The 57,671-nt window shown below is 43.0% G+C and carries 47 protein-coding genes (2 of these 47 running past the window's edge); 22 read left to right on the top strand and 25 right to left on the bottom strand.

All coding sequences use genetic code 11. The features are described 5' to 3' along the window. A protein-coding gene (locus ABR189_RS22500) for a hypothetical protein (RefSeq protein WP_354662739.1) crosses the window boundary here: on the top strand, positions 1–146 show its 3' end. Its footprint begins 229 nt before the window's first position; 146 of the gene's 375 nt are visible here — the last part of the coding sequence; its start codon lies beyond the left edge, outside the window; it ends in the stop codon at positions 144–146. A 566-nt stretch (positions 147–712) separates the two neighbouring features. On the opposite strand, the gene ABR189_RS22495 is transcribed toward ABR189_RS22500, so the two are convergent. Then, a complete protein-coding gene (locus ABR189_RS22495) occupies positions 713–1,378 on the bottom strand; it encodes a hypothetical protein (RefSeq protein ID WP_354662738.1) in 666 nt (221 codons plus the stop codon). A 1,391-nt stretch (positions 1,379–2,769) separates the two neighbouring features. Here ABR189_RS22495 and ABR189_RS22490 point away from each other — a divergent pair. The 4 genes from ABR189_RS22490 to ABR189_RS22475 all read left to right on the top strand — a co-directional run bounded on the left by ABR189_RS22490 (position 2,770) and on the right by ABR189_RS22475 (position 5,737). Then, positions 2,770–3,144 (top strand): hypothetical protein, encoded by a 375-nt coding sequence (locus ABR189_RS22490; RefSeq protein WP_354662737.1) that lies wholly within the window; start codon positions 2,770–2,772, stop codon positions 3,142–3,144. Between the two features lie 245 nt (positions 3,145–3,389). Next, complete coding sequence (locus ABR189_RS22485) at positions 3,390–3,836, top strand: MauE/DoxX family redox-associated membrane protein (protein WP_354662736.1); 447 nt, start codon at positions 3,390–3,392, stop codon at positions 3,834–3,836. Positions 3,837–3,986: 150 nt separating this feature from the next. Continuing rightward, complete coding sequence (locus ABR189_RS22480; protein WP_354662735.1) at positions 3,987–4,355, top strand: hypothetical protein; 369 nt, start codon at positions 3,987–3,989, stop codon at positions 4,353–4,355. Between the two features lie 290 nt (positions 4,356–4,645). Next, positions 4,646–5,737 (top strand): hypothetical protein, encoded by a 1,092-nt coding sequence (locus ABR189_RS22475; protein ID WP_354662734.1) that lies wholly within the window; start codon positions 4,646–4,648, stop codon positions 5,735–5,737. Positions 5,738–6,102: 365 nt separating this feature from the next. Here ABR189_RS22475 and ABR189_RS22470 read toward each other — a convergent pair whose 3' ends face one another. The 4 genes from ABR189_RS22470 to ABR189_RS22455 are packed head-to-tail and all read right to left on the bottom strand — an operon-like array spanning position 6,103 to position 13,401. Then, on the bottom strand, positions 6,103–7,245 hold the full coding sequence (locus ABR189_RS22470; protein WP_354662733.1) for a redoxin domain-containing protein: 1,143 nt from the start codon (positions 7,243–7,245) through the stop codon (positions 6,103–6,105). Positions 7,246–7,296: 51 nt separating this feature from the next. Further along, positions 7,297–8,700 (bottom strand): TlpA family protein disulfide reductase, encoded by a 1,404-nt coding sequence (locus tag ABR189_RS22465; RefSeq protein WP_354662732.1) that lies wholly within the window; start codon positions 8,698–8,700, stop codon positions 7,297–7,299. 45 nt (positions 8,701–8,745) lie between these two features. Further along, entirely contained in the window at positions 8,746–10,146 is a 1,401-nt protein-coding gene (locus ABR189_RS22460; RefSeq protein WP_354662731.1) for a RagB/SusD family nutrient uptake outer membrane protein, read from the bottom strand. A 27-nt stretch (positions 10,147–10,173) separates the two neighbouring features. Then, positions 10,174–13,401 carry a SusC/RagA family TonB-linked outer membrane protein gene (locus ABR189_RS22455; RefSeq protein ID WP_354662730.1) on the bottom strand — a complete coding sequence of 1,076 codons (3,228 nt, stop codon included), beginning with the start codon at positions 13,399–13,401 and terminating at the stop codon, positions 10,174–10,176. A gap of 731 nt (positions 13,402–14,132) precedes the next feature. Here ABR189_RS22455 and ABR189_RS22450 point away from each other — a divergent pair. Both ABR189_RS22450 and ABR189_RS22445 read left to right on the top strand, forming a co-directional pair. Continuing rightward, positions 14,133–14,360 (top strand): hypothetical protein, encoded by a 228-nt coding sequence (locus tag ABR189_RS22450; RefSeq protein WP_354662729.1) that lies wholly within the window; start codon positions 14,133–14,135, stop codon positions 14,358–14,360. 505 nt (positions 14,361–14,865) lie between these two features. Beyond that, positions 14,866–15,081 carry a helix-turn-helix transcriptional regulator gene (locus ABR189_RS22445; protein WP_354662728.1) on the top strand — a complete coding sequence of 72 codons (216 nt, stop codon included), beginning with the start codon at positions 14,866–14,868 and terminating at the stop codon, positions 15,079–15,081. 611 nt (positions 15,082–15,692) lie between these two features. Here the strand turns inward: ABR189_RS22445 and ABR189_RS22440 are convergent. From ABR189_RS22440 to ABR189_RS22430, 3 genes are all read right to left on the bottom strand, one after another. Beyond that, on the bottom strand, positions 15,693–16,064 hold the full coding sequence (locus ABR189_RS22440; RefSeq protein WP_354662727.1) for a hypothetical protein: 372 nt from the start codon (positions 16,062–16,064) through the stop codon (positions 15,693–15,695). 1 nt (position 16,065) lies between these two features. Further along, entirely contained in the window at positions 16,066–16,476 is a 411-nt protein-coding gene (locus ABR189_RS22435) for a LexA family protein (protein ID WP_354662726.1), read from the bottom strand. A gap of 429 nt (positions 16,477–16,905) precedes the next feature. After that, positions 16,906–17,862 carry a hypothetical protein gene (locus ABR189_RS22430; RefSeq protein ID WP_354662725.1) on the bottom strand — a complete coding sequence of 319 codons (957 nt, stop codon included), beginning with the start codon at positions 17,860–17,862 and terminating at the stop codon, positions 16,906–16,908. A gap of 542 nt (positions 17,863–18,404) precedes the next feature. Between ABR189_RS22430 and ABR189_RS22425 the strand changes: the two genes are divergently transcribed. Further along, the gene (locus tag ABR189_RS22425) at positions 18,405–18,593 is read left to right on the top strand and encodes a type II toxin-antitoxin system HicA family toxin (RefSeq protein WP_354662724.1); all 189 of its coding nucleotides are present in this window, start codon (positions 18,405–18,407) and stop codon (positions 18,591–18,593) included. Between the two features lie 72 nt (positions 18,594–18,665). After that, positions 18,666–19,046, top strand: a complete 381-nt coding sequence (locus ABR189_RS22420) for a hypothetical protein (protein ID WP_354662723.1) — start codon at positions 18,666–18,668, stop codon at positions 19,044–19,046. Between the two features lie 484 nt (positions 19,047–19,530). Here the strand turns inward: ABR189_RS22420 and ABR189_RS22415 are convergent, their stop codons facing one another. Next, positions 19,531–20,508, bottom strand: coding sequence for a hypothetical protein (locus tag ABR189_RS22415; protein WP_354662722.1), 978 nt, complete (start codon positions 20,506–20,508; stop codon positions 19,531–19,533). A 521-nt stretch (positions 20,509–21,029) separates the two neighbouring features. Further along, on the bottom strand, positions 21,030–21,593 hold the full coding sequence (locus ABR189_RS22410) for an RteC domain-containing protein (protein WP_354662721.1): 564 nt from the start codon (positions 21,591–21,593) through the stop codon (positions 21,030–21,032). Between the two features lie 220 nt (positions 21,594–21,813). Between ABR189_RS22410 and ABR189_RS22405 the strand changes: the two genes are divergently transcribed. Continuing rightward, positions 21,814–22,245, top strand: a complete 432-nt coding sequence (locus ABR189_RS22405) for a toxin-antitoxin system YwqK family antitoxin (protein WP_354662720.1) — start codon at positions 21,814–21,816, stop codon at positions 22,243–22,245. A gap of 7 nt (positions 22,246–22,252) precedes the next feature. Here ABR189_RS22405 and ABR189_RS22400 read toward each other — a convergent pair whose 3' ends face one another. The 4 genes from ABR189_RS22400 to ABR189_RS22385 all read right to left on the bottom strand — a co-directional run bounded on the left by ABR189_RS22400 (position 22,253) and on the right by ABR189_RS22385 (position 25,831). Further along, on the bottom strand, positions 22,253–22,807 hold the full coding sequence (locus ABR189_RS22400; RefSeq protein ID WP_354662719.1) for an RteC domain-containing protein: 555 nt from the start codon (positions 22,805–22,807) through the stop codon (positions 22,253–22,255). A gap of 581 nt (positions 22,808–23,388) precedes the next feature. Then, on the bottom strand, positions 23,389–24,051 hold the full coding sequence (locus ABR189_RS22395; RefSeq protein WP_354662718.1) for an ATP-binding protein: 663 nt from the start codon (positions 24,049–24,051) through the stop codon (positions 23,389–23,391). After that, entirely contained in the window at positions 23,993–24,853 is an 861-nt protein-coding gene (locus tag ABR189_RS22390; RefSeq protein WP_354662717.1) for a hypothetical protein, read from the bottom strand. The genes ABR189_RS22395 and ABR189_RS22390 overlap by 59 nt, the downstream gene beginning before the upstream one ends. A 222-nt stretch (positions 24,854–25,075) precedes the next feature. After that, positions 25,076–25,831: a hypothetical protein gene (locus ABR189_RS22385; protein ID WP_354662716.1), complete on the bottom strand. Its 756-nt coding sequence runs from the start codon at positions 25,829–25,831 to the stop codon at positions 25,076–25,078. Between the two features lie 205 nt (positions 25,832–26,036). Here ABR189_RS22385 and ABR189_RS22380 point away from each other — a divergent pair, with 205 nt between their 5' ends. From ABR189_RS22380 to ABR189_RS22370, 3 genes are all read left to right on the top strand, one after another. Beyond that, on the top strand, positions 26,037–26,243 hold the full coding sequence (locus ABR189_RS22380; protein WP_354662715.1) for a hypothetical protein: 207 nt from the start codon (positions 26,037–26,039) through the stop codon (positions 26,241–26,243). A gap of 145 nt (positions 26,244–26,388) precedes the next feature. Then, positions 26,389–27,330 (top strand): nitrilase family protein, encoded by a 942-nt coding sequence (locus ABR189_RS22375; protein WP_354662714.1) that lies wholly within the window; start codon positions 26,389–26,391, stop codon positions 27,328–27,330. 85 nt (positions 27,331–27,415) lie between these two features. Continuing rightward, on the top strand, positions 27,416–27,937 hold the full coding sequence (locus ABR189_RS22370) for a DinB family protein (RefSeq protein ID WP_354662713.1): 522 nt from the start codon (positions 27,416–27,418) through the stop codon (positions 27,935–27,937). Between the two features lie 107 nt (positions 27,938–28,044). On the opposite strand, the gene ABR189_RS22365 is transcribed toward ABR189_RS22370, so the two are convergent. The 4 genes from ABR189_RS22365 to ABR189_RS22350 all read right to left on the bottom strand — a co-directional run bounded on the left by ABR189_RS22365 (position 28,045) and on the right by ABR189_RS22350 (position 35,297). Beyond that, a complete protein-coding gene (locus ABR189_RS22365; protein WP_354662712.1) occupies positions 28,045–29,640 on the bottom strand; it encodes a SusD/RagB family nutrient-binding outer membrane lipoprotein in 1,596 nt (531 codons plus the stop codon). 34 nt (positions 29,641–29,674) lie between these two features. Next, positions 29,675–33,442 carry a SusC/RagA family TonB-linked outer membrane protein gene (locus tag ABR189_RS22360; protein ID WP_354662711.1) on the bottom strand — a complete coding sequence of 1,256 codons (3,768 nt, stop codon included), beginning with the start codon at positions 33,440–33,442 and terminating at the stop codon, positions 29,675–29,677. Between the two features lie 69 nt (positions 33,443–33,511). Continuing rightward, positions 33,512–34,579, bottom strand: a complete 1,068-nt coding sequence (locus ABR189_RS22355; protein WP_354662710.1) for a FecR family protein — start codon at positions 34,577–34,579, stop codon at positions 33,512–33,514. A 106-nt stretch (positions 34,580–34,685) separates the two neighbouring features. Next, positions 34,686–35,297 carry an RNA polymerase sigma factor gene (locus tag ABR189_RS22350; RefSeq protein ID WP_354662709.1) on the bottom strand — a complete coding sequence of 204 codons (612 nt, stop codon included), beginning with the start codon at positions 35,295–35,297 and terminating at the stop codon, positions 34,686–34,688. 151 nt (positions 35,298–35,448) lie between these two features. On the opposite strand from ABR189_RS22350, the gene ABR189_RS22345 reads away from it, so the two are divergent. The 5 genes from ABR189_RS22345 to ABR189_RS22325 all read left to right on the top strand — a co-directional run bounded on the left by ABR189_RS22345 (position 35,449) and on the right by ABR189_RS22325 (position 39,582). Continuing rightward, positions 35,449–36,048 carry a thioredoxin family protein gene (locus ABR189_RS22345; RefSeq protein ID WP_354662708.1) on the top strand — a complete coding sequence of 200 codons (600 nt, stop codon included), beginning with the start codon at positions 35,449–35,451 and terminating at the stop codon, positions 36,046–36,048. Positions 36,049–36,216: 168 nt separating this feature from the next. Next, positions 36,217–37,272 carry a ligand-binding sensor domain-containing protein gene (locus ABR189_RS22340; protein ID WP_354662707.1) on the top strand — a complete coding sequence of 352 codons (1,056 nt, stop codon included), beginning with the start codon at positions 36,217–36,219 and terminating at the stop codon, positions 37,270–37,272. Further along, a complete protein-coding gene (locus tag ABR189_RS22335) occupies positions 37,256–37,921 on the top strand; it encodes a class I SAM-dependent methyltransferase (RefSeq protein ID WP_354662706.1) in 666 nt (221 codons plus the stop codon). The genes ABR189_RS22340 and ABR189_RS22335 overlap by 17 nt, the downstream gene beginning before the upstream one ends. A gap of 237 nt (positions 37,922–38,158) precedes the next feature. Then, positions 38,159–38,617 (top strand): carboxymuconolactone decarboxylase family protein, encoded by a 459-nt coding sequence (locus tag ABR189_RS22330; RefSeq protein ID WP_354662705.1) that lies wholly within the window; start codon positions 38,159–38,161, stop codon positions 38,615–38,617. A 122-nt stretch (positions 38,618–38,739) separates the two neighbouring features. After that, on the top strand, positions 38,740–39,582 hold the full coding sequence (locus tag ABR189_RS22325; RefSeq protein ID WP_354662704.1) for a sigma-70 family RNA polymerase sigma factor: 843 nt from the start codon (positions 38,740–38,742) through the stop codon (positions 39,580–39,582). Between the two features lie 4 nt (positions 39,583–39,586). On the opposite strand, the gene ABR189_RS22320 is transcribed toward ABR189_RS22325, so the two are convergent. Then, positions 39,587–40,417 (bottom strand): FecR family protein, encoded by an 831-nt coding sequence (locus ABR189_RS22320; RefSeq protein ID WP_354662703.1) that lies wholly within the window; start codon positions 40,415–40,417, stop codon positions 39,587–39,589. Between the two features lie 221 nt (positions 40,418–40,638). Here ABR189_RS22320 and ABR189_RS22315 point away from each other — a divergent pair, with 221 nt between their 5' ends. Together ABR189_RS22315 and ABR189_RS22310 are read left to right on the top strand one after the other, a co-directional pair. Further along, complete coding sequence (locus ABR189_RS22315) at positions 40,639–41,241, top strand: sigma-70 family RNA polymerase sigma factor (RefSeq protein ID WP_354662702.1); 603 nt, start codon at positions 40,639–40,641, stop codon at positions 41,239–41,241. A gap of 113 nt (positions 41,242–41,354) precedes the next feature. Then, complete coding sequence (locus ABR189_RS22310; protein WP_354662701.1) at positions 41,355–42,485, top strand: Fic family protein; 1,131 nt, start codon at positions 41,355–41,357, stop codon at positions 42,483–42,485. A 107-nt stretch (positions 42,486–42,592) separates the two neighbouring features. Here the strand turns inward: ABR189_RS22310 and ABR189_RS22305 are convergent, their stop codons facing one another. Further along, positions 42,593–48,322, bottom strand: a complete 5,730-nt coding sequence (locus ABR189_RS22305) for an alpha-2-macroglobulin family protein (RefSeq protein WP_354662700.1) — start codon at positions 48,320–48,322, stop codon at positions 42,593–42,595. Positions 48,323–48,467: 145 nt separating this feature from the next. On the opposite strand from ABR189_RS22305, the gene ABR189_RS22300 reads away from it, so the two are divergent. Both ABR189_RS22300 and ABR189_RS22295 read left to right on the top strand, forming a co-directional pair. After that, complete coding sequence (locus tag ABR189_RS22300; RefSeq protein ID WP_354662699.1) at positions 48,468–49,628, top strand: DUF5005 domain-containing protein; 1,161 nt, start codon at positions 48,468–48,470, stop codon at positions 49,626–49,628. Between the two features lie 192 nt (positions 49,629–49,820). After that, positions 49,821–50,567 carry a hypothetical protein gene (locus tag ABR189_RS22295; RefSeq protein WP_354662698.1) on the top strand — a complete coding sequence of 249 codons (747 nt, stop codon included), beginning with the start codon at positions 49,821–49,823 and terminating at the stop codon, positions 50,565–50,567. Between the two features lie 80 nt (positions 50,568–50,647). Here ABR189_RS22295 and ABR189_RS22290 read toward each other — a convergent pair whose 3' ends face one another. From ABR189_RS22290 to ABR189_RS22270, 5 genes are all read right to left on the bottom strand, one after another. Next, positions 50,648–51,916, bottom strand: a complete 1,269-nt coding sequence (locus tag ABR189_RS22290) for a type II toxin-antitoxin system HipA family toxin (RefSeq protein ID WP_354662697.1) — start codon at positions 51,914–51,916, stop codon at positions 50,648–50,650. Further along, positions 51,913–52,278 carry a helix-turn-helix domain-containing protein gene (locus ABR189_RS22285; RefSeq protein ID WP_354662696.1) on the bottom strand — a complete coding sequence of 122 codons (366 nt, stop codon included), beginning with the start codon at positions 52,276–52,278 and terminating at the stop codon, positions 51,913–51,915. Before ABR189_RS22285 ends, ABR189_RS22290 begins: the two co-directional genes overlap by 4 nt. A gap of 127 nt (positions 52,279–52,405) precedes the next feature. Further along, complete coding sequence (locus ABR189_RS22280; protein ID WP_354662695.1) at positions 52,406–54,379, bottom strand: sensor histidine kinase; 1,974 nt, start codon at positions 54,377–54,379, stop codon at positions 52,406–52,408. 25 nt (positions 54,380–54,404) lie between these two features. Beyond that, a complete protein-coding gene (locus tag ABR189_RS22275) occupies positions 54,405–56,381 on the bottom strand; it encodes a sensor histidine kinase (protein WP_354662694.1) in 1,977 nt (658 codons plus the stop codon). A 2-nt stretch (positions 56,382–56,383) separates the two neighbouring features. After that, positions 56,384–57,671: the 3' portion of a sensor histidine kinase gene (locus ABR189_RS22270; RefSeq protein WP_354662693.1), read on the bottom strand. Its footprint extends 692 nt past the window's final position; only the last 1,288 of its 1,980 coding nucleotides appear in the window; its start codon lies beyond the right edge, outside the window — the gene reads right to left on this strand; its stop codon occupies positions 56,384–56,386.

The raw sequence follows: 57,671 nt of genomic DNA, 5'->3' as shown, positions 1-57,671 counted from the left end.
ACCCTTCGGAATGTGGCTCTTCGGGATCTTATTTCTGTTGTGCCCAGCTCGTTAAAAACACCAGCTGCCCAATTCCCGTAAGGCCAGATCACATGTCTACCAGCGGGTATATCGTATCGCAAGTTTATTGCAGAACGCAGCCTTAATCAGGATGGTATCATCTCCTGAAAAAGTCCGATATCCTGCAGCCGGTGATGACCAATATTATCATTTAAATGACCATTACTGTCAAGGATATTTCACAACACTAGTAAACAGCAGTGCGAAGGAAATTCCTGATGTGTAAACGAATTATATTCTTCGCCCCCTTACTTATGATGGTGAGCGGGATATGACAGGATACTATTGTAATTTCAATGTAGCTTGTTCACAAAAAGTTGTCTGAGATCTTCTACTGTAGGTAGCAGATTATCAGACAACTTTTTATGTCTATGAACAATGTTTTTGTGTATCTATAATAACGATGTCCGGGTGGATAGTTTTCGAACAAACACCTCCGTTTTTTTCCAGAACCGGACCGTTTCCTGTTTTTCACTTTTATGGTGTTACTGACAGCCTACTATATTTCCCCGAAAATATACCTACGAAAGGACATTCATATCAAACGGGACCGTTATTACATAGTAGTTGTACTGGTAATATCCCGGCGGTAATTCTGCAGCAGCAAACAAACATGCTATCCTAATAGCTCCCTCGCAATACTGATTTTTTCCTAATACCCTTTTTCTGCTAACTTATTAATCAATTTCCGCTTATTTTTATTAAACAAGACATTGCTCTCATATCTTTTAAAGTAGCTAACAGCCATCCGGATTTTCTTAAACTCACGTAACATTTTTTCTCCTTCTAATGGATCTACTTTAACCTCCACGGTTTTCCACTTATAATGCACATGAGAATTACGATCGTTTACCAGTTTTTCTATCGTTTGCCGATGCTCTGATTTAATTTTTTGCAGGTCCAACAAGGGAAGCATCCATGTTAGCTTTCCATGAATATTAATTGCTCTTATCATATCGTTTCTATCCTTTTCATCCATTCCCCTTTTCAGGCCTTGATGATGAATCAGGTTATTTAATGAATGTTCAAAGAACATTGTATATATTACCACTGCTAATTGGTATTCTTTCAGTTGATAACAATTTTCTGCATGTTTAATCAGACTTTCCCTGTAGTCAATTGTGACTTCAAGATCCATATTTTCAGTGATAAGCAATATCTTTTTCGCAAACGCTTCATTAGATAATAATAAATCCTGCTCCCTCAAATACCCCTTTGCGAATAGATTTTGGATAATTATCCTGGTCATTTTATTCAAAAACCTGCTATCCTTAGGATTGTCCCATACTGTCTTATTTGGAATTGCGTCAGTTCCCATATTATTTATGATTTCGTTTTCCCTATTTTATCATTGATGTCTTGTTTCCACCCATACATCAAAATCTTCACACTAGTTATTGCAATAATCAGCAGTATCTTTCACTACTTAGTTAACTATTAGTTAATGATTTATCTTCTATTTAAACTCCTGGTGAAGCCCAGAAGTTCAACATGGAGGTATCCGCTATCGGGTTAGGAAGCCCGACTTTCCACCAGGATACTGGCGAAAGACTCTACATTACTACCATTCTTCTGAGGATCGGGTTAAACGTGCGGTTTATCGTATAATAGTATATGAAATATGATTGAGGCAGCCTGAGATGTAGATGATATCTATCTAACGGTAGACTATCAGATCTTTTCCAATTTTACTCAGGCCTTTACCGGTACTTGAGACATTCCCTCTCACAATTCCGGAAAACATACCGGAAAACATCCCTGAAAATTGTGCAATCTGTGGAATGCAAGCATAATACCTAGCCAGTCCTATTTTTATCATCAGGTCTTTTTTGTCATCCTCATACTTTCATTTTCAAACAATTTCCACCATAAAAAAAACAAATCAAGTTTTATATCCTCGTTGCTTTTGCTACCATTGCACCTACTATTGCCGCCAAAGCAGATGCTTTTACCTCTAAGCCATTGGCGCTATCTGCTGTAGACTGATACAGCCAGAATCTGAACGGGTACAGCCAACCTCTACTTCAAAATTGTAATCAGGCTATCCTGGATCTGACTGGTCAATGCCTGTCTACCAGCCCTACCACGGCTATTGATCCTTTCCTATCCTCGCAAGTATAATTGTTAGCATTCCACTTAGGTAGTCTATCTCCCCAATCATATTCCATTTTCTTGTATTACTCTTTAGTAGAAATCAAACATTCCTTCAGAATGGTTGAGATTTTATCTCATATAACTACCATTTTTGTTAAAATATCAATATATATTACGGGGACTTTAAAATGTAACAATATATATCATAGTTAATTTTCTTCATCCTTCATTTTTTCATTCTTGCTTTTAGACACCAGAAGATCCCCAACAATTATATATCCCATTTGATTTCAATCACTCAATACAGCTTCGTTTTCTATAAAAAAAACATATTAACATCGTATTAACTTGCTACTTAAAAAATGTTTATACTTTCATTATGTTTTATTATGCAAAGTGAATCATTTGACCTATTTCAAATCCCATTTTCTAAGATAGAGGGTTTCTAAAGCGAAGAATCCGAGGTCATCTTAAAGCAAATCATTGTCACTAATATCATAACCTATTCCTTTCAATAATTATTTAAAAAGAGATTTCCATAGTAATAGAATATGTAATTGAAATATATCAATTTCCATTTATTTACGATCTCAACAACAGTTAAATCTTAAAATCATGAAACTATTAAAACCCAATGTAGCAAGTATTATTGCTTTCTTAACAATTAGCATCACCCTTGTAGCAAATGCAAATAGATTCAAGCATAATAGGTTAACTCTGGCTGATTTTGTTGATTGCTATACCACAGTTACTTATAAGGATTCTAGCCTTGGTTGTAATGCCTTTAATCTTGTAATCAATCAATCACTTTGCCCTGGCCTTACTATTGTAGGAAAAGGAGCTTCATTATTTATCGATCCAGTTGACCCAGAAATAGAATGCCCTCCTACAGGCACCATTTTTTGCTGCGCTAAAATCAGGTCAATTGCAACGGTTAAATGTGGGCAATTCAACGAAATAACACAGATATACTGTAAAGAAGCACAATAGGAAAGCTCTCATTTTTTCACTTCTATTTTCTCACAGTAATAAGCAAAAAAAACAATTCGCACTTATCAATTTAATCATCAAATTTTCACAATGATAAATAATTTCATTTCAAACTGATAAACATAGTTCAATAAAACAAACGAGCTTTATAATAATGAAAAATACAACATATTTAAAGTGGACGAATCTTAGTACAAATTGTATGCTATATCAAAAACTTATAAATCCTAACCAAAGAATTTCTTATGCGTTTTCGTAAAATCTCTCTTGAAATAATTGTTGCTTTATTAATTATTCTATTTATATATACAGGGCTCAACAAGATGCTAGACTATACGAACTTCAAGTTTCAGCTCGGTCGATCTCCTTTCATTCAGTCCATGTCAGGGTTTATAGCCGCCACACTGCCAGCAGGAGAAATATTGGTGGCTACACTTCTTGTATTCAAACCCACTCGTATGCTTGGCCTATATGCATCATTTATTTTAATGGCCCTATTTACTGGATATATTTGGTTAATGTTACACTATGCATATGATTTACCTTGTAGTTGTGGGGGAGTTTTAGCTGTCTTATCGTGGAAAGATCATTTAATATTCAATGGAGTATTTACAATAATATCATTAATAGGTATTCTTCTACAAGGAAAAAACAATTCAATAACATCTTCTCCTACACACAAAATTGCTTAAAATAAGAATCCAACTATTAACACTTATATCAAAATAAATATTTCATTACATGTTAATTTTCAATTCATTGCGCAATACAAACAGTTTGCCTTCACTGTATAAACTTTAGGCTAATCTTTCTGATTCTTTAACAAATTAAATCCTTTAATCATGAAACGTTTTAAAATTGGCTTCGCTGCTATTATTGCTATCCTAGCTATCAGTGCAACTATTGCTTCTTATGCCGGCGCTTTCAAAGCAACAAAAGCTGCTCCAGCAACAGTTGCTGACTGTTATACAAACGCAGCCTATCTTGATCCTGCAACTGGTTGTTCAGCTGTTACTCTTGTAAACTGCCCACCAGCCTCTGTAATCGACAAACCAATCCAATCTGGATTTTCTAATCCAGTTGATGCCGCCCTAGCTTGTGATGGCGTACAGGATGTATTTTGCTGTGCAAGAATTAAGACAGGTCAACCACCGCTTTGTGGTACTACTACAAGAATTTCAGCAGTATTCTGTAAATCAGCACAACCTTAATACTCTTTATAAAAATAGCACGCCAACGAATATATTTTTGTTGGCGTGCACTTTATTATTCTCATTTCTCTTTACATACTTTAAGGTTTCATCTAAACTTCCGTTAAGAAAATGAATCAATAGCGTCTGGTATTAGAGTATACTTTTCTATTATGAAAAATAAAATGAATACACTTAATCAAATTTACTAAAGATATAAATCATGTAAAAATCAACTTCACATTATAACATTTCAACTTATTAAAAAAACGCCTTCTGATAACCATTCTTAACTAACAGTTTAACGCTACATGAAAAAAAGTATTCTTTTAACTATCCTACTGTCCCTATGTGGGGTAATTGCAGTATTATCATTCTTGCTGTTTTCGACGGAGATGCCTAATCAAAAAAACAATGGCTTTACTAGAAAATGGCTATCTAACGCTATTGTACCTCTGCATTCCGCCGCCACTACCGCGCTAATAAGTAAAATAAATGGAAGTACTAATACTCATATATTTTTTTCAAGCACCGACCCCAGATGGATACTTATGACAGATAAGTCTTTAAATATAAAAGACACATTAACCTTTGGTATCAATCCAACGCAAGAATTACTTTCTAATACAATAACAGTAGACTCTCCCAATGTATATATATATGCTAACAATATATCCTATCTAATATCTGGAAGGATCGGCACCAGTTATCTTGATACCACCAAACTATCTACCCCCTTATTTACGCGTAGTGCACGTGTGTCCCCTGAACTACTAGTTATAAGAGGACTAGATAGTGCACAAACTCACTTAGTATTTAAACAAATAAATTGCATTACAGGAAAAGTAGGAAAACAAGCTATGATTTTAGAAGATAAGCAAGATGGAGGTTTCTCTACTGATGGCTACTTGCAATATGATTCTTTAAATAAAGCGCTATTGTACCTTGAAATGTATCAAAATCGATTCTTTTGCTTAGATACAAATTTGAATATTATTTATATTGGTAAAACAATTGATACCTGCGCAACAAATTTAATATCTATTAAGCCTGTGCACTCCGGGGATGAAACAAAATTAATGCCCTCTACACCTCGTCAAGAAATAAATAAAGGATCTTTTACTCACAATGGATATTTATTTGTTATGTCCAACCTACGAGCAGACAATGAATCATTAATAGATTTTAATCAAAATACCAGTATTGATGTTTACGAAATAAAAAGCGGAACTTATCTAGGAAGCTTTCATATTCCAAAAAACAAGGGAAAAAATGCAATTGCCGTTCAAGCAAATGACAACTCCCTAATTGTTTTATATAAAGGAGGACAAGTATCTACTTTTCAATTAAATTCTCATTTTACCACCAATAAACAACAACCCACCTTAAGCAAAAGAATTTAAGGTTGGGATACTTATAATCTGAAGTTGTTCAATCAAGACAAATCGGGTTTCCAAATATCTCTAAAATCTACTTTAAACAACATGCATCTTCCTACATCCTGAGAAATTGTCTCTAATGAGTTTTAACCTTGGCCCAAGGAAACGTGTTGTTTAATTTTACACCTAATATTAAAAATAGTTATTTCTACAAATCGTTTTCTAGCGAAGAAACAGACCGATATTCATACACCTAAGTACGTCAAGTAAAACTAAAAAAGGTATACATTGGTAACATATCAATTAACTCTATCACTTAGCCAATTAGAAATGTATCAATTTCATTCCTCAAGTTTATATGCGTGCTAAAACAACTAATGCACAAATATTCACCTATTTATAAGTCTACGTAGTTTCTCAATCAATTCTTCCCCTCTTAAATCAGTCGCAATAATCTTTCCTTTTTTATCTAACAAAAAGGTAGCAGGAATAGACTTAATATTAAATGCAGTTGCAACAGAATTATTTTTTGTATCAATCATATGATACCAAGGCATAGTATCTTTAATAATTGCCTTCTTCCAATCAGTCTCGTTGGTATCCATAGTTATACTTAGCACATTAAATCCCTTATCATGAAATAGAGCATAAGCTTTCCTAACGTTAGGAGTTTCATCTCTGCAAGGTCTACACCAGCTGGCCCAAAAATCAAGTAATGTAAATTCACCCTTACTTACGACTTCTTTCAACGACAGTAAATCCCCATCTACATTTCTCTTCGAGAAGTCCCCAACTATACTTCCCTCTTTTACCTCGCCTATCTTTAATCTGTCATTTAAAGCCACTCCAAAAAAACTCTTCTTAGCATCCGGAGATAGTTCATCATACAGCATCTTCATTTCTGGGAAATCAAATACACCTTCCATAGTCAAAATTAAATGCGCAATATACAATGATCTCAAATGCTCTTCAATGTACTTTCTAGAAAGTGATTTCCGCCTATTCTCCAACATCTTTTTCTTTTCCAGAAATTCTTTAACTTGCAAATTAGCCGAATTTGAATCAGTCGCATTTTTAGCCAATGCTAAAGATGTATACGCTTTGTCTAACATCGAAATATTATCACTTAATCCTTTATTCCATTCAGCGAACAGTTTATTCACCTCTATATACTCATTATGTGGCTCGGATCCTACCAAATGCAGACTAGGCCAAACATTCATTTTCCCCGTGAGAGTCATCTTACTATTTACTAACAATAAAGCAACACTTGGCTTCTTTGAAATAAGAGTATCTAACTTTATAAAGTAAGCATTTGTCCCTAAATTTATTCTCCCTTTGAACACAAAACCTTCTTTCTTTGAAATGCATCTTGCTACTGTATCCTTACCCCTATTTGTAGTTAGATAAATATTTGTCCCATCCTCAAGTCCTTCAATTTTCCCATGTAGTACAAATCCTGAACCATCTTGAGCATAGGTATGTACTTTAAAACAAAAAAAGAGAGCTATTAAAAAAAATATCTTTAACATTGTTTTAATTTATTCGTTAACTGAAATATCATATTAGTCTTCTTGTCTATTTTATATTTCTTTTTCAAGCACAAGTACCTCTACTTTACGAACTTCCTCTTTTACACCTAAGCCATATTTTTCTAATTCCTTATTCATCGCTTGAACGTCCTTAAAACTAGATTTCAATATCATATCAATCTTCTTCTCAGGACTTATATGTGTCTCATCAACAAATATCGGATCTTCTCTTTTCAAATAATTTCCTCTAAAGGAAATCACAAATCGCTGAAATATGCAATTGTTAAATATCTTACCTTTCTCAGTACCTGTATCCTCGTATACACTATCCCCTCCTTTTGTTTTTAGCCTATCGTCTTTATTAGTACGAAATAATATTACGTGTGGTATAGGCCTAACTTCTAATCTTCCATTCATTCCAAAGAATCTTTTCAAATCCTCTCTCATAATATATCGAAAACGTTCCGCATCATAGTATGGAATTGATGCCGCATAAATAAATGTATAATTTTCTGCCCATTTATTTCTATACAAAGAAGTACTATCTCTAGGATCGTAATATTCAGCACCTCCATTATCTATGACAACCCTCGTTCCCTCAGGAACATTGTAGGCATTTGCGTAAAGTAAGGGGACTGATTGTTGAATAAAAATAAATCCTTTTTGCTTCTTTGTTATAGAGTCTAATAATAAACTAATTCCAACTTTATTATACCCCTTAATTTTTCTCATAATCAAGGAATAATATTTTGAAGAAAGCCCTGCTTCTCCATCCTCCCACTCACCTCTATCACTAGAATCCATTGGACTGAATCCAAGATTTGATGAAGAGATTTTTGTATAGTAAAGCAAATCCTTTAAAAACATTCCATTATTTATTGTTAACAAAGAAGAATAAGAATCCAGATCAAATCCAATTAGATCTTCTCTAATAGGCACCTTTAATGGCCTACCCGCTATTAAGTCTTGTATATTTTCAGAAGTCGCCGCAGTGCCATTTGTTGTGGCTTTAACTATTCCATTTTTATCTATCCAAACAGCATACGGCTCTCCCATATGCGGAAATAACATTCGCAAATCTTGATTTTTCCCCAATATCATTGGCAAAGTTGTATTTTTTACAATAGGTGAATTCTGAAACAGCTTATTTAATTCATTTGTAGTTTCATAACCAATTAGTAAAACCTGAATATCGTCCTTAAATTTCTCTTGAAATTGCTGCATTTTAGGAAAAGCCGCAATGCAATTGGTACATGATTTATTCCAAAAGTCCAGAATAATGCTTTTTCCTTTAAAATCAGAAAGCTTTCTCATAGTACCAGGGTAATTAATAACTTCAGAGAATGCCACATCTGGCATCTTATCTCCTATAAATAATCTCCTCGATTTTTCCTGTGCATAACTACTTACCATTAGTACAATGCAAAAAACCAACGTTATAATTCTGCATCTCATGTTAATCCATTAATATATTAGTTCAATTAAAACTATGCCTTTTTCTTATTTACCCCAGCCCAAATTTTGGGTCATACCAGTTATTTGAATTATATCATCTGGTATAGGCAGAGTGTATTTAAAACTCTCAGGTTCTAGGGTGTAAGTAGTCCCAGAAATAATTCGATTAATAGTGATTTTAAAACGTTCATCCTGGTTAAGTCGACGCAAATCACTCCATCTCAATCCGCGTAGCAACAATTCTTTTTTACGTTCATTTAGCACTTGCCTTAAAGCATCCTCTGCATCAATAGCTGTAAATTCCTTAAATGTTTCCGCTTTCCACCGTTTCCTCAACAAATTATTCAAATCTTCCATAGCTGCTTTTGAATTACCAGATCGAGCATTAGACTCTGCTCGAATTAAATACACCTCATCAGAAGCTAAGCCTGTAAACAACAATACAGTACCTGTATAAGTCCCCTTTGACTTCACTTCTCCTGTTGTTAAATTTTTTGTAAAAAAAATCTCCTTTCGTAAATCGTTACTATCATACAAATCATATAATTCGGGGTCAATAATCATAGCTGCACGAATAGATCTATACGAAAGCATCCTTGAGTGAAAAATCACTTCTGGATTAAATATAGTAAAGGGTTGAGCATCTGTAGTACTTAAAATATTATAATCTAGTAAGGTATTAAAATTTTTCAGGCATGAATCTGCAAATTTTTTTGCATTTACATAATCTTGCATACAAAGGTATGTCCTTGCTAATAAGGCAAAAACAGCAGGTCTAGACGCTCTTGTTTTAAATAAAGGTGTAGCTGGCAATAATGTCTCTGCTGTGAGTAAATCGTTTATAATTTGCTCGTAGGTTTCTTTTACAGAAGATCTTTTACTAGGAATATTAATATCAGATTCTAGTCGCAACGGAATACTAAGGTCTGTATTAGCTGTTGTTACATTATATGGTGGAGCAAATACTTGCGCTAAGTCGAAAAAATTTTTGGCCCGATGAAAAAGAGCTTGCCCCTTAATACTATTCCATAGCAACTGTTCTTCATTATTAGCAGGAGTTAATTTCTTTACTCCATCTAATATTGTATTACAATAATAAATTCTTGGATATGCGCCTATATCATTATTACTTGCCCAATCCGCAACAGTAATATACGGTTTTCCATATGACCAAGTATATGCATTGTACTCTGTATCTCCAAGACGCTGAGCATCTGCATCTTTGATGCTATGTCCATCTGATCCAATTTCTCCTAAAGCAATTGTACTACCATTCAAAACCCCAACATTGTCAAGTAATGCCTGCATATCTTTCAAAGTACTGGGCACCGCAAGAGATTTATCTGTTTTTACATCATACCACTCACCTTTTTTACACCCCAAGGTAGATATCAAAATAAAACCAAAGCAATAGCCCTTAATACACTTGACACTTATATACCTCATGATTACTAATTTAGTTAAATAAGCATATTAAAAATTTATATTTACTCCTGCCGCAATAGTTCTTGGTGATGGGATTCTCAAACTTCCATAGTCCGGATCGATCCCTTTTTTATTGGCCCTCCATAAGATGCCAATATTATTTGCATATACATATACTTGAATACTTTCAAATGGAAATAATTTAATTACTTCTCTATTTAAGTCATAACTTACCCTTACATCTTGCAAACGTATATGATCTCCCTTTTCCACAAGCACACTTGCTTTAGAGTATACATTATCTTGACTATAAGGAGACACTGGTAAAGACGGAACATCTGTACTTCTTTCATCTCCAGGTTTTTGCCAACGTAAGCCATAGTCCCCATGCCCTCCCCAACTATCAAAAAGATTAGCATAGTTAATAGAACTTCGTCTAAAATAATATCCCAGTTTATATAAAATATTAAAAGACAATGAAATATGATTCCAGGAAAAAGTATTTCGTACTGAACCAAATATCTTAGGTGTACTCGGACCACTATAAAGAACATCAGCTTGTTTAGCATTTGATGCGTTTTCAAAATTTGAAATGCTATCACCTAAATAAACAAGAGGGGCGCCGGTATTAGGATCCAATCCCGCCCATCGATAACTACTTATCTTATACAATGGCTGACCTATAATTGGATTACCTTCAACAAGGTAAAAGGAAGTTTGATTGCTAGCTGGTTGTATGCCGTAATCTGTAACCTTATTACTAGTATAGCTGAATAGAATAGTGCTATACCATTGTATATTCCTCACCAAATTATGAGTATTTAAAACCCAATCCACACCTTCTCCCATAATACTAGCACGGTTGCCTGTAAAATTTAATACTCCAGTTGTTGGATCTGTTATCACTGGTCCCAATAAATCCAGACCTCTTTTATGATAATAGTCTATACTTCCCCCTACCCTATTTTTGAACAACTCAAAGTCTATTCCAACATTTATCATTTTTATTCTTTCCCATCTCAATTGTGGATTTGAAGGCGTATTGATTGTGGCATATTGCGCATTAGCAGATGCATCTGTTCCTGTTGCATACATAATTGTAGCAAAGGCTGATGCTCCGGAGTTTGTATTGCCATTATATCCATAAGTAGCCCTTAATTTTAAATAAGGCGCCCAATTAATTCTTTGAAAAAAGACCTCTTGGGAGACCACCCAAGCCAGGCCAGCTGACCATAAGGGAACTCTACGTTGATTAGCTTTTACACCAAAGAAATTAGATTGATCAATACGTCCACTTCCTGTAAGTATGTATTTATTCATAAAAGTATAGCCCCCATTAGCATAATAGCTCCCATAACGATTAAGGCTCCCCCCTATACTATTCCCACTGGAAATCCTAAATGCTGCACCTGTTGGTCGTGTAGTAAAAAAATTTGTAGGATCAACTTGTTGTAAGGTTGATAATTCGCTATCATATCCATACCCTTGATTACTAGTATTAGTAGTACTTGTTTCCCTAATTTCCATCCCACTCAATACTTCAATTACATGTTGCCCCCATGTATGTTGAAAATTTAATTGCCCCCTAAGGCTTTGTGAAGTTTGTTCATTATTATTTATAAAAATGCTCCCCCCTAGTGGTACTGGATAAATCACATTTCCAGTAGAAGCATCCACATCCATGAATTGATTAATCAAATCTCGAACATGATAGCTATTCTGTCCTTCGATATTTTTTTGATTAGCTAATATCTTTTGATACTGATATTGTATTTGTGCACTTAATCCTTTAATTACAGTATATTTTATAGCCCCCCCTAAACGTGTATCATATTGCATAATGTTTTTATCACTATACTTAACTTCTTCCAATGGACGATAATGCCAATCAAGCAGCCCAGGATAACGCGCTGTATCCACATATGCCATCCTATAACCATCAATGGGCTTAGGAATAGCCAAAGCATTTCCATTTTCATCTGCAAGTTGTGTATAAGGGGCCACCTGCTGGCCATTAGGTAATAGAGCCTGATAATTGATTCCATTGTTTATCGTTTTGCTTTGTGTGTATGTTATAAAGCCGTTTATTTCAAGATTAGTGATGGGACGATATGTATTATCTAACCTCATACTTAATCGATTATAAGAATCGCCTTTATTATTGCTTTGATTCTTATCATACCCTAATGATCCATAATATGTAAAAGCGTTGGAACCGCCAGAAATATTTAATGCATATTGTTGATTAATGCTATTTTGTAACATATATTTTTCAATATCATTCCGAACATCGTGTTTTTCCAGTCTCGCGATTCTATCATCTGCTTCTTTTTGGCTAATTTTACCGCTCCGCGCTGCTAACAAAATCTCGGCTACTGGTGGCAAAGCTGGATAGTAATTAAAACTAGGATAGTCATCATCATATGTATTATAAAAACCTTCTGCGAATCGCTTTTTTTCAAAAGAAATTTCATCAGCGCTAGATATTAGAGGGGTATAAAACAAATTGGGCTTTTTTCCAACCGTAATACTATTACTAAATTGTATCCTTGACTTCCCACTTAGCCCTCTTTTGGTAGTTATCACAATTACCCCGTTTCCGGCACGCACTCCCCATATAGCCGCCGCCGCTGCATCCTTCAAAACAGTAATACTTTCTACATCATTTGGATTTAGATTATTTAAGTCTCCATCATATGGAAAATTATCAACCACTATTAATGGTTGCGTATTAGCATTGATTGTGCTAATTCCTCTTATTTGGAAGCCAGTTGCATTTCTATTATTTGTTAAGCCACTAGTGATATTCTCAATTCTGTCCAGCACATTCGTACTAACCTGCCTATTAAACAGCGCATTATCTATCTGCACAAAAGATCCGGTAGCCTTTCCTGGCGACACCTTCCCATAACCTGTTGAGTACACCTCCACATTTCTCAACACAGTCGCACCAGTTTCCATTCCTATGCTTAATCCCTTGCTCTTCACTTCTGCCAGAATAAACTTATTATTATACCCCACAAAACTCACCGCTAAACTATCCTTCCCTGGCACAGCAAGAATACTAAACATACCGTCCTTATCCGTGACGCGATTAATCGCCTGCCCCTTTATCTGTACAGTCGCTCCTTCAAGAGGTTCCCCTTTCTCTCCTACTACTTTACCGGTGATGATTTTTTTGACCTCTTGTGCGTAAATGCTAGAGACCAACAACAGAAATACTCCCAGAAGAAAGCACGAAGCTATCCTCATGACATTTGTAGATGTAGGGTGCATTGGTTTTTGATTTTGTGGTGAACGATTTGTGGTTGATTTCCGATATGCGCCCTTAATAGTCATTTTGAGAGTAGGAGTATTTTAAAGACCAGGCATTACTACACCCGCAAGCATTTGAAATAAATGTTTTAGTGTACGATAAATCGTAATGATCCTTGATCCGGTTTAGTAGATAGTATTTGTTGCCGTTTACTTTGAACATACCTGTATTAGGTCAGGTAGTTTCTATTTGGTTTGGTATTTGGTTGGTTCGTCCTTTCTTTCAAGCTAGTCTCCATACGAAACACAGCTGCAAAGTGACCTTTTTTGTATTTTTGCCGGTTAATTTAATGTGAACAAAAAAAACCGACTAGTTAATCTTTGGTTAACATACTATCCGGAATCCTCTATTTTTACAGACATCAAATATCTCTATTACCCACAGGCATTTCCACGTCAAAAACCCCATCAAAGTAATGGAGTAATTACATAAAAGTAAATAGTACGGAGTCCTTCAGAAATATAATTTCTATTAGGGTATCAAATTTTTCTTGATTGATTATAGGGCTAAAATTTTTTTCCGCTCAGGGGTCTTTTATTATTACTAAGGTGTATTCTATATATAGCTATTACATCATAATTGGCTATACAGTAAGGACGGTTATTCAAAATGTATAAGTTCAATACATCGATCCCCTCTTGTGAATGCTAATGTATAGTCAATGAACCAATAATCTCGCTAATAAAAATCGATGAAAACGCTTTTAAATTTAAATAGAATGGACAAATACGGCTTTGATACTATAGCCATAAAGGAAATAATCTTTGTTAACATAGTATTAACTGCGGGTGTAATTCTTCGAGCTAAATTTGGAATTGGAACTACATTTTTTAAAACAGAAAAGATCCGCTGTACTTTGGCAAGACCACGGACCTTTTCGTATCAAAAAGATGGCAAAGCCATCATAATTGCATTATGAAACATTACAAAAAAAGAAGGACCAGAAAAAAGAAAACAGGAATTAATCTAACTCAACTAATGTCGTTTCTTATTCTCCTCTTGAAAGTAGCACTTCTAATAATTCCATTATGCATCTCTAATTATTAGCCACTTTCTCTCATTTTGAGCCTGGCATTCTAATGTCAGGCTCTTTTCTATTTATAGTATAACCTTATTACTGGAACAAAAATAGTTATTCTAAAAATCAAGTCGTTAATAATACGTTAATACTATGTTAATCCGTTTCCATTATGACATGGTTAACATCAAGTTAACTATTCCATTCTCTCTTCCCTCCACAATAACCTATAGGTCTCTCTTGCTAAGAAGCAAAAAAACTATTTTACAAATGTTGCTAAATAAATAAAATTAACTAATTATATTCATTAATTAATGAAATTAGTTAATTAAACAATCAAATACATTCATTGATATTGCAAATCAATAATTTATGTATTTCTATATTTGGTCTACTTACGATCCAAATGACAGTAATACATTATAATCGAATAAAAGCGGTGTTAGCCGAAAAGGGAAAATCTAATATAGATCTTGCAAGGGCATTGCAGGTGGCTGAACAAACTGTTTCTCTCTGGTGTACTAATAGACGCCAACCACCAATTGAAAGACTATATGCAATATCCCAAGTGTTAAAGGTGAATATCCGCGATTTACTGGTCCCTACGCATTGGGAAGAATAAAGGAATACAAGAACATACCAGCAATGGTTAATGAAATACCGGGTAAAGAGGGTTTGACAACTGTATAAACCTAATAATTAATCAGGCGCTCCAGGATTGGAACGCCTTTTGTTTTTGTTAAGACTGGAAACTGAACCAAAATGATCTGTAATAACAGGCTACTGCAATTAAAAAAGAACCAGCGGTCCAGGAATGGACGCCGGGATTGGTAATCCAAATTGTCTGCACCGACACGGAAAGGCCGGTACAGCAAATACCTGGCTTTGTGTAATCATCAATATCTCCGCCTGTAGTAAACAGGCGCTGCACTATCCGCACCCTCGTTAAATGCTCGTCGCAGCATATAGCTATATCACATATCGTCATATGCACGCATAGCTATGCCGCGATAATTATTTTCCGTAAAAAAACAATTTGGATTTTAGAAGCCTTGGGGTTAGCTATCAAGCGTTGTATGAGTATCATACCAACGTTGCGCGTATTAAGCTTGATTTGAGGAACACGAATTTGGTACTTTTTTATATCAATACCAAATGAATACACGAAGTTTTTTTATCCAAAATCTCAAAATCCAATACAGCACTATCAAATAGATTTTCATAATTTAAATTTCATAAATACCGGATAGGTTTAAACTGGTACCAGCTATTCCTTTTGGCAAATTCCCGGGTATAAGTTTCCCACTCCCGGTAAGCCGCAATGTATTCCGGTGTCCTGGGCATACGGTTGGGTTCTCTCCGGTGCATCCAACCTTCTATCTCCATCAGGCGCAGGCAATGTGCCCGCAAGGCAGGATCTGTTAGCCCATTGCCCAGGTAAAGCAGGTTGCGCATATCGCCGGGCGCTGCAAGCGGAACGGGATAACCTTGCCGTCTTTCTATCAGGCTAAAATATCCCAGACTGCCGGAAGGGGATTGTACTACTTCCAGATAACAAAAGCGGGCATTCTTCAGTTGAAAAAGATCTCCTAATTCACGCTTCATACTACTCTGCATTATTGATCACTTTCTTCACTACCCCCCATACTTCAAATTCATCATCCGGGCGGATCAGGTAAGGGGTATACGCATGGTTTTCCGGATGCAATACCCATCCGGCATAAGTCTTTACCAGGCGTTTAATAGTAAACTCCTTATTGATCATCCCCACGATGATCTTGTTATGCCCTGCCTTCTCCGACCTGTCTACCGTAATAATAGAGCCATCAAAGATCCTGGCGCCTTCCATACTATCGCCCGAAGCCCGTACCAGAAATACGGCGGCAGAAAGTCCTAATAGTTGTGCAGTGGGAATATCTTCTTCCTGATAGTCCTGGGCGGTGCCTGGCACCCCTACAGGGATGGCATTGTCGTAGAATTTGACATGCAGGGCGGGGTCGGATTCGCTCGTTCTCATAAACTAATATTTTTAGCAAACATAGCTAAGTTTATTAGTAATTTAATAGCAGTCGGCACACATTAACAATCCCAAAATCAGCTATCTATATATAAATCACTGATTATCAAAAAGCAGGAAAGGAAAACGAGGTTACTTCAAAGGAGTCATTTGTTAATGAACATCTTAAAAAAACAGGCACTCTACGAATAGAGCGCCTGGTATCAACCCCCATATGACAATTAAAAAAACAGCCTGTAAGTAATCTCTAATAAAAAAACTCATTGCCCAGGAATGGGCAATGAGTGCCCTAAACCAAAACATAGCATCAGTATACCGGCAGTATGTGATGCAGTTTTGTAACTGTGTGATGCAATAATCCGTATAATAATGATGCGGTACAAAACATCCTGTACTGATACAGCCCTGAAACGCCTTACTATACTGGCACTAAATTTTCTTATTTTTTGCGTCCTTCATCCTTTCCTTTACGTGCTCCTCCATAGCAATAAGCAACCGTAACGCTGCTGTCAGTCCTTTCCGTGTGGGCTGCTCACCATATCGTGATTTAAAACTGGTTGCCTTAAAATCGGTCATGGTAGGAGTGCTAAAATGTCTCGACACAAACCGAAAAAGTGCTTCATAGCAAGGTTCAGCAATCAACCCTCCTTTAATAGCTGCCTTGAAAAGTATCGCCAGCACATCCATTCCCATTAAAGTGTTTATTTTAAATTGCTCATCTGTCAGATCCATCCTGCTTGGTTTATTTACTTCTTTGATCGGTTGATCCGCCAGCTCTGCTGCTCGTGTCCGCAACCAATCCTGCAGTTGATGCTTCAGATCAGGTAATGCCATCTGGTAAATGTATCCTGACCATACCTCCGAGTTCAATAGTTTCTTCTTCATGCCTTTTAACTCTGCCAGCTTATCACTTACATCCGGTATCCTGGCAATGATATTGCTATAGCGAGCTATACAATAGTTATAATAAGCCTCTGTATTCAGGTTCAGTTGTTTCAATGTCTTTTGCAAGGCGCCATGTAAAGCACTGGAAGGATTGGTCATTCTTATTGCATCCAATTCACACAACAGTCTGCCTAAATAAAATACACGCCTGTAAGTAACTTCTTTGGTAATAGGAGCATCAATAAAATCATCAAATAGGGAGCGTATGAGATCGCATAACTGCCGGCATTCCTCCGCAACGCTGCTTAACCATCCTCTGATGGCGCCAAGGGTGGGGGCCATCAATACCAAAGCCCGCTCCTTGTAAAAATCAGAGATCGTCAGGTCTATCCCCCCACTTTTTGAAAAACCATCTATCCTGCCTTCCCTGATGGCTTCATCATTTAATTGGATCAACAAATCCTGGGGCTCCGAAGCTCCATTTGTAGCTTTTTTGTCCATCGGTAATATGATTTTTATTAAAAAATAGCTGAAAGCATTATGCTGCTATCACCTTCCTGTTAAAGTTATCCGGGGGAAAATACTTTTTATAAAGGATGTTATGAGTCGGGTATGGGTATTACCTACAGTAACAAAACTATTTGCGTATCAAAATGACACTATCGATATCATATTTTAGTTTGGGCACACGAATTTGAGTAATTTTTCTTTTACTGCCAAGAAGTTTTTTTCACAGTATATAAGCAACTTGTATGTGGTTATAAAAAAAACTTGCCGAATAAGTAACAATTTTGCTACCTTCAATATAGTTCTTTGATATCTGCTACTTTTCCATGAGCACCAAGGATCGTTTAAAAAATGTTCAGCGTCTGTATTTTCTGCCCGGGATCAGGAAAGACACAAATATTATAAGTAAAAGCTCCGTGCCTTTTACCATACACGTATGTTGACGTAATGTCTTATTTGGTTGGAAATTCGTCATCTACACTCTTTTCTTAAAAATAGGCGTGTCTTAAATCCTACCCTACTTAAAATCATATACCATGACATATATTTTACTCATCAGAATGCTGCAACAGAAAGGTTGGCAGATCAAGAATCAGGAAGACAGTCATGTTCATTTGATTCATGCTTCCATACCTGGCCAGGAACTCATCATTACCAATCCAGGTAATAAAGAGTTTCCTCCAGGTACACTGAAGTCTATTCTGAAACAGGCGGGATTGGAATAATCCTGCCCTGTTTCAAATAGATAATACTACGTATGTATTACCTTTAAATGTGCGTATTAAATCTATTTAGCCATGATGACAACGATTGAGTTAATAATTGAAAAAGCTTACAGAGGCTTCTTTGGGAGGGTCCTCTATAAAAATAATCTCATTGTAGATGAAGCTAGCACTATCCCGAAATTGCAAGCTCAACTGAAAAAACTGCTTAAAACCACACACGGGTTAAAGCCAAACGAAATTGAATTTGATATAAAATATGACCTCACCGTACTTTTTGAAAAATTGAATTATTTAAAGATCTCAACGGTGGCTAATCTGGCAAATATAAATGCCAGCCTGCTCCGTCAATATGTGAGTGGCGTAAAATTCCCGTCTCCCGCCCAGGCTAAAAAAATAGAAGAAGCCATTCATCAAATTGGAGAAGAATTAAAAGGGATCCATATCAATGCATAAAGACGTTTTAAGACACCTTGTTTAATTTATATCTAAACCTGCCAACTACCTGATTCCCGCTCACTACATTCACGGTGCTATTATAATGCAGTAATTTTCTCATCTTCTACATACGCTCACCATCCCGTTTAACCATCCTGATGGTCTTCATCCAAACACTGTCACACACAACATGCTGATCTCATAGTCCAATGCTGTAAATCAGTTGTTCTGACCAATACCAGCTGTTAATACCTGTAAATAAACAAGCGCTCCAGGAATAGAGCGCTCTAAACCTACTTGCTCTGAAATGAAAAACACCATTAATATCAGAAATAAATCCGGCCAGCCTAAGAATAGGCAGCCGGGCAATCTAATTGCAACATGCTTCCTGGCTTTTAGACCAGGGTAGCATATTGATTTTACGAAAGTTGCAATGATCAGCATATTGTATGTTATAGCCAAATGCCATTGTACCAGTACAGTATGCAAACCCTTACTGCTATTAGTCAGAAATGTTATTTTTCTTTTTATTTTCAATTTCGATTTTACGTTTCATACTTCTCAGTATACTCAGCATTCGATATAGGAAATCTTGCACAGCATTAATAATTTTCAGCTTCTGTTTATTAGTATTATACCGCGCAAGAAAAGTATTTGCGTTTAGCGGTTCTCCATTGCTATCGCAAAAATTCCTTTCTATAAACCGGGCAAAAACTCTTAGTATGGGTTTACGAAACAGCCCTGCTTCCACCATTAGCTTAAAGAACAATGCCAACGTTCCAGATGGCATCAAAGGTACTACTCTAAAATTGGCATCTGCTTCCTCTTTGCTGCCTTTCCCATACTTCGGCGTGGAGGCGGGCATATTGCTCAACGCAATTCGTGCCTCAACCCAATCCATTAACTGATACCGGATATCAGGTAATGACTGATGGTAAACAACTCCCTTTTTCAACACAAGGCCCGATAAATGCTCCTGTATAGTTTTTAACGCTGCCAGCTTATCTGCAGCATCAGGAATACCAGCAAGAGTATTTAAATAACGATCCGTACAATAACTATAATACTCCGCTGTATTCAGATTCAACTGCTCGAGCATATTTTGTAAGGAAATATGCAATGCACCTCTGGTACCCGTCATCTTAATAGCTTCCAGCTGTTGCAGCAACTCTCCCAGATAAAACACCCTTCGGTAAGTAACTTCATCAGTAACAGGCCCCGTATAAAAGGTCTCAAATACGTCTACAATAAGCTCCCCCAGTCCCCCACAGTATGCTGCTTCTATATGCAACCATTCTTTTACAATCCCAAACTGTTGCGCCATCAATGCTTTTGCTACTATTCTATAGTCCTCAGAAATGGGTATATCATGCCCGCTGTACATCCCGGCAATCCGGTGCTCTTCTTTTACTGCTTCATCATGTAATAGCTGTGTTACGCCCGTGAATAATGTTGTATCAACAATAACTGAATGATCCATAGTCCCGGCTGAGACTAAAATTGATTGCGCTCGCATTAAGTAGTTGGTTTTAAAAATTAAGGTTTATATATAAAAAACATTAAGCGCACAGTAAACCGTGCCTATTTCGGGGAAACTAATTTTCGTAAAAAGCAATTTAGATTGGTTATAGTGCTATTTTCAAAGGGTTCTTACAAATATGAGAACGATAAACATAGTACCATTTCGTTTCCAGGTATACGAATTTGAGTATTTTTTTCTTTACAGCCAAGTTGACTTTTACGCAAAATGGTTGACTTTTACCAAAGACATTGGAATTTAAATCATTTTTTTAATAATATACCTGCTGTTATCATAAGTACAGCTAAATTTTGTATCAGGGTACTCCATTCCTTTACGGTACAATTAAGCCCGGGGAGAGGTAGAAGCAGTCAAAGAAAATATGCCTTTTCAATTCCCGCATTTCAATGGCACCATTACAATTTCTGCAGGCTACAATTAAACCACATCACGATAACTCCTATTGCTGCTTTCACAATACATCAGGCAGTCATAGATGTTTTGGGCTGGCGGGCCAGATCTCCCCAGTAATCCAGCAACAAATTATAGGCAATGATCTCTGCCAGCTTAAGCGATGCGGCAGTACACAAAGGATAATCCTGTAAAAGCGCGTACTCTTCAGGGATCTTCACTTTGGCTTTGGTACGCAAAAATAACCGGCGGTTGGTGGCAGGCCGATTCTGTCTTACCATCGCACTAAAAGCAACCTGCCGGTTCAGCCTTCCCCGCAATACTCGCATAATCTTCTCTAAAAACAGCCTTTTGTGTGATAGCGGCTCCGTGATAAAATGCTGCTCTATCACTTCCATTTTTATATGAAAAATATATAAGGCATGAAATGGTGGCAATAACTCCTTAAAAAAATGAATCTCTTCTTCCTCATCCTTAAAACCTACAGTAGCAATATATTTTCCCAGCTTCTGAAAACAGGTGCGTGACAAACTCATCTCACTATTGCCCACACCCATTCTCGGACTCCGGTGCCGGTTCACTACTCTTAACTCTTTGAGATATTTGCGATATAGCTGACTTACAAATTTTTGCATAATGGAGGGATTACACTATGCTTCAAAAATAGGGGCTATCATTTCATTTTAAGTTAATACGAGGTTAATGTCTTGTTCATCCCTAAAATAACTTCTTCTTTCACGGGAATGCCATTGGCATTAACCCAACTCCAGAGGGGCAAACAGGACAAATACAAGCCTGTTAACAAGTGGTTAATCCGATTTAGCTTATTTTAGTAAAACAAAAATCAACCATCATATGTTCAGTAAAAAAGGAGTATTTACGTACTGCCTGATACTTACTGCCGGAAGTATCTACGCACAGCATCAGACAGATACTACCTGGTATGATAGTGGAAAGATACGCAGCATCCGGCACATTGGATATTTCAATGGCTGCCAGATGTCCGTGGATACCGACACGCTTTTCTATGAATCCGGTAAAATACAACAAACAGTACAATACGATAACCGAAAAAGCAGGACAGAAAACGGATGCCATGCTACCTGGACCACCATCCATAGCTCCTTCTTCTACCCTAACGGAAAACTGAAATCAGTTTGCTATTATAAAAGCTGCTATGATTGTACCAAATGCGCATGTGGTACCTGGACAGGATACAATGAAAAAGGAAAAGTGGTCAGCGTCAAAAAATTCGGTGACTGCTATGATCAGCTGCCCTGTAACTAGAAGTCTCCTACTTATTCCTCCCATTTAATAACCACTGTATCTCCTTGCGGATATCATTGCGCAACTCGCTATACGCCCGTATTTCTGACAACAGCAATGAACCAGGTGTACATAACCGATGGTCCATCACAGGTGAATACTCATGTAGCCCCTCAATTTCTCCTTTCCTCCGTAAAAAATGTAATTCATCCAGCTCCTCACTCAGTAAAGCATCATACCGCTCCTTCCGCTCCTCTATAAAAAGTGAATAATAATTATCCTGCTCTTTCAGATAATCATACCTACTTCCCGCTGCTTTTGCATAATCCACCGCTATTTTCCTCAACGCAAAGAAATAAATGTACTTACCAAGAAACTTCGGCGAAAGATCCTTGAAAAATTCGATCTCGGCTGCATCATCCTCAAACCCCTCCGTATTAAACAGCTCATACAGCTCTCCAATACATGCTTCCGAAATTTTCAATCCCTCTTGTGCCCAACAACTGTTAATACCTTTCTCCCCGTTCACTGCTCTCAGCGCCACTGTCATTTTATTAACAAGCTTTTTTGACGACTTTATCATTGTGAAGATAATTTTACTGATTCAGATACTAAAAGAGGCAAATCTATAGTATAATTATTAGTATATAGTTAATATTCGGTTAACAAGAAAAATATAACGTATACGTATATACACAAATATATTAACACCCGTAAAATTAGCGCCATGGCTCATTTCACCTATTCATGTTAAACAACGGTTAACAACATATAGCACACTCAAACAAATGCATAAACAAAACACAGGCGCAGTAATAACTTTATATGATTTCACCTTCAAATGCCGCTGATAGAAAAACAGGTGATTAACATTTGATTAATTGATAGGGTATTCATGAGGGCTAAAATAAAAGGCGCCTCAGGAGTGAAGCGCCTCATATTTATCAACCATTAAAATTGTTGCGTCTTTAACGGCAACAAGTACTCCAGGGAGTTGGCATTAAATATGATGAATCCGTTTGGGACGGGGTATTTATGAGTTCTTTCTTAAATTTACTGAAAATTATTAATATCTGTATCCGCCGCCCAAAATATTTGGTAAATATCATATTTATTTAAAATAACCGGTCCCGTCCACAAATAGACCACCGGGCCTCCATTCCATTACATACGTTTATCGGCTGTTCCCCGGTCAAAGGCTACCAGGTTCAGCATTTGCCGCATCCGGCTCAGTATCCGGGCCCCATACCGGGCGGCCAGCTCATCGCTCGTCAGGTTGGTAGTAATATGTGTGAGCATACCATGGTTGATAAAATGGTCGTACCGGTTCAGGAATATTTCCCCCATTACATTGCAGGGCACCCCATAATGCTGCATGATCATTTCCAGACCCAGGTCGTCAAAACAGCAGGCTTCAGGGGTATACGGATAGCCATAGTAACTCCCATGGCCATAATGCTGCACCACCTCAAAACCTTTCCTCGAAAATTCAAAGGCAATTTCCCGGCAGGAATAGATCTTATACGGCTCTTCCGGCTTCACCACGGCTTTCAGCAGCTGCATCATACTGGTTTTTCCTACCCCTACCGGTCCGCATAGCATAATGCCTTTGTGCAAGGCTATCTTGTAATCCGCGGCTACCGCTTCATCTGCCTTCATCCAGGCCAGTAGTTTTATCCACACGGCAGCATCTTCGCTGCGCAAATGAAAATTACTGCCGTAATGGTCTTTCCCTTTTTCTTCCAACTCCTGCCAATAGGTGGCATAATCACAAGGGCTTTGAATAGTCTTTATCTCGGGTGGTATGCAAGTGCTGATCTGCGCCATGTTTTAAAGTATTTATTGCAATCCGCTGCTGGCTGGCACCAGTAAGCATCCATCGCCGCGCGGCGCTCTGCCAGTTTACTACCGCCGCGCCGCTTCTGGTTTTCCAGCCGGTGATGGCATAGTAATCAAAAAAATTGGTGGCCTCCAGCAAGGGATATCCCTGCTGCAAAAAATAGTCTTTTACCTCCTGCACACTGCCAGGAGGCATACAAGCAGTAGCAGGAGAAGAAAAAAAAGAAAAATGATTATTGCCCGTGGGTGGGTGCCCGTTTACACACACACTTTTTAAATCTTTAATTGTTTTTCCTTTTAAAGAGTGTGGTATTTGTACCACCTTGTCGGTAGTATTTATACTACCTATCGGTGGTATATATGCTACCTCATCAGTGGTATTTGTACTACCTACAGGTGGTATATATGCTACCTCATCAGTGGTATTTGTACTACCTACAGGTGCTATATATACTACCTCATCGGGCTTGCCAAATAAAGCAGGTACATTGCTTTTTGGTTCAAAAAGCTCCACCATCCCAATGGTAGCCAACTGTTTCATGCTACAGGAAGGATAATACACAATCATCCCTGCCCGATGTAAACCTTTCAAACATTGATAATACTTTTTTACAGACTTTACCCTGCTGGCCCGCATCAGCACCTCCCGGCTCACTTTAAAAAGTGGTTTGAACTTTTTGTAATTCCAAACGTGAAACAATACATAGTACATACTCAGGTGAAAACAATCCCATTCCGGGTGCAGATGAGCATGCTTTACAAAAGCATTTAAATGCCGCACATAGTTCATAACGTTTTGTGATTTTTTGATAATGAAATGATTAACCAGAAAAGGCTGCAATTAAATGGATAATGCCTATATCATACAAGTGCGTAGGTACCAGTACAACCTGCAAATCCTTACCGGCACTTAGCAGATTTTTTTATTTTACTTACACCTGGCATAAAAAAAAACTGCCCCACAATAATGCGGGGCAGTGCCGTACTTAAAATAAAAAACAACCAGGCAATACTAGCTGCCACTTACCTTTACCAGCGCCATGGCATTAAAGGAAGTATCTTTCAATGGGTAATACAACCCGTTCACTTCCTGTGTAAACACGATGCCAAATGCCAGCAATAGCGGCTGTGTACTCCCTGGTGTAACCGTTACGCTCAGGTCTATCGGCGCAGTTGGCAGGTGATCCAACGGCAGGTTTTCTGCAGCGGCTTCATCCACCACATAATGGTTGCCGTCAAAATCCAGCTCCGCACCACTGGCTATGAGCGTAAAGTGCGTAGCGCCAATAGGGGCACTTACCTTACCCGAAGGCACAAACGCCGGCAGCGATACCTCCATCTGCCCGGTAGCACGGTCTATCGTGGCGATATACGTAACATTGAGCGTTTTGCCCAACAGCGCATTGTCGTTGAACTGGAAGTTCTCCAGCTGTGATAGATCGCCCATGGTTACATTACGCGCCCCACGCAAGCTCACCGGATCACTTTTTACTACCCGCACCATCAGCTTGCCCAGGCGCGATACCAGCAGCTTGTCCTTACTCAATTGCAACCTGCTCTTAAAAGCAGCGCGCACCAACTGTCCGCCCTTGGTGGCACGGCCAAATTCTGTATTGTTTTCACGGGTTCTTTCAAAGGCCGGATCGGTAGCCATACGCTTACCATCTATGCCGCCTTTTTCCCGTATCAGATGACCACTGCGCGATTTATAAAAAGATAATCCGCCCAGCGTACCTTTAATCTTGAGATAACTATTTTGTTTTGCCATTGTTACTTTTTTTTAAACATAATTGAATAAATAAACGGTTGTTTACATAGGCACATACCGCACCGCCTCACCATGGTGGAAAAACCTGCTAACACAAGCGGGCCCTGCATTGCACCGGCAGGTTTTTCTTTTTTCATTCGAATGATGAACCAATATTAGATCGCTATTGTTATTAAAAAAAATATTGCCAACTAAAATGGAAATTATGGACAAAAACGTACCAAAACGGATCGTGATTTACGCAAAAGACATCGTAAATATCCTCGGAAAAAAGAAAAGTGCCGCGCAGGTAATGATGCAAAATATGCGCCGCCAACTGGGTAAAAAAAGGGAAGAATTTATTACCGTAGAAGAGTTCTGCCAGTTCACCGGCATCAAAGAAGAAAAGGTATATGCTATGATCAAAAATTAGCGCTTCCATACCACCGCATTTTATTGCCTCCATTCCACTACATACTACACACGCCCCCAAAACCACCTGTGCCATATAAAAAAATTGCCTGCTTTCTGAACCTGCCGTGATGTAACTTTGATGCATACCAGCACAAAAACTCATCATGGAAAATATCATCATAGCTACGGCGCAATTTGAAAATGCCAGCGGCGATAAACAAGCCAACCTGGATACCATCCATGCATTAAGCGCCCGGGCGGCCAGCCAGAGTGCGCAGGTGATCGCATTTCACGAATGCGCCATTACCGGCTACACGTTTGCCCGCCACCTGTCTAAAGCACAAATGCTGGACCTGGCAGAGTTTATTCCGGAAGGGCCTTCCATACAGCGGCTCACAGCTATTGCACAGCAACACAACATCACCATCCTGGCAGGCCTGTTCGAAAAGGATGCGGATGATAAACTGTATAAAGCTTATGTATGCGTGGATAAAAACGGGCTGGTAGCCCAATACCGCAAGCTGCACCCTTTCATCAATCCCCACCTTACCCCCGGTGATCAGTACGTGGTATTTGATCTCCTGGGCTGGAAATGCGGCATCCTCATCTGCTACGATAATAATGTGATCGAAAATGTAAGGGCTACGGCCATGCTGGGGGCAGATATTATTTTTATGCCCCACGTTACCATGTGCACCCCTTCTCCCCGCCCCGGTGCAGGATTTGTAGATCCTGTCCTCTGGCACAACCGGCATGCCGATCCGGCTACCCTGCGCCAGGAATTTGACAGCCTCAAAGGCAGGGCCTGGCTCATGAAATGGCTGCCGGCAAGGGCTTACGATAATGGCATCTATGCCGTTTTCTCCAATCCCATCGGCATGGACCACGACCAGCTCAAAAACGGCTGCTCTATGATCCTGGATCCCTTTGGGGATATTATCGCCGAATGCCGCAGCCTGGAAAATGAAATCGTACTCGCCACCATCACCGCAGATAAACTGGAAAAAGCCGGTGGATACCGCTACCGCAAAGCCCGGCGCCCGGAACTGTATAAGGATATCATCGGGCAGGATAATGTGCCGGAACAAAAAGTGGCCTGGCTTTAAAATACTACTGACATAGGGTTGTCACACCCGGTGTTTTTCTTTGTATCGTAAAACAATCCTATCACGCACAAAAAACGATTACAATATGGAAAACACTGCTGTAAAAACCCCACCGGTAACCTCCGTGCCCTTTATGTCTGCTGCCGAACTGCTGGATACCTGGCAAGGACATCGCCGCCTCTCCCGCAGAGTGCTTGAAGCCTTTCCGGAAGATCAGCTCACCACCTTTTCTATTGGTGGTATGCGCCCCTATTCCCAACTGGCCATAGAAATGATTGCGCTGGCGGCTGGTGGAATAGAAGGAGTTGCTACCAGCAATTGGGATGCGGCTGGCCGCCTCTTTGCACTCAATGGCCGCGAAACACCGGTTACCCGCCAGGAACTGCTGGACCTCTGGGATCAGATCACCGAACAGATCAATACCCTGTGGCCACAAATACCGGCTACCCGCTTCCACGAAAAGGAAATGGCTTTTGGACAATATGAAGGGGTGATATACAGCTCCATCCTCTACCTGATAGATAATGAGATCCATCACCGTGGGCAGGGATATGTATACCTCCGCGCCCTGGGTATTGAACCGCCGCCATTCTGGGACCGCCAATAATAATACCTTCCAGCTGTAATGATTTCCCCAAAATAGCCAACGGCTGGCCGGAAAGTAACGTTACTTTCCGGTCAGCCGTCGCTGTTGTAATCAAGTATCTACGCTGGTTATTTCATCCACCAGGGGTTCTTGGTTTCACTGTCCGTTCCGCCGGTAGCAGCTTCCCAGTTGGCATGATTGTAGTTCTGCTCATCAGTAGGATAAGTGAGTCTTCTCATCTTCCCATACCGGGTAGTAGCATACAGTTGCGCATTTACCGTTTCCATCGGCGTGGCATAGTTAGTACGTTTCTGCAATGCCCACGCTTCTTCTGGCTGGCGGAAATTGCCTATCCACTGCTGTGCATAGATCTGCTTCAGGGCGGCAGCTTCATCGCCTGCTTTAAAGGCTACTTTAGTATTGGTCAGCAGCTTGTTCATCTGGGCTACGCTTGGCTGCCCGGCGGGTTTATTCACTTTCCAGATGGTGCTGTTCAGTGCCTGCTGATAAGCCAAACTCACCGCTGCCCGGATCCCTTTTTCATACTCCTGCCCGGCCAATGCTACATTCTTGCCCACACCCATGCCACGCAGGTAGATCTCTGCTTTGGTAAAATGTACTTCATCGGCAGTGATCATCAACTCTGGTATCGTGTTATTATCCCGGGTAATATAAAAATTGAAGGAAGAGAAATTAGTAACGCCTTTATCCTTAAGCCAGTCGCCGGTTTCCCGCAATCCATTGTAAGGGGTGCCGCCATCACCAGGTGCCGTAGCATCCGGATTTTGCGGATAGGCTTTCCATTTACCTGCGGTATTGGGTTCAAAGAAAACTACACAACGGGGGTCAAAAATACCGGTGCCGTCTTCGTTGTTATTATCGCTCATCAGCTTCCACATGGTGGTGCCCAGGCGCAACCGGCTGTCGCCAAATGACCAGGTTCGCCCATCCAAAAGCAACCCGGAGATTTTCAATGGCCACATACCAATGTCTTCGCCATCTGCAATCAATGGCAGCTGCAAAGCGTCGGCAATGATCTTGTCGGCTTCCGCTTTGTTTACTTCATACATCCGTACGGCATAACGCAGGCGCAGCGAATTGGCAAATTTGGCCCACTTGGCTACATCACCGTTCAGGAAGGTTTCATAAGCCGCCAGCGTTTCCTGCGAAGGGTCCGGGGCCAGGTTGGTAATAGCCCATTTCAGATCTGCCAGGCAGGTATCATAGATCACCTTCGGATCATCATACTTTACCCGGTATTTGCCCGGTCCTTCTGCACTACGGCCACCTTCAAAGTAAGGGATGCTGCCAAAGTAATCTACCATGCGCAGCGTTTTATACGCTACCAGCACTTTCAGCATGGCGCGGATATGTTTCATCTTGCTTTGATCCGGCTTGGCATCGATCATTTTTTCCAACAACCGCACATCGGCTATCGTGCTAAAATAGTTAAACCACAACTCTTTGCCGGCTTCTTCGGGATGATACCCTGTTTCGCCCAGGATAATACCCTGCTGCGTGGAAGCATAAATAAAGGAAGTGAAAGTAGCCTGCTCCTGCCAGCCCAATAGCATTGATCTTACCACGGCATTAAAAGAAGGCCCGATATCTGTAGTGCCCGATTCTTTCCAGGGCTTGTTCATTTCCTCAAATCCCTTTCTGCACCCCATAGCGGTTACGGTGAGTGCCAGAAAGGCGATGTATATTTTTCGCTGAATGTTCATACCGTCTGTTTTTAAATGAAATAAGAAACGCTGACTAGAAAGAAGCTTTTACAGAAAATCCATAAGACCTCGTTCCGGGAAACGCACCAAACTCGATCCCTTGTGCATTACCAATACCATTCACGCTTTCGGGATTCAGATGATCAGGTAAGGAAGAATACAGGTAAAACAAGTCTCTTCCTATCAGGGATACGCTTAATCCGTTGATAAATCCTGTTTTCTTCATCAGGGTAGATGGCAGCTGATAAGTGAGGTTGATTTCACGCAGTTTCATCCAGCTGTTTTCAAATACGGCTTCCCGGCGTGGGATAGGTAAATGCGACCAGGCGGCATACCGGGCGGCATATTTCCACATGTAGTTCACTACCTGGGTATTTTCTTTTCCATCAGCATATACGCCTTCCAGGATCACGCCTTTATTAGCGGTTTTACCATCCGGGAAAGTGTAAGGCAATCCACCGCCATTACGCTCTACCACGGTTTCTGGTGCCAATCCATTACCCATAGCCGATCCGTAACTACCACTGTAGATATCTCCTCCCCATTTAAAATCGATCAGGCCATACAGGCTGAAATTTTTATACCGGAAGGTATTGCCCAAACCACCGGTGAGCCACGGTGTAGCATTACCGATAGGTACTACATCCTTGGTCATCACATATTTGGTACCTATTACCGTAGTATTGGCTTTATCCATCACATCTTCTACTACTCTTCTACCATCTTTGTACGTATAATCATACCCGTAAATAGTACCATAGTTTTGTCCTACGGCTACGCGCATCACCACCCCATTGGCGGCGCCAAACAGGCTGCCTATTTCATAAAAATCACCGCCTTCGCCCAGGTACAACAGCTTGTTCTGGTTATGTGCACCGTTCAGGGTTACGTCCCACTGGAAATCACGGCTTTCAATGGCACGTCCGCGAATGATGAATTCATATCCTCTGTTCAGCAGCTCTCCGGTATTGAACACTACTTTCTTTACACCGGAGGAAGGGGGTACGTCGATGTTGATGATCTGGTCGGTAGAGTTGATACGGTAGTAGGTAAAGTCTAGGCTCAACCGGCTCTTTAACATGCTCAGCTGTATACCGGCTTCATAAGATTGAGAACGCTGTGGTACCAGGTTGATCGGTGCCAGCACGTCCTTAATACTCCTGGTGGCGGCGCCGCCAAATACATCTGTATCAAAGGTGTAGTTGGCTTCATAAGGGTTGGCATCACTGGCACTACCGGCATATGCTACACGTACTTTACCAAAGTCCAGCCAGCTTTTGGCATTCCCCATATCCCAGGCATCTGTAAAGAGGAAGCTGAGGGAAGCGGATGGATAAAAGTAAGAGTTGCTTACTTTAGGCAGGGTAGATGACCAGTCGTTACGGCCGGTTACCTGCAGGAACAGGTAGTTCTTGTAAGACAGGTCCAGCAAGCCATACACGGAGTTGATCTTCTTTTCTGCCCTGGCTTCTTCCGGTGCCCAGTCTTTAGGGTTCAGGCCGGAGGTAACCAGTACATTCTTCAACGTGTAAATATAAGGGGTGGCAAAGGGGCCTTTGTTCCAGGCCTGCATGCCGTAATTATTCTGATACCAGGAGCTGGCGCCTGCGGTAAAGCTGGCGGTAAGCCCATCGGTCAGGAAATTGTCTTTATGCAGTGTGCCTAACAACTCCAGGTTACGGGTAGAGTTTTTGTACATTTCATGTCCATATGCGCCTTTTACGCCACCGGAATCGGTAGGGGTGTTTTTGGTTTCAAAATCATTGGTGCTCTGATTAATACCGGCACGGCCAGTCATATTAAACCAGGAGGTGATCTCTGCATTCAGCTTCACATTTCCCATCAGCTGATTACGCTGCAGCTGCACATTATTCATCATGGCATTCCAGAAAATATCATTACCATAGCCTTTATAAGGATATCCCATCGGCACACCATCTGAGCTGCCAAAATCACGTTTGGAACCATTGGCATATTTGTACAGCTCTTTTTCCAATACTTTGGAATCGCGCGACATGCCATAGGTCATAAACTTAGCCCAGGAGTTGTTATCATTACCTACATCCGGTGAGTTGAGCCGGTTATACACCGTATAGCTGGCAGATACATCGGCAGTAAGTTTCTGGGTTACTTTCAACTGGGTACCCAGGTTGATGGTGTTCTGGTTAAAGTCACTGTTGGGAATGATAGAGGTATTGTCTGTACGGGTAAAAGACAAACGCATGTTCCCAAAATCGCCACCACCGGAAAGGGATACATTATGTGTACCGGTATGTCCTTTGCGGTAATACTCTTTCAGGTTGTTGGGCTGAGGGTCCCATCTTCTTTTGGTGCCATCCCACCAGGTAATTTCCTGTCCGTCCAGTCTGGGTCCCCAGGAAGCGGCAGTACCATACCAGCTAAACTGATCCCAGCTGCTCCAGCCACCGGGAATATCACCATGACTGGCATATTTGGCGGGTACATTGGTGCTGCTGAAATCTGTTGGATAACGGGGCTTACCATCTGCTCCGGTAGGAAAATCCGGATTGGCCATCCACATGGCGATAGCACCGCCATAACCATATTCATTTTGCATATCCTGAAAACGGTAAGCTTCGTTTACCCGGTAAGAGTAGTTATAGTCTACTCCTAGTCCTGATTTGCGATTACCTTTTTTCATCGTGATCATCAATACGCCATTGGCACCACGCGCACCATACAGGGCAGCGGCGGTAGGCCCTTTCAGTACGTTCACTTCTTCGATATCATCACTGTTGATGAAGTTAAGTACAGAGCCCCAGTCCTGGTAGTTTTCAGAACGGGTAGGTTCTTTTTCTTCTGCACTGCCACGGGAACCGCGGTACACGTTAAAATCATTGTCTACCGGTATCCCGTCTATTACGATCAGGGGCTGGTTGTTACGGCTGATGCTGGTGTTTCCGCGGATCACGATACGGGAAGAACTTCCTTCTACCCCATTCGGCGTGTTAATGTTCAACCCCGCTACTTTACCCATCAGGCCGGTAGCTACGGTAGGAGGAGCGGCTTTGATGATATCGTCGCCACCTACTTTTTGTACAGAGTAGCCCAGCTTTTTGGCTTCTCTTTTAATACCCAGGGCGGTTACCACCACTTCATTCATCTGGCGGGTATCTTCCTGCAGGATCACCTCAATATTTGTTCTGCCGCCTACTGCTTCTTCGTGTGGCAGATAGCCGATAAAGGAGAACTGCAATACGGCCTGCTCATCAGGTACCTGCAGGCTGAAATTACCGTTCACATCAGACACGCCACCAATGGAAGCGCCTTTCACCTTTACGGATACACCGGGCAGTGGTTCGCCTTTGGCAGAGAGGATCCTTCCTTTTACAGGAATGGCCGCTACTGCCAGGGTTTCAGCCATGGAAGCGCCACTTGCTGCAGCCAAAAACCCGGCAGGTGCAGGCAGGCTGCTACCGGTATTTTCTGCGGCTGGTTTTACCGCAATATTGCGTTCTATCTGCGCAAATTGCAGGGCGGTTTGTTCGCCTATTTTTTCCAGTAAATCAGATAATTTTCTTTTTCTTTTTTCCAGTGTTACTGCTTTGCGATTGTCTACATCTTCGCTGCTGTAACAAAATTTCATATCAGTGAGCCGCTCTATCTGGCTAAAAGCGGTGATAACAGGTGTCTTATCAAATCCCACTGTAACGGTAGGGTTGATCGTAAACCTGGGCTGCTCTCTCTCGGCTGCGCTTAAAGCCAGGGGTAGCAGCACAAGGGCAGCGATAACGTTGCAGCACAGGGCTGCTAACGAGCGGTTTGGTAGGGCCATACTCATGCGTTAGATTTTTGGTGATAAAATCTTTAGGTTATAAAATCTGTATTATGCTGTAATCCGATATACAGGCTATCTGGCCAGTATATATACACGGTTAGTATCCTGTCTGATCTTCAGGTTATTCACATAGCCGATCACTTCCAATACATGCATCAAGGGCTGGTCATTAAATTCTCCGGTAAAAGGTTTGATGGATGATAATGGAATATCAGTATAAATAGTCACACCATAGTAAGCTTCCAGTTGGGTTTTCAGCTCAGTAAAGGAAGCGTCTTTAAATATCAGCTGCCCCGATATCACCGATTGTAAGCTGTTTACATCAAAGGTGATGGTAGCGCTGCTGTCTTTATCTTTGGCCGTATGCTCTACAAACTGCTCTCCGGGGGCCAGGATCACGGGCTGCATAACGCTGTCGTGCTGCGTGCCTTCTATCTTCACTTTACCACTTACCAGGGATACTTTTACGGTGGCGTCCATTTCATAGGCGCTTACCATAAAGGCGGTACCCAATGCGGTGGTGGTATATTTTTTAGCTACTACGGAAAAAGGCCGCTGCGCTACATCTGCTACGGTAAAAAAGCCCTGTCCTTCCAGCACTACTCTCCGGCTTTGGTGATTATAATCAGGCATCACGGTGAGCTTGCTATGCGGGTATAAGATCACGGTGCTGCCGTCTGCCAGGGTGATATTGCTGCGCTTGTCATTTTCACTGGTATATACGAGCATGCCTGCTTCGGGGGCAACGGGTTTTACAAAGCGCAGGTACCCTACGGCAATGATGCCCAGTATCACGGCGGCGGCTGTCCACCAATAGGCGTTGCGCATCGTCCTTACCGGTGCAGGCACAGGGACTGCAGGTATTGGTGTTGCAGACATAGCTGCCTGCTGCAGGGAAGCCTTTTTTTCGCGCAGGAGTCCCTTGAATGCTTCCAGCCGGGCAGATACCTGCTCTTCCGGCAGATAACCACTCATAGCCAGCAACAGGTCGCGGGCAGTATCAAAATCTTCCTGCTTTTCGGGATGCGCGGCCAGCCACTGCTCCCAGAAACGACGGTCCGACGCTCTATTGTGCAAACAATAATTCGCGAACGATTCGTTTACCAGAAAATCCTCTATAGAAAAATGATGAGCATCCATTTTTGCTGCCTTGTGTTTATATAGATCTGAGAAATACGTGGATTTACCGGGTTAAGGCAAACTTTTTTTTAAAATAATGGAAAATAATAGCCAGATGCAGCAGGAGTCAGCAGATCAGGGTGGCATAACAGTATACGGACAACAGCAAAATCATCACCATCACCTTCTGCAATAACCCCGATTTGAGCTTTTTCAGGGCCTCATATACGGCATTATAGATGGTACGGGGGGATAAACCGGTTTTGTCGGCCATCTCTTCATATGTCAGCTCCTGGTAAAACCGCAAACTGATCAATTCCTGCTGCCGCGGACTCAGCTTTTTCACAGCGTCCAGTATCCGCTGCCGGTTGTCTTCTTTCAACTGCAGCTGTACCAGATGCTCCTCAATGGAATGCTGAAACGCTTCTGTCACAAAATCAGGCGATTGTAACATACTCCGGTGCTTTTCCCGTGCTTCCCACTCCTTGTAGATCATCCTTTTCAGGCCGGTTACCAGGTAGGCTTTGAGATGCTCCACTTCTCCTACCGTATCCTTCCGCTCCCAGATACCCAGAAATACCTGGTTGATCAGATCCGCTGTGAGCACGGGATCCCCGGAAAGTTTCAGGCCGCATTTGTACAGGTAATTGTAGTGAGTCTTGTAGATAACAAACAACGCCTGCTCATCGCCATTGCGGAAACGAGTCCATAAATTATTATCAGGTGATAATACAGACATATGTTAAAATGGCTTAGGTATGTGGAATTTACTAAATCGTTTAACTAAAGTAAAGATTTTAATGAATTACGGGCAAAATATTTTACACCGTGACAAATGTCATGTTCCGGGAAGCGATTCTGAAATACCTTTGTGATCTAATTTTTTGGATATGCAATTTGAATCATACCTGCAAAAATCTACGAGCTTTCCTGAATATATGCAACTTCTGGAATCATTGATGGAGCAAGGCAAAACTACAGGTGCCGACCAAAGCGAACTTATGGTGTCTTATGCCAGGCTGAACCTGCAACGGATGCGCCGGGTAGATAAAACTACACAGCTCCTGCCGGAGCTGGAGGCAGTGCTTGCCCAGATCAGACAACCGCAAACCTGGATCGTGCTCACGGAAGGATGGTGTGGCGATGCGGCCCAGATCCTCCCACTGTTTCATCTCATCGCAGCAAAATACCCGGTCATCACCCTGCGCATCCTGCTGCGTGATGAAAATACGGAACTGATGGACCAATACCTCACCAATGGTGGCCGGGCTATCCCTAAGCTGATCATTACCGACGCTGCCACGCATGCCGAACTGGGCAACTGGGGACCCCGCCCGGCAGCGGCTACAGAACTGCTCAACGACCTGAAAGCCATCGGCGCCGACCTGGAAGTGATGAAGGAAAAACTCCACCTCTGGTACGCCAAGGATAAAACCGTGCATATACAACAGGAACTGATTACCCTGCTCAAAGGTGAACTGCCACTGTAAACCAATTGTTTCCCACCATAAACAAGTGCGCTGCGCATAAGTGTGGCGCACTTTTCCTGTTATAACGACAAACAATCAGACCAATACAACAGCCGGTAGAGATATTTATGTAGTTTTGATACGCACATGAGTAAGTTGTGCGTAATATTAGAGAAACCCAAAATAAACATGAAATTGAAATTGGTTTACATACTACTGGTATTGACACTGAACTTTTCTTGTATTGAAAAGAAATCAACCGAAAAAGAAGTTAAGAACCCTGAATTGGTAATTTCTTTAAAAGCAGACACCTTAAAATTTACTTCTGGAATACGTGCTATCTTTCAGGACAGTAAAGGCAATTATTGGTTTGGAAGTCATAAGGAAGGCGTAAGTTTTTATAATGGAAAATCATTTGAATACTTTACAACAAATGAAGGCTTATCCGACAATCAAATCCGTTCAATCCAAGAAGACAAGAATGGAAAAATTTGGTTTGGAACTGCAAAAGGAATAAGTGCATATGACAAAGGAAAGTTTACCACTTATTCAACAAATTTTAATAACCCAAGATATGAATGGAATGAAACCAATGGAGATTTATGGTTTTATGCGGGTGAAGAAGACGGAATAAATCGTTTTGACGGAAAAAATATGAACTATCTGATTTTTCCAAAACCTAAAAATGAAAACCTGAATAATTCTTATGGTGTAACTGACATATCAAAGGAGCAAGACGGTAAAGTTTGGATGGCAACTTATGCAGCACTATTTAACTATGATGGTAAAATGGTAAATATTTTTGATAATGAAAAATTAAACCTAAAAGATAATGAGCTTTTGCATATAAGAAGTGTATTAGCAGATTCAAAAGGACGAATTTGGATAGGAAATAATGGAATTGGCGTTTTGCTAATGGAAGGTAATTCAATAATTAATTTTTCTGAAAAGAATAATTTAATCGATCCAACAAGCACAAGAAGAGGAGATAAATCAAAACCAGGCACACTTGAACACGTTTTTGCTATTGAAGAAGATGCAGAAGGCAATATTTGGTTTGGAGATAGAGATACAGGAGCTTGGAAATATGATGGTAAAACTTTGACAAACTATTCAATTAGTGACAAACCATCTAAACCGATGATTTGGACTATTTATAAAGACAACAAAAACAATTTGCTTTTTGGAATGGCAGACGGAAATATATTTAAGTTTAACGGAAAGACTTTTGAAAAGCAATTTTAAGAAATACGAACACACAACCACACCAACCATGCATACCAATAAAGCACACTGGGAAAATGTATACCATACCCGCCAGCCGGAAGAAGTGAGCTGGACACAGGCAACTCCACATACCTCCCTTGATTTTATCCGCGCTTTTAACCTGCCCAAAACAGCCGCTATCATTGATATAGGTGGGGGCGACAGCAAGCTGGCGGATTATCTCCTGGAAGAAGGGTATGAAAATATTACCGTGCTGGATATCTCGGCCAAAGCCCTTGAAAAAGCACAACACCGCCTGGGGGATAAAGCGGATAAAATAAAATGGATCGTACAGGATATCACCACGTTTGCACCTGATACCCAATACCACCTGTGGCACGACAGGGCGGCCTTCCATTTCCTGACGGCGGAAACGCAGGTGCATAAATATTTGCATACCATGCAGCAATGCATTCCTTCCGGCGGCTATGCGGTGATGGGCACCTTTGCTACCACCGGCCCTGAAAAATGCAGCGGCCTGCCGATACAGCAATATGACGAAAATACCCTCGCCCAACTGCTGCAAAACGGCTTTGAAAAAATAAAGTGTATGACCACCACACATACCACACCTTTCAATACCAAACAAGATTTCCTGTTTTGTAGTTTCCGGCGAAAAGAAGCCTAACCCTGAAATGATTTCCACAGCCTGGGGCCGGCCCGAAAGTAATGGTCCGCCCCAATATATCCCCCGGTACTCCGTTGATTTTTTACACCTGTTTCCCTTCTGCCCCCCTGTTTATAAGCCTTCCGCAAAATAATTCCCCCCTCCCCAAAAAAAAGTTTAAAAAGTTGTCACGTTTTGCGCCCGTTCCTTGTCTTATTAACGAACAACGATTTTAAACATCATAAAAACAATACAGACATGGAACCAAGAATTAATTTTCAGGACGTACCTAAAGGATTATTTGACAGCTTAATCAGAACCGGCTTTCACTTTAAACAATCAAAAGTAGACCATACAACACTGGAGCTGGTAAAAAACCGGGTATCCCAGATCAATGGCTGCGCTTTTTGCCTGGACATGCACTATAAAGATGCCATCCACCTGGGCGAAACGCCAGTGCGCATCTATTCATTACCGGCCTGGAAGGAATGCCCTTATTACACAGAAAAGGAAAGAGCTGCCATTGCACTGTCCGAAGCGCTTACCAACGGACACCAGCTGGAAGTAAGTGATGAGCTGTATGCTACGCTGTCTGCACATTTTTCTAAAGAAGAAATTGCAGAGCTAACCATCGCTATTTCGCTCACCAATACCTGGAACCGGATCAATAAAGCGTTCCTCACCACACCAGGCAACTACCAGCCCGGACAGTTCTAAAAAATACGGCCGCCGGAAAAAATAGTTATTATTGCGGAGGCATTACAGCTGCTCCCCTGCACCAATGGTATACCTGCGTGCAGGGGCATTGCTGCCTCATTCATTTATTTAAATCATCCAGGGTGAAAGATTATCAGCACATATTGTTTCCATACGCTTATAATATTTTAGGATCAGCAGAAGATGCAAAGGATGCGATACAGGACGTATTGTTCAATTACCTGGCTGCTAATAAAACAGGTATTGAAAACGAAAAAAACTACCTGATCAAAAGTGTGATCAACCAATCTATCAATATCCGGCAAAAAAGGACCCAGGTAAAACTCGGGGATGTATGGCTGCCCGAACCAGTGGCTACCGAAAGGGCGGATACCAATATCAACCTCAATGATATTGTTTCCTACTCCATGCTGATCCTGCTGGAACAGTTAAACCCTAAAGAACGGGCCGTGTTTATCCTGAAAGAAAGTTTTGGCTACGCGCACGAAGAAATAGGAGAAGTGCTGGGCATCACGGTAGACAACTCCCGTAAGCTGCTTAGCCGCGCACGTACCCGCCTCAATGAATTTAAGCAGCAGGCGCCCCCTAAAAATGCCGTTCCTGCGGATATCCTCAACAACTATATTCATGCTATCCGCAGCCGCGATACAGGTGCCCTGGAAAACCTGCTGTCCAAAGAAGTAACTTACTTTGCTGATGGTGGTAAACTGAACGTAGTGAAGAAAGTGGCCATAGGTATGAGCGAAGTGGCAGCACTTATGTTATTTGTAGACGAAAGATATGGGAGAAATCTCACCGCTGTGCCTGTTGAAATCAATCATCAACCGGCGCTGCTCTACTACAATAAAAACAAACTGATTGTATGCCAGGTGTTCAATATCTCGGCGGATGGGAAAATAAACCAGATCAGTAATGTATTAGATCCTGAAAAACTAAAAACACTACAACCCGAATCACTACAATAAAGATTTACCTGCCCGTAGTATCTTCCACAGCATCCTGGTCATTGTCAAATACTACCCGCCCGCTCCATTGCAGCTGAGGAGCTGCCACGGTATTGCTAACCGTTACTTCCGGCTTGATTTTGTTGTAGGTGATACTGCTGCCCGCCGTGATGATATGTTGCATGGCTACATGGGCGGATGGTTTGTATTGCACTTTGCCCGAGAGCACAGACAGCTGTTCCCGCACATTACCCGGATACGCCTGCAGGTCCAGGCTGGTGCCCAGCACGATGGTTTCTGACCAATCGGTTTTGATTACAAAGGGCAGCTCACTGTTGTCCGTTACCTCATAATACACCTGCCCGCTTTGTTCCAGCTGCCGGTGGCTGTACCCAAAGCCCTGCTTAAAACGGATGCTGCTATGTACATTCAATAGTATGCGGCTGCTGTCGGGCAAAATAAGTGGCATAGGTGTATTCACCGCCTCAAATTGCTGGTATACCGGCTTTGTGAGCTGTAGCAGCACAAAAAACGTTAATATCACGATGACCGTCAGGCCGGCAAGCCCTCTGCGCCAGAGCAGCTTTTTGCCCGATATCCGCTCCGGTAATACCGGGGCCGCCTGCATCCGCTCCCGCATCTCCTCCCAATGCTGCGCTGCAGACACCTCTTCCAGCCATGCCGGCTGGTCCATCTTATACGACTTCAGCAATGACAGAAAAATCTGTCGGTTGCCGTCCGATGCGGCGGTCCACTGCTGCAGCTTCCAACGGGTGTCTTCATCTGCCTCCCCCTGCAAATAAGCTTCTATCCACTCCTGCCACGCATTCTCTTTATCCGAAAAAGGACTTGACATACCTACGTTTTTTTAATATATAGACGCCTGAACCCCCAAAAAGGAGTAAACATCCTCCCAAAAATAGATGTTATCACGCATTAACAGTTGCATAACAAAAAGGAATAGGAATATTTCTGAAATACCTCTTATCTTTCAGTTGGTATTAACAGGTCTATACCTTGAAACCAACACATACCTACAACTGTATATATAGCATTTACATTTAGCACTTTAGGGGGATGAACAGTAACATAGAGCGCAAACAGGCGGTAACCTATACCCCGCATCTGTTGCCATGGAAGAGCACCGCTGCTTTTGAATTATTTTACAAAGAACATTTTGTAAAAATGGTGACCCTTTGCGGGAAAATGGTGGATGATAAAGACCTCTCCTGCCAACTGGTCCAGGAAGCATTTTATCGTATCTGGGAGAAAAGGCATGCACTTGACCATGTCAAAAACCCTGCGGGATACCTTTACCGCACCGTAAAAAATACCACGCTGGACTACCTCCGCAAAATCCGCCGGGAGTTATCTTCCCTGCACATCGATCCTAACACGGTAGCAGATACGCGTAACACCGATACGGAAGAACTGCTGCATATCATCCGGCAATCTGCTCAGCACCTGCCAGGGAAATGCCGTACAATATTTGAAATGGCACACTTCCAGGGCCTTTCTACGCCCGAAATAGCGGCCTACCTAGAGCTATCTCCCCTCACCGTGAAAAAACAAAAAGTCATTGCCATCCAAAAACTTAAAACGGCACTACTCCCGCTGATCAAAACATTCGTGCTCTGCGTATTTCTGAAAATGCCGCAGTTTTTTCAACAGAATAATTGATGAACGAGCTGCTTAAATAGCTGCGAGCTTTGACTACACTTTTTTATAGTCAAACAAAAACTCATTCCGTTGACTATGGTTTTTTTTAGTAAATTGGCTTTTATTCTATAAGTATGAAACATTATAGAGCAGGAAATTACACCAGGCAATACGGATATAGGAGTTTTAACCTTAACCCGATAAATACGGAATGGAACATAAACAGCCCTGAAATCAATACGCTTTTGGCAGAAGCCAATTTAAAACTTGGAGAATTGAATGCTTTTTCAACATTTGTGCCGGATGTAGGTGTTTTTATCAGAATGCACATTGTAAAAGAGGCCACACAATCCAGTCGTATTGAAGGAACACGTACCCGTATAGATGAGGCGGTATTAGCAGCAAAAGATATTCATCCCGAATTAAAGAATGACTGGCAGGAGGTGCAGAACTATATTGAAGCAATGAATCATTCCATTAAACGCTTAGAGAAATGGCCGCTGTCTTCACGACTAATCAAAGATGCCCATAAAATCTTATTACAAGGAGTAAGAGGAAAGAATAAACTACCTGGCGAATTTCGTACAAGCCAAAACTGGATTGGTGGAGCTACAATCAATGATGCCACTTTCGTTCCCCCACACCATACGCTCATACCAGATTATATTAGCGACTTGGAAAAATTTCTGAATAATGAAACAATACATGTGCCACATTTAATAAGAATTGGAATAGCGCATTACCAGTTTGAAGCCATCCACCCTTTTCTCGATGGTAATGGCAGGATTGGAAGGTTGCTAATTACCTTGTACCTCATCAATCAAAAGGTGTTAAATAAACCAACATTATATTTATCAGATTTTATTGAAAAAAACCGACAACTATATTATGATAATTTAATGGCTGTTTCGCTTCATGGAAAGATGGAACAATGGTTAAAATTTTTTTTAGTAGGGATAATTGAGACTGCCAAAACAGCAATAGACACATTTACCAAAATCGTTTCATTAAGAGATGAAATTGAAAAAAACAAAATAGTTACACTGGGGAAAAGATTACCCAATGCTAAACTGTTGCTGACTTATCTGTATAGCAAACCAGTTATAACAGTTGCAGACGTTATATCAAATCTTAATATAACGAAACAGACGGCCAATACACTAATTATGGATTTTTATAGTCTTGGTATACTCAGGGAGCAAACCGGATACAAACGAAACAGAATATTTGTTTTTGAAGAATATCTGAGACTGTTTGAAAAATAGCTGTTAGCTATTAGCCTTTAGCTATTAGCCTATTATGTTTTGTTGTTTCAACGAATGGCTTATCCATTCATTGAAACAACTGCCTTACAAAAGCTAACAGCTAAAGGCTAATAGCTAACAGCTACTCTTTTCATCTCCTCCCTTCCATAAAATACCGGGAAATACATCATTTCCACTTTAGCGGGGTTTAGCAGGTATTGACCGGTATAGCGGGGCATCAGGGATACCTCGAAGGTGTATGTACCTTTTTTCAGACTGCTGCAGAAGATGCTTACTTTTTGTTTAAAGTATTCGCGGTGCACTTCATGGTTGTACCAGGAAGTGTTTTTGTGCTGATAGGAACAGCCTGCAGGAATAGGAATTTCTATCATTACATAGTCGGCATCTGCTTCCACGGTCACGGCTGCTTTCAGCGTAATGGCGGTACCGGCTTTTAAGCTGGTCACGGTCTTATCACCCGAAGCGAACCAGGTACGTACCTGGAACTGGTGCGCTTCTTTTTTGGGTGAGGTATTCCAGCGTTGGCGATAAGCAGTAAAATATACCGGCATACCGCCCTGCTTATGGAGCTGAATACCAGCGGTGGCAGGCAAGGTAGTGGTATACGGAAAGGAGGTAATGACCAGCGTAGTGTCGCCCGTAATTGTGAGCGATGCGGGACTGGCCTGTTGTGATGCCAGCAGGTCCGGCAGGATGGTTTCCAGGATCAATACCGATTCGTAAGTATTTCGCCAATGCCCGCTTTGGCGTTGCTCCAGGAAGTAGCCCCGTATTTTTTCCAGTGTGGCTTCCTGCCCACCTTGTGCGCGCAATATTTTATACATCAGCAGCGTAACCTGGATGCTATTGTCAAAAAACCGGTAACTTTCTTCTCCCCAATACATATTGCCGAACATGGTGTACCGGGGCTTTTCCGCAATGTTATCCACATTTACCGGCAGGGATAAACGTTGTTGCAGCTGCACCAGCCGCAGGTGATTGTAGCGCGATAAGGTGTTGTGCTTCTGCAGGCCGGTGGCATACTTTTGATAATTGACCGTAGCTTCCAGCTGATGCAACATGTCGAGGAGCGACAACGTATCTACATTCCTGCCACCTCCTTCCAGCTCAAACAGCGCATCATTGATCAACTGCTGCTTGTTGAGCTGTACCTTATATCCCTGCGCTTCCGCTTTCAACAATGCAGTGATAACATGACTGGAAATCCAGGCTACCGGCGCATTGTCTGGCCACCAGCCCCAGCGCCCGCTTTTATGCCCGCTTTGCTGCAACTGACGCACCAGCTCCCGGATCGCTTTTGCTCCCTTAAAAGGTTGCTGTAAATATCCGGCTACCTTTTCTTCCATCAGATAAGCCATCAGCTTGGAGGCCAACTGCTCATTACACAGGTACTCATACCGCTGTATGGATTTCATCTCTGCTACCAATACCGGCAATACCGCTGTTTCGGCATAGATGGTAAAGGGTTCCCGACTCTCTGGCAACGGTACCCGGAAAGCAGTATCCTTTCTTAAAGCGGCAAAGAAACCATCCGTTTCCAATACGCCCTGCTTAAATACAGGAATACGCCGCTCCTCTCCGTCGTAATACCCGTCCGGCTTTTGTACTACATAACGGAAAGACAGGCTGTCACGCCCGCCTGCTACTACGGCCAGCGTATCTATCCAGGCGTTTTTAACGCCGATGCTGCCCTTCCGGTAAATGCTGTCATTCACGGCAAACACACGGGTAGCCGTAATGCTGTCGGTGGTATAGTTCATCGTTTTACCGATCACGTTAATCGTATCACCAGGCAGGGCAAAAGCAGGCAATCCCAGCGTAGCGGTAAATGCCTTGAATGATTTGATCTGGGTTTCTGCAAACCCGCTTTGTTTATTGCCGGTCATCCCCACCACCATCGTACGCCAGTTGGTGATATCATCCGGGAAGGTAACGCCAAAACTGGTTTTGCCATCCTGGCCGGTGCGCAGCTGCGGCTGCCAGAAGGCATCATCCCGGAAGTTTTGTCGGAGCGACAACTGCCCGGATGCAATATCCATTTGCTTGTTCTTGCTATCAGCTACGGCGCGGTTGGTAGTGATCAGGATCACGCCGGCGGCGGCCCTGGCGCCATAGATCGCCACGGCATCGCTGGCATTCAGTACCGTCATATTGTTGATCGTTTTGGGATCCACACCGTCTATACTGTCATTAAAAGGAATGCCGTCAATGATGATCAAAGGGGCCTCCCGTTGCAGCGTACCGGTACCACGCACCATCACACCCGCCACTTTGCCCGACAGGGAAGACACGGTAGCAACCGATCCGGCCAGGTTTTGCTTACTCCTCATGCCATATCCCACTACCACTACTTCTTCCAGATTAGCATTACTTTCTTTCAGCATACAGGTATAATACTGATTTTCATTCAGTACCATATCCTGTCCTATAAAACCAATGTAGGCAATGCGCAGCACGCCCTTTTCAGGTACCCTTAATGTAAACCGCCCGTCCATATTCGTGGCCGTTCCCCTGCTGGTGCCTTTGAGCTGTACCGTTACGCCGGGCAATGGCGTGCCTTGCCTGTCCGTAATGTATCCGCTAACGGTACGGGTTAAACTGTTTTCATCAAAGTATTGCTGATTAAATGCTTTATTGATATCAGCGATAACAGGGCCGGGTTTATTATGATTATTTTCCCACCGTGCCCGGAACAATATAGCTGCCATAGCAGCACTCATGCTGTCGCGGTCCGTCACTTTACCGGGTGGCAGGGCATAATAGTTGATCCCGTTTTCTTGCACGGCTATACTGTCGTGCAGGATATACCGGTCATCTTTCAGCAATACCAGCAAGCGGTACATGCCGGGATCCAGGGATGTCTGGCTGATGTAATTGCCGGATAATGTTTTCAGGTACAGGGCATCATCATACCGGAAGATAAAAAGCTGCTTGATATTTCCCCATCCTGTAATCGTGTCTTCCGGGAATTTCAACTGCAGGCGGGCACGGGAAGAATGCGCTACGGGATATTCCCTGTCGGTGTTATTCTGCAGCAGCCAGTTGTCCTGGTATGTTTTCCAGGCAGTGGCCATTTCCTTCTCGGTAAGCACACTATCTGTCAGATGATCCGGCATGGTATAAGCGCCCAGCAGGCTGCCAAAAGGCGGCCGTTTTCCCGGTGGCCTTTGGCGGATCAGCCCTTGCCGGATATCAAATGCCCCACCCGGCGCAGGCTTAAAGTCCTGCGTAAAACCATCCATCACTTTATAGCTGGCAGGGCTGCTATTGACCGGTCCTACCAATAAAGTGCCCCGCTCTTTCAGCCAATAGGTATTGGTGCCCTGCGTGATATACGTATAGTTATCCTGGTTATAATGATCCACCTGCATCATATACCGGCCGAGCAGCCGTTGTTCTTCTTTGGTGAGTGCGTTGGTCATTTTTTTCACCTGCACCTGCGGCGCTGGCTCGCTGGCATTAAAGCTGAAGAAGTGTTTTACGCCTTCCTGTACCTGGATACTGTCTACTTTCATTTCCCGGTTAAAGGTGCGGATACGCAGGCTATGTTTGCCGGGGCTTACTGCAAAGGCATACCTCCTTTCCTGCCGGGCCTGACTAAAAAATACCGGTACTTCATCAATATACAGAAGATGCACCTGTTGCAATACGCCGTTCTGCACCACATAAGGTGCGATCTGTGTCAGGCTGTCGCTGGCTGGTTCGGTATATTCATACACCCCTGCAGGATGTAAAAACCGGTAATATGCTTTTCCGGTAAGCCGCATCGGGATCCCCCAGCGGGACCAGTTGAGCAGGGGGGCGTCCGACAATAATTCCACCGGGGAGGTTTTAAAGGTACCGTACGTTTTTCTGCCGGGATATTTTTTTCCCAGGAAGGGTACTACGGGCACCGATGCATCTGTAAATTTCCGTGTAAAGGCATAGGCCGTTACATCCGCATCGGCTACGGGTTGTCCATCAGCATCATTTACGGTAATGCCTATTTGTACCCGTTGACCAGGGTATACAAACTCCGGCGCCTGTACGCTGATCTGCAGTTGTTTTTCGGCATAGGGAATGGTAAACTCCTCGCTGCGCGGCTCCCCTTTCCAGATGTATTGCAGGGATACAAAATAATGCTGCGGGGTAATGGATTTGCTTTCCCAATACAGCTGGCGGCCATAACCCCGGTGCACTACCTTATTTCCGGCAAAGATGGTATACCAGAAAGGCAGGTCCCGCGGATTGGCTACCTGGATCTGTACGGAGTCCTTATTGCGATAGCCCTGCCCTTCTATCCGGCTGCTTTCTTCTTCAAATGCATAAGTGCCTTTGGTATCGTTCACTACCAGTTCATAGCTGCTGGCAAAGGGATGCAGTTTTACCGCCGCAGGTAAAGCAAGCGCCACTGCCTGCAGCGTATCCTCATACTGGTTATAGGCATACAGCATCCCTTTGGCAGGCTGTGCTTTGCCTAGCTGTATATAACTCAGCAGCAGACTGTCGGCCTTCAGCGTAAAACTGGTCCGCCCCGGCTCATACAGGTACTGTTGTGTAAATGCCCTTTCATGGGATTCATTATTGCTGTTGAGGAACTGGCAACGCATCTTGTACTGCAGGTTGGCGGCCGGAAAAATACTGTCAGGGATCAGGATGCGTGTTTCGCCCAGCGCTTCCATCTCCTGGGTATGGTACCATAAGGTATCGGGTACAAATACAGCGGGGTGATGATACTGCTGCACCTGGTTGGCCAGGATCCATATTTTTACGCGCCCATCCATCACGGCCAGGTCATTTTCATCACTGGCTTTTACGTAGATAGCGGCAGCTTCTCCCCGGGAGTGGATCTTTTTATCGCCCCTAGCCAGGAAGGTAATGGACTTGAGTTCATAAGCTTCCAGTTTAAAATGCCCAGCTATCAGCACACTTTTTTCTGCTGGCTTTTGGGATGGCTTTTCCAGCGTAAGCTGGTAGCGGTCGTCCAGCCGCAGGTCCAGACTGTCGGTGAGGGTAAAACGATAACTATATCCTCCGGGGCGGTAAGGGGTGAGGGTGGTCAGCACCGTATCCGTGCGCCCGCCCTGGAGCCTTAACAACAGCGGTTCGTCTACAGGCTTGCCACCGGCGGTAATGACAAACGCTTTTAGCTGCACCGTATCCCCCGGCTTGTACCGGGGTTTGCTGCATACCAGGAACCCGCTGAACCTGCTGGCATAAGCCGGGCGGGAGTGGTAATACAGCTTTTCGCCGGTGCTTATCCGTTGTACCAGCCGGGTAATATATTTTACCGGAAACGCATATTTGAATTTATTCCAGGCGGAGCGGGTATACCAGGTCCGTTGTTTTTCAAGATTAAACCCGTTGAGCACGTCTTTATAATATACCTGCAATAATCCCTTCCGCTTGTTTTTATCACTGCGGAAAGTGGAAGTAGCCGCATCATAGGCCAGGCGGTGGTGGCCCAGCTGTACCGTAGCGTCTGAGAGCACTTCCCCCTTTTCATTTTGCAGCAGCACCGCCAGGTCCCGGTGATTATTCAGTACCTCAGGATATACGTTGCCAATGGGCAGTAGTGCCATCTGCAAAGTATTCCGGTCGGCATATACCTTCAGGTAATTACCGGGGGGCAGGTGTTCCGGTACTCTTCCCCCCACGGTGAGGAAAGAATCTACCAGCGTATGTAATAACTTTTCCTGCAGCTGGCGGGCCTGTTGCCTGTAAAGCGGTAAGGCTTCCTTATTGCTGATCTTGTACAGATAGGTATAGTCACTTTTACGGCTCCCCCGGGATAACGAATATTGCGCTGCTGCCAGATGGCTGATCAACAACAGGCAGGGAATCAGGATTTTACGCACGTGAACATAGGTTTTTGTATGAGCAATAGATAATTATCTATGCGCATGATGCACAAAAAAACGTTTTTACATAATAGGGGGAGAAAAAAATTTATGACAGTGTTTATCCCCGGAATAAAAATAAAAGCGCTATTTTAAATAGGCCATGAAAACATTCCTGTTATTGCTTTGGGGGTTCACCAGTCAGCGCGATACGCTGCCGGACCTGCAGCACCTGCACTATCAGGTAGCCGCTGCCCCCGAATGGAACAGTTTGTTTACCCGTAGTTCGGGATGGTTCGGGGGAGATGGCATTTTCAGTATTCCGGTGAATGCACCGGACAGCGACAGTACCCTCTTCCTGTTCAGTGATACGATGACCGGCCACATCTGCAATGGCCAGCTACAACCCGGCAGTAGCATGATCCATAATTCCGTGGCTATCCTCAAAGGGAAAGCCCCCCTGGAAAAAAACATACAGTTTTACTGGAACAGAGATCACCAGGGAAAGCCCGCCACCTTATTTGAACCACGTACGCCCCAGGCTACCCCCGGCGACTATTACTGGCTGGGCGATGGTTTTGTAAATACTGCGTTGCACAACAGCACTTACATTTTTGCTTATCGCATGCGGAATATCAGTCAAAAGGATTTTGGCTTTGCAGAAGTAGGCAATGTGCTGATCGTACTGCCGCCCAATAGCAGGCCACCATATACCAGGCAGCGGCAGCTGGATACTCCGCTATTACTGCCAGCCGATAGCAGTACCGGTGCCGGCTCTTTTGGCGCGGGCATTTTTGTAAATACCAAAGCCGCAGGCGCTCCCAACCCCGATGGCTATGTGTACGTATATGGGGTAAGAGGGCAGCAGAAAATGGTACTGGTAGCCAGGGTATTGCCTGCAGATATAGAACATTTCGGGAAATGGCGGTTTTGGGATGGCCGCCAGTGGAATACAGACATACACCAGGCAGCGGCGGTGACCGCACACGCTTCTAATGAACTAAGCCTCACCCCGCTGAAAGATGGCCGGTATGCATTGGTGTTCCAGGTAGATGGCATGGGATCTGCCGTAGGGCTTCGGCTGGGCGCATCACCTGCAGGGCCTTTTGGCCCGGTGATAAAAATATGGGAATGCCCGGAGGTAAAAGAAGACAAACGTTTCTTCGTATATAACGCCAAAGCACATCCCCGTTTATCAAAACCCGGCGAACTGCTGATCAGTTATAATGTCAATGCTTTTGATTTCTTTCAGGTGCTGCCACAGCACCCCCAGCTTTACCGGCCACGGTTTATAAAACTGATCTTTCCGGCACAGGAGGAATAACAGGAAGTACCGGTCAGCTATCAGCTGGCGGCAATAGCAGATCCCAACTCCGGGATCGCCCTTGAATGAGCTAAAAAATATATCGTTTTTTAAATGATTACTTCTTATATTGATGGATATGATCCTATGCCTGATTGTTTATGAATAACGCTATTTACGCTCGTATTCTATCACCCTATAAATGTATAAACTATGATTTCCCAAAAGACCCAAAAACAATTTAAGCAGGTAGCAACAACCGGTAAGTACTACACCACTACCGCCGCTCAGCAAATGATTAACCGTTATCAGGAAGAAGAGCCTGATGGTTTGCGCTCCTTTATGTATGGCCGGCATATGTTTGAAATGTTATTACAGGCCCCTCAATGTGAGGGTATCCGGATTTTTAATGCTTTCAATGAAGAAAACAATCAAACGTTGATCTTCACTGCTGCCGATGCTAATGGAGAGCATATCACTAATTGTGCGCTTCGCACAGCAGACGGACTGGTGAGTTATGGCGACCCCATTACAGGCGGTGGCGGTTTTTGTCCTTTTGATTGCCCCAAAGGTGGGGAAGGACTGGAAATATATATTCAGGAAATGCGTCACCGGACAATAACAGACCTGGCTACAGCAGGCGAAATGATGCCGCGGAAAAAAGCACAGGAAATGATTCAGGCCTACCAGGCGTATGAACCTGATGGTGTTTATTCCATTCTCCTGGGCCGGGAAATTTTTGACACCATACTGAAAGTACCTGGTTGTGCTGGTATCCGCATCTTTAATGGCATCAATGAGGATGGCCTGCATTGCTTTATTGTGGTGCCCATTAATGCAGAGGCCGGTAATATTTTAAAGTATCTGACCACAACGGCATCCACATCAAATTGGGTGAATGCACCACTTGCGTCAGGTGGAATACTTTGCCCTTTTGATTGCCCCATGTCATGGGAATAATCCTGCGTGGTTGCTGAAACAGCTTCATTACAGGGCTGGCCTTTTGGACCAGCCTTTTCAATTTGGCAAATATAAGCCAGCTATAATCTGGCATCAATATCAAAAGCGCTTGACATATACGTCATTTCTGCCCGGGTTATTCCTGCCTTTTCTGCTACTGTTTGCCATCCCTTCACTACACGTGTAATGTTACCCATGAGCTCCTTGGCTTCCTTTGCACTTACTCTGAAGGCTTCGGCTACTTCCATTGCCAGCTTGAGACTTAAAAGACCATCGTCTTCAGAAATATTGAGCTTTAAATGGGTAGCGCCAGGTACCGGATTCATATCAAAAGCAGGCGACAACTCCCATCCCTGTTCTCCAAGCAAAAATCCATGGTTACGCAGATGGTCATCGGTATTAGATACACAGATATTAAATACCATTCTTTTCCAGAGTTCTTTCATGTTCTCATCAGGATGAGCACCTGCGCGCATGATAAATTCTGCAATATGTTGGTAAGAAACACCTTCGGATCCGTCTGCTCCATCTGTATAGCCTAGCAAGGTCATGGCAGAAGAAAAGTGGATACGGGTTCCGGCAATGCGATCGAAACGTTTTGTGAGGTAGGTATGATGCTTACCAGTATATCTCTCTGCCCGCCCTTGCGCTACATTAATACCAGCTTGCCGGGCAAGTTCTGCTACTACTGCTTCCCATGCTGCAATATCATATTCATCAAACCGGCTGGGAAACTTCGCAATCCATAAGTGCCCATCTAAATCCATCACACTTCCCTTAGGTCTGGCTCCGCCAAGTGAAGAACCTGGAGCTAACAATATGCGCATCCATTCCCCATAGTGAGGGTTATTCTCTGCCCCTATTGCTTCCATTTCATAGCTGGCAGTTTCTAATGCCCTCAGATGATGAATTGGAGGCGCTGGCCTTTCAATATCATTATCAAGAAAAGGTCCCACAGGGTCCAGTTTAAATCGTAGTCCTCCCATGCGGGTCTGGTCTGCCACTCCATGCAAATAATCACTTTCAAACAACCTGGAAGCTGGCCGATGCTCAAGTTGGGCATTATAACTTTCCTTTCGTTGCATTAATGTTCTACCCCACCGGTCTGGAGAAGAATCAGTAAAAACGCCAAAGTTAAGTTTTTCATCCCTCGTATATTGTGGTCCGGTAAATAGCATTAAATCCGGATCCAAAAACAGCGCCGGCCAGTTTTGAATCCACTCCTTGTCATAAGAAAAAGAAAAAACTTCGGCATTCATTCCAGCCTCCGCGCTCAATTGCCCCACAAGAAGAGGCCCATGGATACCAACCCAATCGGCATATACCCAGATATTTTTTGGTGATCTCATACTCCTTTCATGCGGGTACCGCCTTTTAAATTATTTCCAGCTCGGTTTTTACTCATTTTCACAGCAGGCCTTTTCTGTAAAAACTTTGCATCCTGCAATTTCCTGCCCAGTTCATCTTCTGCTGCTATTTTATTAAGATCTTTCTCTAATCCCAACACAAATAGCACTTGCAGATAAGCACCAATAGCCACTCCTGGATCCCCCTTTTCAATCAGCCATAAAGTAGACCTGGCAATACCTGCGCGTTCTGCCACCTGCTCAAGTGTCAGTTTTCTTCGCTTTCTGGCAAGCCGCAGACTTTCTCCCAGGTTTTGAAGTAACCTGGCGTTTGTAGGTAATAATATAGTGCGCTTAGAACTCAAATGTTTGTTATTTCATACAAAATACAACAATTTGTACGAAATAACAAACATCCCTATATTAAAACTACAATTAAATGTTTGTTATTTCATACAAAAAGAAGAAAAACGTATGACACATCAAAATCCCTCACCTCCCTTCCCGCAAAAAATAAATAAATGACAGGGAATCTTCCGGTTTATCTGCGGCCCATATCTGTCCATCCATTTTGGTCATAAAGTCTTTGCAGATGATGAGCATCAGCCGGGTATCATGTTGCAGGGCGGGTTGACTTTTATCTTTTTCATTCAGCTGAAACCAGTAAGGCTCACTGCCTCGCAGGCAGGGTTTGGTCCGGAGGGTAATACTTACATATACGCCCCCATCTTCCTGGCGGGCTACGATGATAATCGTGCTTTTGATAGCCGATGCGGTAACCGCTGCTTCCAGCAGGTGGCGGTGTACAAATTGCAGCATCTCCCGGTTGGCCGTAACGGTCAGATTTTCCGGGAGATGATTAAATATTTTCACCTGTTTTTCTGCTGCAGCGCTACCCACACTATCCATGGCTACCATCATCATGCTATGCAGAAAACAGGGTTGTGGTGTATATACAAACCCCGAAAGCTGTGATTTGATCCACCGCAGGATATTATCAAATACAACCAGCGTATTACGGGAGGAAGCAGCGATCTGTTCTATCATTTCCATCATCTCTACCTGGCCCATCGTACGACTTCTGATCAGCGCTGATACTTCCACAATATGCTGCAGCGGCAGGCGGAAATCATTGGCAATAATGGTGATGAGCTTATTTTTAAAATCATCATTGGCCTCCAGCTGTAATCTTTTGTCAGCCAGCGTAATGGTGGTCCGGGCCAAAGCTGCTTTGTGCGCCTGCTCTTCTTTAAAGCCCGTATACTTGGTAAACCCGATAAACGACACCAGTCCTACCACTGCAATCAGGATAAACACCACTGCCCAGTAGTAATTATCTTCCCGGCGCTGTTGCTCCAGCTGTTGCGCCTGCTGCTTCTTATCATTTTGGAGTGTGGCCTGCTCACCCGTTTTCAGAAAGTAGTCCATATAGCTGATCCCCGGATGCAGCAACTGCTGCTGTACCCGCCTGGCCTGCTGGATCATTTCCTGCATATAATAGCTGATCTTTTCGGAGTGGTGGATACTGCTGTAATACTGGTACAACTGCGATAAGGTGGCTGTTTGCAGATCACTGTACCCCGCTGCTTTTCCGATATGATAGATCTTTTCCCAGTAAAAAATGGAATCCGACAGGTACTTGTTTTCCTTGCGGTAAGTGTCCAGGTGTTCATACATATTGATGGCGATCAGTACCAGCCCCTGGCCCAGGGCCTTATCTGCCAGCGCATTCACCAGCGCTTCTGCGGCCTTGCCTTTTCCCGCATTCATCAGTGAATCGGCTACGGTGATGTCCATATAATAAATGGACCGGCTACCAGGATACTTGCTCATGATCTGGCGGGCGGTGGCAATGGCCCATTTAACAGAGTCTTTTTTGGCCGGGTATTCCCGGAACCAGTCCACATAATTCTGCAGCATCACCACATATTGCGAATCTGCAGGTGGAGGCAACTTCCGCATGATGTCCATAGACTGGTATAAATAATCAAAAGCATAGCTTTTGTCGCCCGGTACATAATTGTAATAATATACGCCCAGGTTATTCAATACCTGCGCCGCTTTGATACTATCTCCCATGGCGCGGAACATCTGCAAGGCGGTGTATTCATATTGTACCGCCAGCTTGAAGTTATTGTTGAGCGCGTGACAAATACTTTCCAGGTTCCAGGCTTCCGCAATTCCTTTCTTATACTGCAGCCTTTCGGAGATCTCTTTTACTTTAAGTGCATACCACAGGCAACTGTCGGCGTTGCTCAGGTGATACAGCATACTGATCTGGCTCAATACATCTACATAGGCAATACTGTCGTGCTGCTGTGTCAGTAGTTGCTGCAGCTTTTGCATAGGGGTGCTTTGCGCACGTACCTGCCAGCTCATGCCCATCAGCAGGAGCAACAGGAGGCCCTGCCGCAGTAATAGCCGGATCCCTTTGTAAGCTGGCATATATTTGGTTCCAATGTGCATAGTTAGCCAGGTATCAGAAAACGTTTTATACAAATCCAGGTAAACAATAATATACGGTCAGCGAGCCATCCGGTTTTCCTTCCGCCCATATCTTCCCTTTCATTTTCATCATAAAGTCTTTACAGATCACCAGCATCAGCGGCATATCCTGTTGCTGCAGGTTACTTTCCACCACTGTATCCGGTGTTTTCAGCACCAGCCACGATGCTTCCTGTGCAGTGCCGGGCTTTACTTTCATGCCGGTACTTACATAGATGCCCAGCACTTCCCGGCTGGCCATGATACTGACCGACCGCCTCACTTCTGAAGCTGCCACAGCAGCCTGCAGCAGGTGGCGATGCACAAACTGCAACATATCCGGATCGGCAGCTACTACGATGCCTTCCGGCACATGATTCTGGATATCTATCTGCTTGGCTGCCGCCATATCCGCGATGCTGGTAATAGCGGCGGTGATCATATCATCCAGCACACATTCCTGCGGAATAAATTCAAAACCCGACAGCTGTGATTTGATCCAACGCAGGATATTATCAAATACCGTGAGCGTATGCCGGGAAGAGGTAGCTATCTCTTCCATCGTGGCCATCATCTCCGCACGGCCCATCTGGCTGTTTTTAAGCAGCTGGGCTACTTCTGCAATATGCAGCAGGGGTACCCGGAAATCATTCGCGATGATGGTGATCAGTTTATTTTTAAAATCATCATTGGCTTCCAGTTGCAGTTGCAGGGCCGACAGCTCCCCATGTTTCTGATCCAGCTTTTTTTCATGCAGTTTATTTTCCCGGAGGTGTTTGTTTTTAAGCAGGACTATCAGCAACAGGATCGCCACTCCCAGGATAATACCACAGCCTGCCAGCCGGTAGCCATTATTGCTGCGTTCCTGCTGGGTGATCGCTGCCGCCTGTATCGCACGGTCTTTTTGCAACGCCTGCTGCTCTCCTTTCTTCAGAAAATAATTGATATAGCTGATACGCTGTTGTGGTTGTTGCTGCCGTATCCGGTGGGCCTGCGCAATGATCTCTCCGGTATAGAAGGCCATTCTGGCTTCATCGTGCTGCTGGCTGTAATACCGGTACAACCGGTCCAGCGTACCTGTTTGCAGATTCGTATATCCGGCCTCCTTTCCCATCTTATACATTTTCTCCCAATAATGGATGGTATCAGTGGGATATCCCATTTTCCGGTATTTGTCCATGTGTTCATACATGGTGATGGCTGTCATGATAAATCCACGGCAGGCCGCAGCTTCCCCTAATTGGTTGATCATGGCTTCTGCTTCCTTGCCTCTTCCGGCTATCATCAGCGAATCTGCTTCGGTAGCCCCTAAATAAAAAGCTGCGCGCAGTCCGGGATATTTGGCGATCAGCTGCCGGAGGGTGGGGATGATCCACCGCAGGGAATCCCGCTGTGCAAGCGGACTATCCGCAAACAGGTTCAGGAAATTGCTCAGGAGGATGGCATAGGTAGAATCTCCCGGGTTAGGAGGCAACTGACGGGCTACTTTCATCCCTTCGTACCAGTAGGCAAACGCATCCTTTTCTTCCTGCGGATTATAATTATAGTACCAGGTAGCCAGCCTGTTGAGACTAAGGGCTGTATAAGTACTATCTCCCATGGAGCGGTATAATTGCAGGGAGTGATATTCGCATTCCACCGCCAGTTTAAAATTACTACGGATAGCGTGGCACATACTCTGCAGGCTCCAGGCATCAGCCATCCCGCTGGTATAATGCAGGCGTTCAGATATTTCTTTTATCCGGATGGCGTACCACAGGCAGCTATCCGTATCGCTCTGATAGTACCACTGGCCTATTCTGCTCAGGGCATCTATGTAGCCGGCGCTATCCCGCTGTGCGGCCAGGGATTGATGCAGGGATGGCAGCATATTCGTTTGTGCATGTCCGGTATGCATCATGCCTGTCAGCATAGCCAAGGCTATCCCGTACCGCCAGCAGCGCAGTGCTATATACCTGCAGATATACTTACAATACGTATGCATGGTTAATTTTTCACCAGGTCGGGCAACGTATACCAGAAAGAGCTGCCTCCTCCGGCATTATTGCCTGCCTGTATATTGCCATTCATTTTATTGATAAAATCTTTGCAGATGATCAATGCCAGTCCGGCTCCTTTGGCTTGCTGTACGCCCCCCGCCCCATGTACATTAAAAGCAAACAGCCTGGTCAGCACTTCTGCCGGCATACCGGTACCCTGATCTGAAAAGGTGATGGTTACAAACCCATCTGTTCGTTTGGCCGACACCGTAATATCCGTACCACCCGGCGAAAATTTCAGGGCATTATGCAGCAGGTTCCGGTGTACAAACTGCAGCATTTCCGGGTGGCCATATACCCGCAGCGTGGATGGTATATTGACCACCAGGTGTATCCTTTTTTCCACTGCCAATGGTTCCAGGCCTTTCCAGGCCGCGAGGATCAGCGCGGTAGGATCACAGGGTTCCGGAGCATATACAAATCCGGATAGCTGGGTACGTATCCAGCGCAGGATATTATCAAATACGACCAGGGTATTGCTGGCCGCTGTTTCTGCTTTAATGATCAGCGCTGCTGCTTCTTCCAGGGTAAACGTACGTCTTTTGAGCAGGGTGGTTACATCCAGCACATTGGCCAGTGGCAACCGGAAGTCGTGCGCTATCAGGGAGATCATCATATTTTTGAAGTCGTCGTTGGTTTTCAGCAGCGCATTCTTCTCCCGGATCTCTTTGTTGATCGCTTCCTGCTCCCGTACATGTCTGCGGGTACGCCGGGAAGCCCTTACCACATAAGCGATGCCCCAGATAATACCTCCCAGGATGATGGCCCCTACCACGATGCCAAAGATCATATTCCGTCTTTCTATCCGCTTTCCCTCCAGCACCTGGCGCTGGGATTCGAAATCTGCCTGCAGCTGCCGCATTTGCTGGTCCTGCATAAAGTAGCCCATATAATCCACTTCGCCCTGGGCTTTGATATTTTCGATATAGCGCAGGGAGGTGAGCATGATCCCCCCATAGCGGGTAGCCGCAGCCTCGTTATGACGTTCGTGGTAGTAATGGTAGAGTTTATCCGCCGCATCCATGATCAGGCCGTTGTACCCGCCTTTGCCGGCGGCTGTTACCATCTGTTCATAATACCGGATGGAGTCGGGGGCTTTCAGGCGGCTTTTATATTCCATCATCAGCCGGCTGGCACGAAAGGCCAGGTAATAATACCCGAGGCGGTCCGCTTCCTGGTACAGGGAGTCCAGGCGCCGGGATACTACCGCCATGCCTGCGGTGGGCAGGAGGTGA

The sequence above is a fragment of the Chitinophaga sp. H8 genome, from assembly GCF_040567655.1.
GTDB classification, from domain to species: domain Bacteria; phylum Bacteroidota; class Bacteroidia; order Chitinophagales; family Chitinophagaceae; genus Chitinophaga; species Chitinophaga defluvii.
This window is presented reverse-complemented; position numbering and strand designations above follow the sequence as displayed.

What these genes read in the sequence shown, in the direction of transcription:
- ABR189_RS22435 (WP_354662726.1), bottom strand. Translation starts at nt 16,476, where the DNA reads ATGAGAACGAGCGAATCCGACCCCGCCCTGCATGTCAAATTCTACGAC.
- ABR189_RS22345 (WP_354662708.1), top strand. Translation starts at nt 35,449, where the DNA reads ATGCAATTTGAATCATACCTGCAAAAATCTACGAGCTTTCCTGAATAT.
- ABR189_RS22350 (WP_354662709.1), bottom strand. Translation starts at nt 35,297, where the DNA reads ATGTCTGTATTATCACCTGATAATAATTTATGGACTCGTTTCCGCAAT.
- ABR189_RS22315 (WP_354662702.1), top strand. Translation starts at nt 40,639, where the DNA reads ATGAACAGTAACATAGAGCGCAAACAGGCGGTAACCTATACCCCGCAT.
- ABR189_RS22385 (WP_354662716.1), bottom strand. Translation starts at nt 25,831, where the DNA reads ATGGCAAAACAAAATAGTTATCTCAAGATTAAAGGTACGCTGGGCGGA.
- ABR189_RS22280 (WP_354662695.1), bottom strand. Translation starts at nt 54,379, where the DNA reads ATGCACATTGGAACCAAATATATGCCAGCTTACAAAGGGATCCGGCTA.
- ABR189_RS22465 (WP_354662732.1), bottom strand. Translation starts at nt 8,700, where the DNA reads ATGAGATGCAGAATTATAACGTTGGTTTTTTGCATTGTACTAATGGTA.
- ABR189_RS22425 (WP_354662724.1), top strand. Translation starts at nt 18,405, where the DNA reads ATGACATATATTTTACTCATCAGAATGCTGCAACAGAAAGGTTGGCAG.
- ABR189_RS22445 (WP_354662728.1), top strand. Translation starts at nt 14,866, where the DNA reads ATGACAGTAATACATTATAATCGAATAAAAGCGGTGTTAGCCGAAAAG.
- ABR189_RS22420 (WP_354662723.1), top strand. Translation starts at nt 18,666, where the DNA reads ATGATGACAACGATTGAGTTAATAATTGAAAAAGCTTACAGAGGCTTC.
- ABR189_RS22290 (WP_354662697.1), bottom strand. Translation starts at nt 51,916, where the DNA reads ATGAGATCACCAAAAAATATCTGGGTATATGCCGATTGGGTTGGTATC.
- ABR189_RS22355 (WP_354662710.1), bottom strand. Translation starts at nt 34,579, where the DNA reads ATGGATGCTCATCATTTTTCTATAGAGGATTTTCTGGTAAACGAATCG.
- ABR189_RS22440 (WP_354662727.1), bottom strand. Translation starts at nt 16,064, where the DNA reads ATGAAGCGTGAATTAGGAGATCTTTTTCAACTGAAGAATGCCCGCTTT.
- ABR189_RS22310 (WP_354662701.1), top strand. Translation starts at nt 41,355, where the DNA reads ATGAAACATTATAGAGCAGGAAATTACACCAGGCAATACGGATATAGG.
- ABR189_RS22485 (WP_354662736.1), top strand. Translation starts at nt 3,390, where the DNA reads ATGCGTTTTCGTAAAATCTCTCTTGAAATAATTGTTGCTTTATTAATT.
- ABR189_RS22400 (WP_354662719.1), bottom strand. Translation starts at nt 22,807, where the DNA reads ATGATAAAGTCGTCAAAAAAGCTTGTTAATAAAATGACAGTGGCGCTG.
- ABR189_RS22405 (WP_354662720.1), top strand. Translation starts at nt 21,814, where the DNA reads ATGTTCAGTAAAAAAGGAGTATTTACGTACTGCCTGATACTTACTGCC.
- ABR189_RS22300 (WP_354662699.1), top strand. Translation starts at nt 48,468, where the DNA reads ATGAAAACATTCCTGTTATTGCTTTGGGGGTTCACCAGTCAGCGCGAT.
- ABR189_RS22430 (WP_354662725.1), bottom strand. Translation starts at nt 17,862, where the DNA reads ATGGACAAAAAAGCTACAAATGGAGCTTCGGAGCCCCAGGATTTGTTG.
- ABR189_RS22360 (WP_354662711.1), bottom strand. Translation starts at nt 33,442, where the DNA reads ATGAGTATGGCCCTACCAAACCGCTCGTTAGCAGCCCTGTGCTGCAAC.
- ABR189_RS22295 (WP_354662698.1), top strand. Translation starts at nt 49,821, where the DNA reads ATGATTTCCCAAAAGACCCAAAAACAATTTAAGCAGGTAGCAACAACC.
- ABR189_RS22410 (WP_354662721.1), bottom strand. Translation starts at nt 21,593, where the DNA reads ATGCAAAAATTTGTAAGTCAGCTATATCGCAAATATCTCAAAGAGTTA.
- ABR189_RS22330 (WP_354662705.1), top strand. Translation starts at nt 38,159, where the DNA reads ATGGAACCAAGAATTAATTTTCAGGACGTACCTAAAGGATTATTTGAC.
- ABR189_RS22460 (WP_354662731.1), bottom strand. Translation starts at nt 10,146, where the DNA reads ATGAGGTATATAAGTGTCAAGTGTATTAAGGGCTATTGCTTTGGTTTT.
- ABR189_RS22480 (WP_354662735.1), top strand. Translation starts at nt 3,987, where the DNA reads ATGAAACGTTTTAAAATTGGCTTCGCTGCTATTATTGCTATCCTAGCT.
- ABR189_RS22490 (WP_354662737.1), top strand. Translation starts at nt 2,770, where the DNA reads ATGAAACTATTAAAACCCAATGTAGCAAGTATTATTGCTTTCTTAACA.
- ABR189_RS22380 (WP_354662715.1), top strand. Translation starts at nt 26,037, where the DNA reads ATGGACAAAAACGTACCAAAACGGATCGTGATTTACGCAAAAGACATC.
- ABR189_RS22370 (WP_354662713.1), top strand. Translation starts at nt 27,416, where the DNA reads ATGGAAAACACTGCTGTAAAAACCCCACCGGTAACCTCCGTGCCCTTT.
- ABR189_RS22415 (WP_354662722.1), bottom strand. Translation starts at nt 20,508, where the DNA reads ATGGATCATTCAGTTATTGTTGATACAACATTATTCACGGGCGTAACA.
- ABR189_RS22450 (WP_354662729.1), top strand. Translation starts at nt 14,133, where the DNA reads ATGAAAACGCTTTTAAATTTAAATAGAATGGACAAATACGGCTTTGAT.
- ABR189_RS22390 (WP_354662717.1), bottom strand. Translation starts at nt 24,853, where the DNA reads ATGAACTATGTGCGGCATTTAAATGCTTTTGTAAAGCATGCTCATCTG.
- ABR189_RS22470 (WP_354662733.1), bottom strand. Translation starts at nt 7,245, where the DNA reads ATGTTAAAGATATTTTTTTTAATAGCTCTCTTTTTTTGTTTTAAAGTA.
- ABR189_RS22340 (WP_354662707.1), top strand. Translation starts at nt 36,217, where the DNA reads ATGAAATTGAAATTGGTTTACATACTACTGGTATTGACACTGAACTTT.
- ABR189_RS22395 (WP_354662718.1), bottom strand. Translation starts at nt 24,051, where the DNA reads ATGGCGCAGATCAGCACTTGCATACCACCCGAGATAAAGACTATTCAA.
- ABR189_RS22375 (WP_354662714.1), top strand. Translation starts at nt 26,389, where the DNA reads ATGGAAAATATCATCATAGCTACGGCGCAATTTGAAAATGCCAGCGGC.
- ABR189_RS22320 (WP_354662703.1), bottom strand. Translation starts at nt 40,417, where the DNA reads ATGTCAAGTCCTTTTTCGGATAAAGAGAATGCGTGGCAGGAGTGGATA.
- ABR189_RS22495 (WP_354662738.1), bottom strand. Translation starts at nt 1,378, where the DNA reads ATGGGAACTGACGCAATTCCAAATAAGACAGTATGGGACAATCCTAAG.
- ABR189_RS22365 (WP_354662712.1), bottom strand. Translation starts at nt 29,640, where the DNA reads ATGAACATTCAGCGAAAAATATACATCGCCTTTCTGGCACTCACCGTA.
- ABR189_RS22475 (WP_354662734.1), top strand. Translation starts at nt 4,646, where the DNA reads ATGAAAAAAAGTATTCTTTTAACTATCCTACTGTCCCTATGTGGGGTA.
- ABR189_RS22275 (WP_354662694.1), bottom strand. Translation starts at nt 56,381, where the DNA reads ATGCATACGTATTGTAAGTATATCTGCAGGTATATAGCACTGCGCTGC.
- ABR189_RS22455 (WP_354662730.1), bottom strand. Translation starts at nt 13,401, where the DNA reads ATGCACCCTACATCTACAAATGTCATGAGGATAGCTTCGTGCTTTCTT.